At 44.8% G+C, this 43,909-nt stretch carries 39 protein-coding genes, 3 tRNA genes and 1 CRISPR repeat array; of the genes, 5 read left to right on the top strand and 37 right to left on the bottom strand.

Translation table 11 applies throughout. The features are described from left to right. Positions 1 to 201: 201 nt before the first annotated feature. The 6 genes from Q7Q81_RS08015 to Q7Q81_RS07990 all read right to left on the bottom strand — a co-directional run bounded on the left by Q7Q81_RS08015 (position 202) and on the right by Q7Q81_RS07990 (position 7,940). A complete protein-coding gene (locus Q7Q81_RS08015) occupies positions 202 to 1,470 on the bottom strand; it encodes an SLC13 family permease (RefSeq protein ID WP_021719428.1) in 1,269 nt (422 codons plus the stop codon). Between the two features lie 321 nt (positions 1,471 to 1,791). Further along, entirely contained in the window at positions 1,792 to 2,475 is a 684-nt protein-coding gene (locus Q7Q81_RS08010) for a Crp/Fnr family transcriptional regulator (RefSeq protein WP_293821652.1), read from the bottom strand. 513 nt (positions 2,476 to 2,988) lie between these two features. After that, on the bottom strand, positions 2,989 to 4,356 hold the full coding sequence (gene radA / locus Q7Q81_RS08005) for a DNA repair protein RadA (protein WP_304275153.1): 1,368 nt from the start codon (positions 4,354 to 4,356) through the stop codon (positions 2,989 to 2,991). After that, the gene (locus Q7Q81_RS08000) at positions 4,343 to 7,063 is read right to left on the bottom strand and encodes an ATP-dependent Clp protease ATP-binding subunit (RefSeq protein ID WP_304275150.1); all 2,721 of its coding nucleotides are present in this window, start codon (positions 7,061 to 7,063) and stop codon (positions 4,343 to 4,345) included. Before Q7Q81_RS08000 ends, radA begins: the two co-directional genes overlap by 14 nt. 4 nt (positions 7,064 to 7,067) lie before the next feature. Continuing rightward, on the bottom strand, positions 7,068 to 7,481 hold the full coding sequence (locus Q7Q81_RS07995; protein ID WP_009145544.1) for a CtsR family transcriptional regulator: 414 nt from the start codon (positions 7,479 to 7,481) through the stop codon (positions 7,068 to 7,070). Positions 7,482 to 7,625: 144 nt separating this feature from the next. Further along, positions 7,626 to 7,940: a helix-turn-helix domain-containing protein gene (locus Q7Q81_RS07990; protein WP_009145545.1), complete on the bottom strand. Its 315-nt coding sequence runs from the start codon at positions 7,938 to 7,940 to the stop codon at positions 7,626 to 7,628. Positions 7,941 to 8,460: 520 nt separating this feature from the next. On the opposite strand from Q7Q81_RS07990, the gene Q7Q81_RS07985 reads away from it, so the two are divergent. Together Q7Q81_RS07985 and Q7Q81_RS07980 are read left to right on the top strand one after the other, a co-directional pair. After that, positions 8,461 to 9,015 (top strand): LemA family protein, encoded by a 555-nt coding sequence (locus Q7Q81_RS07985; protein WP_303711979.1) that lies wholly within the window; start codon positions 8,461 to 8,463, stop codon positions 9,013 to 9,015. Between the two features lie 44 nt (positions 9,016 to 9,059). Then, a complete protein-coding gene (locus tag Q7Q81_RS07980) occupies positions 9,060 to 9,815 on the top strand; it encodes a TPM domain-containing protein (RefSeq protein WP_304275148.1) in 756 nt (251 codons plus the stop codon). Positions 9,816 to 9,981: 166 nt separating this feature from the next. Here the strand turns inward: Q7Q81_RS07980 and Q7Q81_RS07975 are convergent, their stop codons facing one another. The 12 genes from Q7Q81_RS07975 to Q7Q81_RS11085 all read right to left on the bottom strand — a co-directional run bounded on the left by Q7Q81_RS07975 (position 9,982) and on the right by Q7Q81_RS11085 (position 19,320). Further along, positions 9,982 to 11,217 (bottom strand): Glu/Leu/Phe/Val family dehydrogenase, encoded by a 1,236-nt coding sequence (locus Q7Q81_RS07975; protein ID WP_304275145.1) that lies wholly within the window; start codon positions 11,215 to 11,217, stop codon positions 9,982 to 9,984. A gap of 179 nt (positions 11,218 to 11,396) precedes the next feature. Further along, positions 11,397 to 12,596, bottom strand: a complete 1,200-nt coding sequence (locus tag Q7Q81_RS07970) for an HD domain-containing protein (RefSeq protein ID WP_293810988.1) — start codon at positions 12,594 to 12,596, stop codon at positions 11,397 to 11,399. 150 nt (positions 12,597 to 12,746) lie between these two features. Beyond that, on the bottom strand, positions 12,747 to 13,178 hold the full coding sequence (sufU, locus tag Q7Q81_RS07965) for a Fe-S cluster assembly sulfur transfer protein SufU (protein ID WP_293391910.1): 432 nt from the start codon (positions 13,176 to 13,178) through the stop codon (positions 12,747 to 12,749). Then, positions 13,168 to 14,403: an aminotransferase class V-fold PLP-dependent enzyme gene (locus Q7Q81_RS07960; protein ID WP_304275143.1), complete on the bottom strand. Its 1,236-nt coding sequence runs from the start codon at positions 14,401 to 14,403 to the stop codon at positions 13,168 to 13,170. Before Q7Q81_RS07960 ends, sufU begins: the two co-directional genes overlap by 11 nt. Continuing rightward, positions 14,393 to 15,496, bottom strand: coding sequence for a SufB/SufD family protein (locus Q7Q81_RS07955; protein WP_304275140.1), 1,104 nt, complete (start codon positions 15,494 to 15,496; stop codon positions 14,393 to 14,395). Before Q7Q81_RS07955 ends, Q7Q81_RS07960 begins: the two co-directional genes overlap by 11 nt. 11 nt (positions 15,497 to 15,507) lie before the next feature. Continuing rightward, complete coding sequence (gene sufB, locus Q7Q81_RS07950) at positions 15,508 to 16,914, bottom strand: Fe-S cluster assembly protein SufB (protein WP_304275138.1); 1,407 nt, start codon at positions 16,912 to 16,914, stop codon at positions 15,508 to 15,510. Between the two features lie 14 nt (positions 16,915 to 16,928). Further along, complete coding sequence (sufC, locus tag Q7Q81_RS07945; RefSeq protein ID WP_299822421.1) at positions 16,929 to 17,681, bottom strand: Fe-S cluster assembly ATPase SufC; 753 nt, start codon at positions 17,679 to 17,681, stop codon at positions 16,929 to 16,931. A gap of 534 nt (positions 17,682 to 18,215) precedes the next feature. After that, a tRNA-Val gene (locus Q7Q81_RS07940) sits at positions 18,216 to 18,291 on the bottom strand. A gap of 6 nt (positions 18,292 to 18,297) precedes the next feature. Further along, a tRNA-Glu gene (locus Q7Q81_RS07935) sits at positions 18,298 to 18,372 on the bottom strand. Positions 18,373 to 18,375: 3 nt separating this feature from the next. Beyond that, positions 18,376 to 18,451: transfer RNA gene (locus tag Q7Q81_RS07930), tRNA-Asn, on the bottom strand. A 169-nt stretch (positions 18,452 to 18,620) separates the two neighbouring features. After that, entirely contained in the window at positions 18,621 to 19,085 is a 465-nt protein-coding gene (locus tag Q7Q81_RS07925) for a YhcH/YjgK/YiaL family protein (protein ID WP_293850126.1), read from the bottom strand. A gap of 157 nt (positions 19,086 to 19,242) precedes the next feature. Beyond that, positions 19,243 to 19,320 (bottom strand): putative holin-like toxin, encoded by a 78-nt coding sequence (locus Q7Q81_RS11085; protein ID WP_368502120.1) that lies wholly within the window; start codon positions 19,318 to 19,320, stop codon positions 19,243 to 19,245. An 84-nt stretch (positions 19,321 to 19,404) separates the two neighbouring features. On the opposite strand from Q7Q81_RS11085, the gene Q7Q81_RS07920 reads away from it, so the two are divergent. Further along, positions 19,405 to 20,961, top strand: coding sequence for an ABC-F family ATP-binding cassette domain-containing protein (locus Q7Q81_RS07920; protein ID WP_304275135.1), 1,557 nt, complete (start codon positions 19,405 to 19,407; stop codon positions 20,959 to 20,961). A gap of 74 nt (positions 20,962 to 21,035) precedes the next feature. Here the strand turns inward: Q7Q81_RS07920 and Q7Q81_RS07915 are convergent, their stop codons facing one another. The 13 genes from Q7Q81_RS07915 to cas10 all read right to left on the bottom strand — a co-directional run bounded on the left by Q7Q81_RS07915 (position 21,036) and on the right by cas10 (position 36,484). Next, positions 21,036 to 21,674, bottom strand: a complete 639-nt coding sequence (locus Q7Q81_RS07915) for a uracil-DNA glycosylase (protein WP_303707110.1) — start codon at positions 21,672 to 21,674, stop codon at positions 21,036 to 21,038. Between the two features lie 27 nt (positions 21,675 to 21,701). Then, positions 21,702 to 23,081, bottom strand: coding sequence for a lipase family protein (locus tag Q7Q81_RS07910; RefSeq protein ID WP_304275133.1), 1,380 nt, complete (start codon positions 23,079 to 23,081; stop codon positions 21,702 to 21,704). 103 nt (positions 23,082 to 23,184) lie between these two features. Then, the gene (locus tag Q7Q81_RS07905; RefSeq protein WP_304275132.1) at positions 23,185 to 23,799 is read right to left on the bottom strand and encodes a hypothetical protein; all 615 of its coding nucleotides are present in this window, start codon (positions 23,797 to 23,799) and stop codon (positions 23,185 to 23,187) included. Positions 23,800 to 24,323: 524 nt separating this feature from the next. Continuing rightward, positions 24,324 to 25,637, bottom strand: coding sequence for a type III-A CRISPR-associated CARF protein Csm6 (gene csm6, locus Q7Q81_RS07900; RefSeq protein WP_304275130.1), 1,314 nt, complete (start codon positions 25,635 to 25,637; stop codon positions 24,324 to 24,326). A gap of 15 nt (positions 25,638 to 25,652) precedes the next feature. After that, positions 25,653 to 25,931, bottom strand: coding sequence for a CRISPR-associated endonuclease Cas2 (gene cas2, locus Q7Q81_RS07895; RefSeq protein WP_021719279.1), 279 nt, complete (start codon positions 25,929 to 25,931; stop codon positions 25,653 to 25,655). Beyond that, a complete protein-coding gene (gene cas1 / locus Q7Q81_RS07890; protein ID WP_304275126.1) occupies positions 25,931 to 26,923 on the bottom strand; it encodes a CRISPR-associated endonuclease Cas1 in 993 nt (330 codons plus the stop codon). The genes cas2 and cas1 overlap by 1 nt, the downstream gene beginning before the upstream one ends. A 358-nt stretch (positions 26,924 to 27,281) precedes the next feature. Then, positions 27,282 to 27,644 (bottom strand): endonuclease domain-containing protein, encoded by a 363-nt coding sequence (locus Q7Q81_RS07885; protein WP_304275124.1) that lies wholly within the window; start codon positions 27,642 to 27,644, stop codon positions 27,282 to 27,284. Between the two features lie 138 nt (positions 27,645 to 27,782). Continuing rightward, a CRISPR array of direct repeats spans positions 27,783 to 29,656; the repeat unit is 35 nt; unit sequence GTTTCCGTCCCCTAATTTGGGGTTATCTCTGAAAT. A gap of 140 nt (positions 29,657 to 29,796) precedes the next feature. Beyond that, entirely contained in the window at positions 29,797 to 30,558 is a 762-nt protein-coding gene (gene cas6 / locus Q7Q81_RS07880; RefSeq protein WP_277248384.1) for a CRISPR system precrRNA processing endoribonuclease RAMP protein Cas6, read from the bottom strand. Further along, positions 30,555 to 31,799, bottom strand: coding sequence for a type III-A CRISPR-associated RAMP protein Csm5 (gene csm5, locus Q7Q81_RS07875; RefSeq protein WP_304275119.1), 1,245 nt, complete (start codon positions 31,797 to 31,799; stop codon positions 30,555 to 30,557). Before csm5 ends, cas6 begins: the two co-directional genes overlap by 4 nt. Continuing rightward, on the bottom strand, positions 31,792 to 32,805 hold the full coding sequence (gene csm4, locus Q7Q81_RS07870; RefSeq protein ID WP_304275117.1) for a type III-A CRISPR-associated RAMP protein Csm4: 1,014 nt from the start codon (positions 32,803 to 32,805) through the stop codon (positions 31,792 to 31,794). Before csm4 ends, csm5 begins: the two co-directional genes overlap by 8 nt. A gap of 3 nt (positions 32,806 to 32,808) precedes the next feature. Continuing rightward, positions 32,809 to 33,504 (bottom strand): type III-A CRISPR-associated RAMP protein Csm3, encoded by a 696-nt coding sequence (gene csm3, locus Q7Q81_RS07865; RefSeq protein ID WP_304275115.1) that lies wholly within the window; start codon positions 33,502 to 33,504, stop codon positions 32,809 to 32,811. Continuing rightward, positions 33,504 to 33,992: a type III-A CRISPR-associated protein Csm2 gene (gene csm2, locus Q7Q81_RS07860; protein ID WP_304275113.1), complete on the bottom strand. Its 489-nt coding sequence runs from the start codon at positions 33,990 to 33,992 to the stop codon at positions 33,504 to 33,506. Before csm2 ends, csm3 begins: the two co-directional genes overlap by 1 nt. Continuing rightward, a complete protein-coding gene (gene cas10, locus Q7Q81_RS07855) occupies positions 33,989 to 36,484 on the bottom strand; it encodes a type III-A CRISPR-associated protein Cas10/Csm1 (protein ID WP_304275110.1) in 2,496 nt (831 codons plus the stop codon). The genes csm2 and cas10 overlap by 4 nt, the downstream gene beginning before the upstream one ends. A 390-nt stretch (positions 36,485 to 36,874) precedes the next feature. Here cas10 and Q7Q81_RS07850 point away from each other — a divergent pair, with 390 nt between their 5' ends. After that, positions 36,875 to 38,752, top strand: coding sequence for a glycine betaine ABC transporter substrate-binding protein (locus Q7Q81_RS07850; RefSeq protein ID WP_304275107.1), 1,878 nt, complete (start codon positions 36,875 to 36,877; stop codon positions 38,750 to 38,752). After that, complete coding sequence (locus Q7Q81_RS07845; RefSeq protein ID WP_304275104.1) at positions 38,753 to 39,952, top strand: quaternary amine ABC transporter ATP-binding protein; 1,200 nt, start codon at positions 38,753 to 38,755, stop codon at positions 39,950 to 39,952. Positions 39,953 to 40,033: 81 nt separating this feature from the next. Here the strand turns inward: Q7Q81_RS07845 and Q7Q81_RS07840 are convergent, their stop codons facing one another. From Q7Q81_RS07840 to Q7Q81_RS07815, 6 genes are all read right to left on the bottom strand, one after another. Beyond that, on the bottom strand, positions 40,034 to 40,234 hold the full coding sequence (locus tag Q7Q81_RS07840) for a cold shock domain-containing protein (protein ID WP_009145305.1): 201 nt from the start codon (positions 40,232 to 40,234) through the stop codon (positions 40,034 to 40,036). A 102-nt stretch (positions 40,235 to 40,336) separates the two neighbouring features. Next, complete coding sequence (locus Q7Q81_RS07835; protein WP_009145306.1) at positions 40,337 to 40,600, bottom strand: GIY-YIG nuclease family protein; 264 nt, start codon at positions 40,598 to 40,600, stop codon at positions 40,337 to 40,339. Continuing rightward, positions 40,601 to 41,071 carry a peptidylprolyl isomerase gene (locus tag Q7Q81_RS07830; protein WP_304275101.1) on the bottom strand — a complete coding sequence of 157 codons (471 nt, stop codon included), beginning with the start codon at positions 41,069 to 41,071 and terminating at the stop codon, positions 40,601 to 40,603. Between the two features lie 23 nt (positions 41,072 to 41,094). After that, complete coding sequence (locus tag Q7Q81_RS07825; protein WP_298883129.1) at positions 41,095 to 41,976, bottom strand: hypothetical protein; 882 nt, start codon at positions 41,974 to 41,976, stop codon at positions 41,095 to 41,097. Between the two features lie 172 nt (positions 41,977 to 42,148). Then, complete coding sequence (locus tag Q7Q81_RS07820) at positions 42,149 to 43,375, bottom strand: M20/M25/M40 family metallo-hydrolase (RefSeq protein ID WP_293391438.1); 1,227 nt, start codon at positions 43,373 to 43,375, stop codon at positions 42,149 to 42,151. Positions 43,376 to 43,521: 146 nt separating this feature from the next. Beyond that, positions 43,522 to 43,909 (bottom strand): CGGC domain-containing protein (locus Q7Q81_RS07815; protein WP_304275099.1); only part of this gene is annotated, 388 nt, incomplete at its 5' end.

Here is a 43,909-nt window from a genome sequence, read left to right as displayed (position 1 = left end):
TTTTTTAAAGTTATTTTTAGTACCTATAACATCGATATCATCCACCCAGGTACTAAAAAATATAACATATTATAGGCTGTCAACACTTTCATTCTTATCATATTTCCCCGCCTGCATAACAGCAGAAGGCCGCTGCGCTTTTACAGCAACAGCGACCTTTCTGCCAGTGTTTGATTCAGGGTGTCGTCTAATATGGGAGCATTAAGGGAAGAACGGCCATACCATCGGAATAACAATCAAGCTTACAACAAAGCATACCAGCACCAAACCGGTTCCGCATTTCACATAGTCCATAAATTTGTAGCCGCCGGGACCGAGCACCAGAGTACAGGGCGGAGTGCCAACGGGAGTTGCGAATGCGCAGGATGCAGCAACAGCAATCGCCATTACCACAGCCTTGGGATCTGCATTCAGCTGTTTAGCAATTGCTATACCAATCGGGCACAGCAACGCAGCAGAAGCGGTGTTGGACATGAACTGTGTCAGGAAGCAGGAGATGGAAAACAGTACTATCGTTACAATAAGCGGTGTAGGTTCACCGCCCATCAGTCCCACTGCCCAGTTAGCAATCAGCTTGCCTGCGCCGGTTTTATCCATTGCAGTGGACACAGGCATCATACCCGCAAACAGGAAGATGGTTACCCAGTCGATGGAGGAATAAGCCTGTTTTTCAGTCAGGCAACCGGTAAGTACGCATACAAGAGCACCAATAATAGCAGTCATTTCCAAGCTGATAAACTTAAAATCCAAGGCCATTACGATTACGCAGACCAACAGAATCATACCGGAAATCATTTGCTTTTTCTTATCATGGGTAGTAGCTTCAATTTCTTGTTCGATTTCCTGATCCGCATCAAGCTCTGCCTTCGGCAGCAGATACTTGCCAATCAGCAACATATAGAGAATACCTGCTACAGATAGAGGAATACCAATCCAGGCAAATTCAAAGAAGCTGAACCCCGGCAAACCGGCAGCTGTCAGAGCGCCACTGCCGATAATATTAGGCGGTGTACCTACCAGAGTAATAATGCCGCCCCAACCGCAAGCATATGCCATCGGCAACAGCTGGCGGGACGCAGGGTTTTTGGAAGCAGCACAGATACCAAGTGCTACCGGCATCAGACAAGCGCAGGTACCGGTGTTGGAGAGAACAGAAGAAAGAGCAGTTCCGACAAGCATTAAGCCAAGCATCAGGCTGTTTTCACCGGTTCCGAAAATATGCACTACCTTTTCACCGATAGCCTGAGCTAAACCGGTGTAGAACATTGCCGCGCCAACCACGAACATGCCGGCAAACAGTACTACAGTAGAATTAGAGAGACCGCTGAAAACCTGCTTGGCCGGAATCAGACCCAACAAGCCGCAGGCAACAGCGCCGCCGATTGCAGTAATTGCCAAGGGTATAATTTCAGTTACAAAGAACAAAGCAATTACCGCTAACAGAATTAAACATTTGATTGCGGGGGACATAAGCAATACCTCCTTTTAATCTTTTTCCGAAAGTCATACAGCAATGAAATCTTATATGCTCTTCCGTTGATTTTATGATAGCATTTTCTCCCATCTTTCCGCTGTAGCCTAGGCAACGAATTTATTATATTTTACATAATCTTTTTCATATTTTAGTTTCTAAATTCTATAATTTCTATTGTATTTTTGTTTATAAACTTACGTATCTTATTTTAATTACTTAAGCGCTGTTTTTCAGCTGTTCAGGTACTAATTTCAGCAACTGTTCATGACAGTAAAAAAGACACCTTCACGGTGCCTTTCTTAATAAAAATATAATTATTATTCCGTATGAGAATGCTCCAGAATCTCAAATGTATTCTTCTCAAAGCTGATAAGTCCGTCAGCACGCATGCGCGCCAGCTCCCTGGTCAAAGCACTGCGGTCGGCATCTAGATAATTAGCCAAATCGGTACGGTTAAAAGGAATAGTAAATTTATCACTGCCATTATACCTTGCTTCCTGCTCAAGATAAGCCATAATCTTACCGCGCAAGGTCTTTTTGCAAAGAATTTCCGTTTTCTCAATCAGGCGTGTATTATTGTCTGCCAGAATCGAAACGATATTGCACATCAGACGTCTGTTGGTTTCATTGTGATTGCTGCCGTCAAACAGCATTCTTCCCAAAGGAAGCATCAGAATCTCGCTGTCGCTTGCCGCAAAATAGCTTACCACACTGCGGTCACTCAGCTTGCCCAGGTAGTTTTCCGCAAAAACATCGCCTGCGCTCAAATTGGCAATAATGGATTTTTCACCCCAGATATCCTCTTTGATCATCTGAACAGTGCCTTCCATGACAACGCATAAATTTTCGATGCAGTCACCTGCCAGATAAATATAGTCGGATTTAGGAAAATGCTTAATCAGTCCATGAAACTTATGCAGAACCTCGTTAATCTCGTCTCTGCCTAAGCCTTTAAACAACGGTATATCATGATAATTCGGTGCAAACATTTTTACTGCCATATTATCACCAGCCTTCTATTTCATATTAGTTATTCCACATCCTTATTATCCCAAATTAAAATACATATGTAAATATTATGTAACTAAAGTAAACGTTTAGTAATTTTGTTGCTCATGCAACATTTTTTGCGAATTTCAAAATTGCGAAAAAGCCCCTAAAACTGCGCTTTTATGCGATATCCGGTTTCACTTACAAAACTTACAAAATTATTCTTTTCTGAGATGTTTTGTAAATAAAGAAAGCGCTTGCAAACTGTTAAAACGTTGCTATGGCAACGCCCACAAATTGTCGCACAATTTATAATATAACCATAATAACCTTAAGACATTTGCTGGGACGTTGTTCCTTATACCAATTGCTTTACCGGTACATTTTGAGGGAAGTGTACCGGGATTTTTTTGCATTATAAGCATCAGCCGGTATATGAGGATTGCCCACTGTATAGACAAGAAAGCGCAGACTGTTCACCAGCCTGCGCTTTTTTATATCTGACTAATCTATAAATGTTGTCTTTAACCGAACATAGCCGCAATCGCCTGCTCCAATGTTTTGACACGCACAATCTGTGCCTTGACAGAAGGCAGCTGCAGCTTGCTGTCAGGTACAATGAATTTGCTGAAGCCCAGATTAATGCCATCCATAATCCTGCGCTCGGGCGCGCTGACGCGGCGCACCTCGCCTGTAAGACCAACTTCGCCAAAAACGAGGATGCCCTTAGGCAGAGGCCTGTTCCGATAGCTGGAAACAAGCGCTGCCGCTACCGCCAAATCTGCCGCCGGCTCATTAACCTTCATGCCACCTACTACGTTAACATAAGCATCGTAAATGCCAAAGTCTAAGCCAAAACGTTTTTCCAGAATCGCCAGCAGCATATTCACTCTGTTATAGTCAAAGCCTACTGCCGTACGTCTTGGCATGCCGTAGGGAGTTTTAGCTACCAGCGCCTGAAATTCTGCCATAATCGGCCTATTGCCTTCCATGCAGGCACCGATAACACTGCCTGACGCTTCACCGTCTCTGTCCTCCAAAAACAGTCCGGCAGGATTTGCTACCTCCTGCAGACCTCCGGCTTCCATAGAGAAAATGCCGCTTTCGCTCGTACTGCCGAAGCGGTTTTTTAATGCGCGCAGAACGCGGAAGGAATAGGAACGGTCACCCTCAAACTGCAGCACTACGTCCACCATATGCTCCAAAAGGCGCGGTCCGGCGATAGTGCCGTCCTTAGTAACGTGACCGATGAGCAGCACCGCAATGCCCGTACTTTTAGCGAACTGCAGCAGTTTAGCCGTACACTCGCGCACCTGACCTACACTGCCGGCAGCAGTCTGCAGCTCCGGGTTATACATCGTCTGAATACTGTCAATAATTAAAAGCTGCGGCTTCAAGGCATTCGCCTGCGCCAAAATAGCGTCTAAATCCGTTGCCGTAAGAATCAGCAGGTTATCATTGGCCTGCGCACCGCCTAAGCGGACAGCACGCATGGCAGTCTGCTCCTCCGATTCCTCGCCGCTGACATACAGTACCTTGATACCCTGCTGCCCGAAGCGCAGGCCTGCATCAAGTAAAATAGTAGATTTGCCAATGCCCGGAGTGCCTCCCAGCAGCACAAGGCTGCCGGGTACGACACCGCCGCCCAACACCCGGTCAAATTCACGAATACCAGTTGCCAGGCGTTCTACCTTGGTTTGGGCAACACTGGCAATAGTACGCGGCCGCAGCTTTTCGTTATTTGCAGGCAAATAGCTTTTACCGGTCTTGGCAGTTACCTCCGCCTCCTCTGCCAGCGTATTCCAACCGCCGCATTCCGGGCAGCGTCCCAGCCACGAGGAAGCAACATAACCGCATTCCTGACAGACAAATCTGCTCTTAGTTCTGGCCATGCTGCGGCTCCTTTCCGCTGCTTACAGAAGCAGCTTGTTCATCTGTCACCGGCAGCTCCAACAAAAACTGTGCTCCCTCAATCGCCGTATGGAAGTCCATTTTTTTATCTGCAGCCTCGGCAATAATCTTGTCGCCGCTATGGAATTTTCCGGCAAGGAACAAATCGCTCAGCGGATCCTCCACCAGCTTACGCAAAGCTCGGCGCAGTGGACGCGCTCCGTACTTGCTGTCACTGCCTTCCTGCAGCAGCAGCTCGCGTGCCGGAGCGGTAAGCTCGATGCTGAGGCCGTTGCCTGCCAGACGCTGGTTCAGCTCACGCAGCATATTGTCGGCAATCAGCTCCAGCTCCTGTCTGCCCAAGAAATTAAAGACAAGGATTTCGTCCACACGGTTCAAAAATTCCGGACGGAACACATTCTTGATTTCAGCAAGCACCTGCTCCTTGCGGTTCTTGCGCTCGCCTGCCTCGTTGCCGGCAAAGCCCAGCGGTCTGGTGTTGGCCAGCTGCTGTGCGCCGGCGTTGCTTGTCATAATCAGCACGGCATTGCGAAAATCTACCGTGCGTCCCTGACCGTCGGTCAGACGGCCATCCTCCATAATCTGCAGCAGCAGATTAAACACATCCGGATGTGCCTTTTCGATTTCATCCAAAAGCACTACACAGTAAGGCTTACGGCGTACCGCATCCGTCAGCTGTCCGCCCTCGTCATAGCCTACATAGCCCGGAGGTGCGCCAATCAGGCGTGCTGTGGTGTGCTTTTCCATGTATTCCGACATATCAAAGCGCAACATAGCACGTTCATCGCCAAACAGCTCCTGTGCCAATGCCTTCGCCAGCTCAGTTTTGCCTACACCGGTAGGACCGAGGAACAGGAAGGAACCGACAGGTCTGTTTTTGTCCTTAAAGCCTGCGCGGGCACGGCGAACAGCTCTGCTTACCGCGCTCACAGCCTCATCCTGACCGATAACACGCTTGTGCAGACGCTGTTCCAGCTGCAACAGACGGTTGCTTTCGGTTTCGGTCAAGCGTGTCAGCGGAATACCGGTCCAGGAAGCAACAACCTCAGCCACATCCTCCGCAGTTACCGGCTGTTTCATGGCCACCTCGGCCAAGGCTGCCGCCAGCTGTGTCTGCAGCTCGGCCTCCTTGTCACGCAGCTCCGCTGCCTTTTCGTAATCCTGCTGCTCTACAGCCTCTTCCTTTTCCATCTGCAGATATTCCAGCTGCTCCTGCAGCTCTCTTGCGGGCGCAGATTTTTTATACAGTTTGATACGCAAACGGGCACAGGCCTCATCCATCAGGTCAATAGCCTTATCAGGCAGATTTCTGTCCGTAATATAGCGGTCACTCAGCTCCACCGCAGCCTTGACAGCCTCCGGCTGAATCTTCAGCTTGTGGAATTCCTCATAACGTTTGCGCAGTCCCAACAGCATCTCTTCGCTGATTTCCGCACTCGGTACATCAACAAGCACAGGCTGGAAGCGTCTTTCCAGCGCCGCATCCTTTTCGATATGCTTGCGGTATTCATCAACAGTTGTTGCGCCGATAACCTGCAGCTCTCCACGCGCCAGCGCCGGTTTGATAATATTGGCAGCATCTATACTGCCCTCGGCACTGCCTGCACCGATAATGGTATGCAGCTCGTCGATAAAGAGAATAATCCGCTTATCGTCACGCACCAGCTTTAAAATTTCCTTCATGCGGTCTTCAAATTCACCGCGATATTTTGCACCTGCCACCAGCATTCCCAGCTCCAGCGAAAAAATAATTTTCCGCTGCAGAAACTCAGGTATGTCACCCTTGATAATCTTTTGCGCCAGGCCTTCGGCAATAGCGGTTTTACCCACACCGGCCTCGCCGATAATTACCGGGTTATTTTTTGTTCTGCGGCATAAAATCTGGATAAGGCGTTCAACCTCCTTATCACGGCCGATAACAGGATCAATTTTACCACGGCTGGCCTCCAGGTTCAGATTACGTCCGTAGCCTGAAAGAACCTCCAGAACATCAGCCTGTTTTTCTTCTGCCTGACGACGCTGCTGATTTCTGCCCGGCACAGCCTTGCGCTGATCATCCAATGCCTGCACCAGCTCCTTGACAGCGGCCAGCGTAATCTTAAACTTCTGCAGTACCTGATAGGCAATGCCATCGCCAGCTGCCAGCAAGCCTACAAGCAGCTGCTCGCTGCCTACGTATTCCTGCTCCAGCTCCTGCGCGTTCTCTGCCGCACGCTCCATTACACGCTGCGCGCGTTGGCTGTACTGCGGCAGCTTGGACTGCTTGCTGCCCTTGTCCAGCCAGCTCTCCAGCTCTGTCTTCATCTCATCGAGATTATTATATAATTTATGCAGCAGCTTTTTGCCGGTACAATCCTGTATCGTCAAAAGGCCCCACAAAATATGCTCCGTACCTATATGCTCGCTGCCGCAGTCCAAAGCCTTGGTGGTAGCCAGTTCCAGCACCTTGGCCGCAGCCTCGCTGAAGCCCTCGCGGGTAACCTTTTTCTTGGGCTTACGTCCTGCGCCCTTCAGCATTTCATCCAAAAAGCGTTTGGCTCCCTCCGGTGTCAGCGGCATATCGCCCATACCCATAGGAAGATAATCCTTAGCGCAGTCACCGCAAAGCCACTTATCAATCTGCTTATCACCTACCAGGCATACCATGTGCATGATAGCCTGTTTTTTATGACAATTTTCACAAAGCATTTCTTCACCTCCGTCCGGTGCTGTGCAGCAAGCCTACAGCCTGCTGCAATATTTCCTTCTTCTTATCCTCATCGGCGTCGATAATCTGCAGCATATACTGCAGTAAAGCGCCTTCCCTTGCTGTAATCATCTTCTGCTGCAGCAAATGCTGCACCAGCTGCAATGCTGTAGGCGGCTTGGGTGTTTCTGCCGCAGGCTGCATACGTACAATGCGTACAAAACCGCCGCTGCCGCGCCTTGACTCCACCATAAAGCCACGCTCCGGCGTAAAACGCGTACTGAGCACATAGCTTATCTGCGAAGGAGCGCAGGACAAGCGCTCAGCCAGCTCATTGCGCTGCACAAGCACAGTATCCTCATGCTCACGCAGCAATTCACCTATAATAAAGCTTTCAATTGCATCCGCTAAATTTTTCATAGTTACTCACCTTGATTATATATTTGAATATATTATATTTGACTTTTCGACTTTAGGCAAGTGAAAAATCTATGGCAGAAAAAAGCATAAAAAAAAGACTACCGCAACCATACTCAGTCACGGCAATCTTTACCATTAAATTGATTAACCCTTAATAGTCTTCAGCATCTGCAAAGCCTGCACGATATCCTGCATAGTGAAATTCTCCAGAGAGGTTGTCTGGGTTTCTTTCTTGGCTTTTTCTTCACCGAATACTATATCATCAATACCACAATTAAAAATATTCGTCATCTTAACCAGATTTTCCAAAGTCAGGCCTGCACGTCCGCTTTCGATATTACTCATATGGGTTTGCGATACACCTATATTTTTAGCCAGCTCAGTCTGATAAATATTATTTTTCAAACGCAATGTTTTGATACGTAGACCCACAGCCTTATAATCCACTTGCTTTGCCATATTAGCTCATCCCCTAACTATTTGCTGATATAGTGATGCCAGCTACATCCTACTGCTTGTGAAATGACCTTCTACATAACCGCACCCTATATAATATAACACAGCATTCTTTCAGAACCATTTCCTGAAAAGCTACCCCCTCTCCCGGAACCGGCGCTCTATTCGCACTTTAATTGTCCTTTTAACGAATGCTTAAACCTGCTTACCTAATTATATAATACACCTCTTTAAGGCATTATGCAATAATAATAATTAATATTTTAAGGCAATTAAGTTGCATCCAAACTTTTCTCCTTCTTATTCTCATTGTTTGAAAACAAAAAGCATCTCTGTTTTATAAATAATTTTCTATGATTCTTTAATTGCTGAAAAAAAGCGGCATATTTCACAATAGTTTCGCAAATTCTTTGCCTTTTTGACTTTTTGTAAATTGACAGTATGAAAGCTTTCTTCTACAATTAAATCAAGCAGACCTTGCAAGTCTGTCTGATATCCGTTAAATACGAAAGGAGCTATAAAAATGGGAAAAGGTCTTTTAGGCGTTATCGCCGCTATTGTCATTGCGGCAGCTATGTTCTTCAGCAGCTATAACGGTCTTGTAAGTATGAATGAAAATGTTACCGGCAAATGGTCGCAGGTGGAAAACCAGCTGCAGCGCCGTAACGATTTAATCCCTAATCTGGTAAATACCGTCAAAGGCTATGCAGCGCACGAAACGGAGGTTTTCAAGGCTGTGTCCGATGCCCGCGCTAAGCTGGGCGGTGCCAAAACCGTAGCAGAAACAACTGCAGCCAACAATGAAATGAACAGTGCTCTGAGCCGTCTGCTGGTTGTTGCCGAAAATTACCCGGATTTGAAGGCCAACACCAACTTCCAGCAGCTGCAGGATGAGCTGGCAGGTACCGAAAACCGTATCGCCGTAGCACGCAAGGATTACAACGATGCCGTACAAGTCTACAACGCAAAAATAAAATCTCTGCCTACCTCTTTATACGCAGGTGCCTGCGGCTTTACTGCCAAGGATTACTTCAAGGCAGATGCAGCTGCCCAAAAGGTACCGCAGGTTAAATTTTAAGCAGATAATCCCGCTAGCTGCAAGCTGCTGACGGAGGGATAATAATGAAACGTTTTATAATCTGCCTGCTGCTTATCCTGCAGACTTTCTTTGCCGCTTACGCCGGCGCCGCGCCTGCCATTCCGCCGCGACCGGCGGCCGGCAGCGGCATTTATGTACAGGACAACGCCGGTGTCATATCTGAAGATGATAAACAGCAAATGCTCAGCTTGGGCGCTGAGCTTGACAACAAAACAACAGCACAGCTGGCAGTACTGACAATCAACACTCTTGACGGCGAGCCTATTGAGGATTACGCTCTGGAGGTTCTGCGCCAATGGGGCATTGGCAGCAAGGAGCAGAATAACGGTGCGCTCATTGTAGTCGCTGTCAAAGACAGACGCTCGCGCATTGAAGTTGGCTATGGTCTGGAAGGCTCGTTGCCTGACGGTCTTACCGGACGCATCCAGGACCAGTATATGATTCCTTACTTCAAGGACGGTAATTACAGCAAGGGTATTTTGCAGGGCTATAAGGCTGCCGCAGCCAAAATTGCCCAAGGCTATAATACGGAGCTGAGCGGGGTGAAATATCAGGCTCCCGCTTCCCAACCGCAAAAAAATACAGGCTCCGGCCTGGATGATTTGCTGTTTGCTTTGGGAGTAATCGGTTTTCTTATTGTTGATAATCTTTTACTTGGCGGCTTTTTTACGCGCATCCTGCTGCTGCTGATTTTCCGCGGCGGTGGACGTGGTGGCGGAGGTGGACGAGGCTTCGGCGGCGGCAGCGGCGGTGGCGGCGGTTCGTCCCGCAGCTGGTAAAAGCAATATAAAACCAAATCAACTGCATCACTTTTCGGTGGTGCAGTTTTTTTATGCTAACTTTACAGTTAGCCGACAATACAGCTACAATGCTAAAACTCCTGCCAAGGCACAATGCCCGGGCAGGAGTTCATATCATTTTATATTATTAAACGAAATTCGGCAGTTATACCATGCCTCTGATTTTCATTGCTTCTTCCAGGCTGCCCAAAGCAACCATGTAAGCAGCAACACGCAGCGTTACATTATACTGCTTAGCTTTTTCATAAACCGCCTTAAAGGCCTTGCGCATCAATGCGTTCTGCTTTTCAATAACCTCTTCCTCCGGCCAGAAGTAACGGTACAGATTCTGTACCCATTCAAAATAGCTTACGGTTACACCGCCGCCATTGGCCAAAATATCAGGAATAACCATAACACCTTTGGCCTCCAGAATATCGTCAGCCTCCGGCGTAGTCGGTCCGTTTGCACCCTCGCAGATAATGCTTGCCTGTACAGCCGCCGCATTCTCCATAGTCAGCTGCAGTTCAATAGCGCAGGGTGCCAGCACGGTAACCTCCATTGCCAGCAGCTCGGCATTGCTAATTGCTTTACTTCCGGGATACCCCATTACACTGCCGGTTTTCTTGACATATGCATCTACATCATAGCAATCAAAGCCATCCGCTTTGAAGATAGCGCCGTACACATCACTCAAGGCAATAACCTTAACGCCTGCATCACAGAACAGCTTGGCAGTCCAGCTGCCTACATTGCCGAAGCCCTGCACAGCAGCAGTTGCCTCATGCGGCTGAATTCCTTTCAGCTTCAGTGCTTCCAGTGCCGCAACAACAACGCCGCGTCCGGTAGCAGCAGTACGTCCCAAGGAGCCGCCTACGCTGATTGCCTTGCCTGTAATAAAGCCAGGCTCATATTGACCGTTCAGCTTGCTGTATTCATCCATCATCCATCCCATAATCTGAGCATTAGTATTCATATCAGGTGCCGGGATATCACGTTTTTCACCGATAATCGGTGCAATTTTATCTATATAACCGCGTGTCAGACGCTCAAGCTCAGCTTTTGAAAGCTTTGCCGGATCTACGATAATACCGCCCTTGCCGCCACCATAGGGCAAACCGGCTACGGCACATTTACAGGTCATCCAAAAGGCAAGCGTCTTTACCTCATCCATGCTTACATTCTGATGATAGCGTACACCGCCTTTTGCGGGGCCAAGGATTGTGCTGTGCTGGCTGCGATAGCCGGTAAATACTTTTGTAGTACCGTCATCCATTTTTACAGGAATAGAAACTTCCAAAGTACGTTCGGGAACCGCAATAATAGCTGCTGCGCCTGCATCAAGCTCCATTGTCTCAATCGCTTTATTCAGTGGAATTTGGGCCATTTCAAAAATATTCATAATCAAGCCTCCTTGCTTTCCAAAAGGATATAACCCCATATCCGTACTCTTATTATATCGTGTACACTATTCACTGTCTACTGAAATTTATGTAATTTTTTTAATGTTTTAAAGCTTTTTTACTTACAAAACTGCTTTGTTTACAACAAAAACGCCAGCGAAGCCGCCGGCGTTTTACTTTAGTCTATTATAGGGAACTCGTCATATACTCTGCCAAAATCAATTCCACCAATAATTTTATTCTTGTACTGCTCGCGAATAGCCCGCTCGCCCTCCTCCATATGCTTGGAGGTTATGCCATAGCGACGCGACAGCCACACCTCTACAAAGGCCGAAAGATTATCGCAACCTTTGAGCACACTGCCGTCAATTGCATGGAAGCCAGGCTTGTTGTACTTGCTGCTAATCTCTTCAATACTCGTATGTACTACCTTGCCGTCAATTCTGACACGATTGGAAAATTCATCCTGCGTATAATACAGAATATCCTCATGCCAGGTATAAGGCAAGAGCGGCAGGATCTTTTCAGCTACCATACGCTCTTCCATACGCTTAATCAGCTCATCAAGGCCCGGTACACTGCGTTTGACCGGTGAAATAATATCGCGTGTCAGCACCTCCGGCAAATCGTGGAAAAGACCGCAGAGGAAATCGCCCACGATACGCTCATCACAGGCTCCCAGCTTAACTGCGCAAAAATAACCCATAATCGCTACCAACAGTACATGCCCCATAACAGAGGTTTCAGGAACACGCGGCGACTGCGCCCAACGCTTTTGGAAGCGAAGTTGGCCGACAAGATCGATAAACTTGCTGCTCTTACCCTTCAGCGCCAGCTTCTTTACTGCCGCCAAGTCGTAATGATCCTCCAGCTCGTTTTCTATAACAGCCTTGGTATCCTCACTGCCGTAAATACCCTCATTAAAGTGATATATCAGCTCAAATTCCCATTTTGTTGCCAGATAATGTGCAGCGCGTAAAATCTTTTTTTCCATAGCGCAGTATTGCGGGTCCTCAAAATAGAGCTGCATTTTTTCCATAAAATCTTCCTGAATATCAGGAATCCGCCGCCGCAGCTCCTGATAAACCCAGGCATTAAGCTCCTTGCCATAAACACGCATCATTTCATGGAAAATCTGCGGCTTGATATCAGTCAGCACATTACGCTGCAAAAACTCAAAAATGCCGCCTTCTATCAGCAGACGCCAGTTGAGCTGCGCACCATGGTCATCCTCCTCATGGCGGGCCAGCACATACATAATCATCATCTTATGAGCCTGCTTATCAAGCTCTGTAAAGCCGCTGGGGCGGATATGCTCATTCCAGCGCTGGATATGCGCTGCATCATATAAAAATTCAATAAAGCTTTTTGTCAGCATTGCTTCATCTCCCTCATAAACACGTCTACTCTTATTTAACAGCAAAAGCTTGCTTTTGGCAAGGACATAAGTAATTTTATTTTATATCCGCATATATTAAAAGGCAGCCTCCGCCTGCGCAGAAGCTACCCTTCAAATAACAATTTACAACTATGCTTTTTTATCCAGCATCTGCTCCAGTGTATGCCAGCCAAGCACGGCGCATTTAACACGCGCCGGCATGTGGGATACGTCTTGCAGCACGCCTGCTTCCTCCAGCTCGTCAATTTCTTCCTCACTGGCGGTCCCTTTAATCATGCGCAGGAAAATATCAGCAAGGCGCAAAGCCTCTTTTTCACTCTTGCCGATAACAAGATCCAGCATCATGTCAGCACTTGCCTGGCTGATTGCACAGCCGCTGCCCTGAAAGGCACCGTCAACAACCACGCCGTCGGCAAGTTTCAGCTTCATGGTGATATCATCACCGCAGCTGGGATTGTAGCCGCGCATCTCTACGTCTGCATCAGGCAAATCATGCTTATGACCGGGATGCATATTGTGGTCGATTAAAATTTCGTTATAAAAGGCTCTATTATCTGCCATAGCCCATTCTCTCCCTTATTGTAGATAAGCTGTTGATGAAGCGCTCTACATCTGCTGCCGAATTGTAGAAGGCCAGACTTGCACGAGCAGTTGCACCTGTGCAAAGGTGGTCCAGCAGCGGTTGAGCGCAATGATTGCCGGCACGTACATTTACGCCGTCAGCATCAAGGATTGCAGCAATATCATGCGGATGCACGCCTTCTACCGTAAAGGTAAGAATACCCTTGTGCTCCTCTGCAGTTTTACCGCCGATAATATGCACACCGGGAATCTTCTGCATGGCATCAAAAGCTAATTTCGTCAGCGCTGCTTCGCGCGCTTCGATTACCTCAAAGCCGATGCTGTTGATATATTCGATAGCAGCATGCAGTCCGGCAGCACCGGCAGCATTTACCGTACCTGCTTCAAACTTGTGCGGCAGCGGTGCATATTCCTGGCCGTCACGGCTTACAAAGCTGATCATCTCACCACCGCTCAGGAACGGAGGCATAGCCTCCAGCAATTCCTTCTTACCGTACAGCACACCGATGCCCATAGGTCCGAGCATCTTGTGACCGCTGAAGGCAAGAAAATCAGCATCCATTTTCTGCACATCAATCGCCATATGCGGTGCGCTCTGCGCTGCGTCAATCACAGCAACAGCGCCAACCTTATGCGCAGCGGCAATAGCCTTAGCAATCGGGTTCAAGCGTCCCAAAACGTTGGAAACCTCTGCCATTGCTACGATTTTAGTTTTTTCGGTTATAGCTGCATCGATAGCCTCATCGCTGATGCTGCCGTCAACAGCACATTCAATGTACTTTACTACAGCACCGGTCTGCTGCGCAACCATGCGCCAGGGCAGCATGTTGCTGTGATGCTCCATAATCGTGGTAACGATTTCATCGCCGGGCTTAAGGTTAGCCAGGCCATAGCTGTATGCCACCAGATTCAGGCTTTCCGTAGTATTGCGAGTGAAAATAATTTCCTGCTCGCTTTTGGCATTGATGAACTTCTGCACAGCAACGCGCGCATCTTCATAAATGTCGGTTGCCTGCATTGCCAGGTCATACAAGCCACGCAATGGATTAGCATTGTGTTTGAGATAAAAATCACGCTCTGCCTCAATAACGCAGGCAGGCTTTTGTGTGGTAGCAGAGTTGTCCAAATAAGCAACATCGTTAGCTGCCAGCAAAGGGAAATCCTTTTTATAATCAAAGGACAGTAAATCCTTATCATTCACCATCTGCCATCACTCCTTCCAGATAACGCTGTACCAATTGTACAGTATCCTCGTCATCAATCTTGCGGCACAGGGCATCAATCTTCGCCTTGGCCATCATATCAACAGCCTCCTGCTCACTGAAGCCGCGGCTGCACAGATAAAAGAGCAGCTCGTCATCAAGCTTGCCGATGCTGGCACCATGGTTGCCCTGTACGTCCTCCTCGCTGCACAGAATCAGCGGAATCGTCTGGTTGACCACGTCGTCGCTCAGCAGCAACACTGTCTCTTTTTCGTCACCAACAGCGCCAGCGCTGCCGTTTTTGAAATCAATCGTGCCACGGTAAATCTTCTTGGCCCCACCCTGCAGCACACCGTCTGCAGTCATTTCGCAGGTAGTCTTTTTGCCGTAATGGTTGGCAATAAAGTTCATGTCCACAGTCTGACCATGGCGGCCGTAGTAGCCAATCGCAGCCTTGAAATCACTGCTTTCACCAAGAAGCTCCGTGCGTGCGCCGTTGTAGATTTTATCTGCACCCAACTGGATTTGCAGAAGCTCAAAGGCAGCATTGTCGCCAAGCTCACTGCCAACGTCGTTGATATGCAGGAAGTCTCTGCCTAAAAGCTGCACCTGCACCAGCTTAACCTTAGCGCCGGCAGCTACATCTATCTTAGTCTGAATGCTTGCCTGTCCTTTAGCCTGCGCTGTAGAAATATAGGTCATCAGCACAGTAACCTCACTGCCCGGCTTAGCTTCAATTTCAATCTGATTATAGCAGCTTGTATTATCGGCATAACGCAGAGTAACAGCAGCTACACTCTTGCCTGCGTCAGCAACAAGACGCAGCTTTTTGCCTTCGCCCAGACTACTAATTGCTTCACCGACGCCGCCTGCTATTTTGGCAAAATCAGTGCCATGTACTGCGCACTGTGCCTTTTCGCTGCAGCCGCAGCAATTGCTGCCCTTGCTTTTATTCAGGCAAACGCTGCCTTCCAAGGCTACACGCGGTTCACAGCTATCCTGCGGCAGCTCCAAGCCGGCCAGCTTTGTTTCATTCATTTTTAACCTGTTCCAGGTCGGAGCAGGCAACTGATTAATCACTAATTCTTCTATCATGCTGCTCCTCCTTAACCTATACTGCCCTGCATTTCCAGGCGGATAAGGTTGTTCATCTCAACAGCGTACTCCAGCGGCAATTCTTTGGAAACATTATCCGCAAAGCCGCTGACAATCATCGCTCTTGCTTCTTCCTCGCTGATACCGCGGCTCATCAGGTAGAATACCGCATCGTCACTGATACGGCCGATTTTTGCCTCATGTCCGATATCCGCATCGGCAGTACGCACATCAATAGCAGGAATGGTATCAGAACGGGAAATATTATCCAGCATCAGGCTTTGACAGGAAACAGAAGATTTGGCCTGCTTAGCCTTATTGGTAACAACTACACTGCTGCGGAAGGTGCTGATACCGCCGCTCTTGGAAATAGAGCGCGTGTTGACAATGCTGGTAGTTTTCGGTGCATTGTGCACAACCTTGCAGCCTGTATCCAGATTCTGGCTGTGACCGGCAAAGGTTACGCCGGTAAATTCACTGTGCGCACCGGTGCCGTTCAAAATACTCATTGGATAAAGATAGGAAACATGTGAGCCGAAGGAGCCGGAAACCCATTCAATAGTACCGCCCTCTTCAACCAAGGCACGCTTGGTATTAAGGTTGTACATATTCTTCGACCAGTTTTCAATCGTAGAATAACGCAGCTTAGCATTTTTGCCGATAAACAGCTCAACACAGCCTGCATGCAGGTTAGCAACATTATATTTCGGTGCGCTGCAGCCTTCGATAAAGTGCAGGTCTGCGCCCTCATCAACAATAATCAGCGTATGCTCAAACTGGCCTGCGCCCTTCGCATTCAAGCGGAAGTAGGATTGCAACGGAATAGCCACGCTGACTCCCTTCGGTACATAAACAAAGGAGCCACCGGACCACACTGCGCCATGCAGTGCAGCAAATTTATGGTCAGTAGGCGGCACCAGCTTCATAAAATGCTCATGCACCATCTCCGCATAAGGTCCGTTCAAGGCGCTTTCCATATCAGTATAAATAACGCCCTGCTCTTCTACCTCTTTACGCACATTATGATAGACAACCTCGGAATCATATTGTGCGCCTACACCGGCCAGACTGCTCTGTTCTGCCTGGGGAATACCCAGACGATCAAAGGTATCCTTAATATCTTCGGGAACATCCTCCCATTTACCCTGCATGTTCGTATTCGGACGTACATAGGTAACGATGTTATCCATATTCAGACCATCAATCGAAGGTCCCCAGTTCGGCACCTGCAGCTTATTATAAATATCCAGGGATTTCAGACGGAATTCCAGCATCCAATCCGGATCGTGCTTTTCACTGGAAATTTTTTCAACAATCTCGCGTGTCAGGCCTTCCTGAATGCGGTAAGCGTCCTTATCCTCGTTACGAAAGTCGTAAAGACTTCTGTCTATATCATCAACATAGGTTTTTTCTTCCATATTTTTACCACCAGTTATTCCTTATTCTGCAAAAACTTTTCAAAGCCGTTTTTGCTGACTTCGTCCACCAGCTCCGGACCGGCATTTTTGATAATCTTTCCCTGTGCCAGAATATGAGTGTGGTCAACATGCAGTGCATCCAGGATTTTAGTATTATGAGTGATTATCAGCAATGCTCCCTGACGATGCTCCTGGAAGGTTTTAATGCCCTGAGAAACAATCTTTACTGCATCAACGTCCAGACCGCTGTCCGTTTCGTCAAGAATTGCCAGCTTAGGATTCAGCATCAAAAGCTGCAGAATTTCTGCCTTCTTCTTTTCGCCGCCACTGAAGCCGGTGTTAAGATCACGCTCGGCATATTTGCTGTCCATCTGCAGCAAAGCCATAGCCTGACGCAGCTCCTTACGGAAATCCCAGGCCTTGATGCGTACACCGCGCTGCTGCTCCAAAGCAGTTTTCAAAAAGCTGCTCAGGCTGATGCCGGGAACCTCCAACGGGTTCTGGAAGGAAAGAAACAGACCTGCCTTAGCACGTTTGTCTACGGCAAGTTTGGTAATGTCTTCGCCAGCAAAATTAATACTGCCGCCCTTTACGGTATATTTGGGATTACCCATCAGCGCATAACCCAAGGTGGATTTGCCTGCACCGTTAGGTCCCATAAGCACATGAGTTTCACCCGGCTTAATATCAAGATTAATATTGTGCAGAATCTCTTTGTCCTCTACATTGACTACGAGATTCCTTACCTCTAATAAATTCTCTGCCATATTTATCCTCCAATCGAAGCAATCCGGAAGAACTGCTTCTCAAAATCTTAATTCCCACATTTCTAGTATGAATTCCATACCCTATTATAAAATTATTTTTCGCACTATGCAAGCGCTTAACGCAAATATACACCTACAATTTGCAAATATTTTGCAATACAGCGCGACAAAAATGCCTTTTAACAGCATTCTTCTTATTATATAATATTTTCAGGAAAATTTATAGTGAGGCGGGAAAATTTATGGTCAAAACAGCAAAATTCACTGTCTAGGAAAAATTTTCCCGGAAACGGCACCGCAAAAACGAAAACTTGAAGCGCACTGCTTTGGTTTTTTCAATCAATTACCGCATTTAATCTCTTCACAATCTCTATAAATCCTACAAAGAAAAATGGGATGTGCAAGCATATGCATCAGCTTGTACATCCCGCTATTGATTATCAAAAAACGTAATCAGCACTTATTAATTTTCGGACAGAAAGTTAGCCATATAACGAAAAAAGCACTTCATTTACATGAAGTGCTGAATTTACGTGGTGGGCGCTAACGGGATCGAACCGCTGACATTCTGCTTGTAAGGCAGACGCTCTCCCAGCTGAGCTAAGCGCCCGTAATTTGGTGACCGGTGGGGGAATCGAACCCCCGATACCGCCGTGAAAGGGCGGTGTCTTAACCGCTTGACCAACCGGCCAGGTGGCTCCCCGAGTAGGACTCGAACCTACGACGCCCTGATTAACAGTCAGGTGTTCTACCGGCTGAACTATCGGGGAATATTTTGTGATGTTTTGTGTTGCTCAACATCACGAGTGTTATTATACTAAGTCCACACGCATTTGTCAACACTTTTTTTGAACTTTTTTATGATTTTTTCAGAAAAAGTTTTTCAAAGTTGCCAAGTTGCTTTGCTTAAGCAGCAAAAATCGCTCAACCATGCGTATTTCAGGCTTTTACCTTAACTACGATTTTTTGTACGTTGCTGGCGATTTTTTCTACAGAACAATTAGGTCTGTGTAATTCCCACGGGAAAAAAATTGCAAAATCACCGGAATTTAATACTGCGCAATTCTTCTCCTGCGGGTCAGCGTAAAAAATTACGTCCTCTTTTTCTGCTTTATTTTCTGTTTCTACACAATCAGCTGTCAGCGGTGTATACCAAATTGCTTCCTCACCGCGAGCAACAAACTGTACATCAATATAATCGTTATGCTTTTCCGGACGGCGTTCAGCCTTAGGCTCGGTATCATATGTATTGACGCGGGCGAAAACATTACGTCCGTCAATTTCATATTCACCGTTTTCTACCTTGCTGAAATCAGTCGCAGCAACGTAAGCCAGTGCTTTTTGCAAACGCTCACTTACATACGGCAGCAGTTTTTCAATATCTTTTTTATTTCCTTGCAGCATAATTATTTTCCTCCTCTATCGTTGACGAAAGCATTGTTGATTGTTATAATATATGTAGGTTGGTCTGACGAGTGGTTCCGTCAGCTCTTCCCATAAAAATTGTTTTATTGAAGAAAAGGCTGGCTGTCATATGTCGGTCTTTTTCTTTTCTGTAATGTTACTTACAAGCCAAGATAATGGTCGCAACAAGAATGTCGAAAGCAATCATAAGACTTAAGGCTTCGTACACCCGCATAGCTCCCACCTCCCTTGAGGGGCAGCCAACGTTCGTCAGACCATTATCATTATACCAAAACTAAACTAATAAAGCGAGGTTTTTATGAGCTACTTAAATGTCACCAATGTTTCCCACTCCTTTGGCGGCCGCCAAATTTTAGAAAACGTTTCCTTTAAGCTCCTGCGCGGTGAACACGTAGGTCTTGTTGGCGCTAACGGCGAAGGCAAATCCACCTTTTTGAATATCGTAACCGGTCATGTACTGCCTGACGAAGGCAAGGTTGAATGGCCCGGCAAGGTTACCGTCGGTTATCTGGACCAGCAAAGCACCCTGGAAAAGGGCATGACTATCCGCGAGGTTCTGCGCACTGCCTTCGACGGCATGTATGCTATGGAGCAGCAGATGCTGGAGCTGTACGATAAAATGGGCGATGCTTCTCCCGAAGAGCTTGATAAAATGATGAATACCGTCGGTGAAATCCAATCCGAGCTGGAGCACAGCGGTTTCTATTCCCTGGACAGCAAAATCGAAGAATTTGCCAATGGCCTCGGTCTTGGCAGCATCGGTCTTGATAAAGACGTAAGCGAGCTTTCCGGCGGTCAGCGCAGCAAGGTTCTGCTTACTAAGCTGCTGCTGCAGAACTCCCAAATTCTACTGCTGGATGAGCCTACCAACTATCTGGACGTTGAACATATCGAATGGCTTACCAAGTTCCTGCAGAACTATGAGCATGCCTTTATTCTGATTTCCCATGATATTCCCTTCCTCAACAAGGTTGTCAATGTTATCTATCATCTGGAAAACTGCGAGCTTACCCGTTACAGCGGTGACTACGATAAATTCCAGGAAATGTACGCCATCTATCAATCCCAGAAGGCAGCAGCCTACGAACGCCAGCAGCAGGAGGTTGCTAAGCTGGAGGACTTCATCGCCCGCAACAAGGCGCGCGTTGCTACCACCAATATGGCAAAAAGCCGCCAACGCAAGCTGGATAAGATGGAAATGATTGAAAAGCCGCGTGAAAAGCTGAAGCCGACCTTCAAATTCACCGAAGCACGTACTCCCAGCCGCTTCATCGTAGAAGCAAAGGATTTGGTGCTTGGCTATGACAGCCCGCTCACCCATCCTGTTACCTTTAATCTTGAGCGCGGTCAGAAAATCGCTATCCGCGGTGTCAACGGCTTAGGTAAAACCACCCTGCTGAAAACCATTTTAGGTATCATTCCGCCTGTCAGCGGCAAGGTTGAGCTGGGTGAATTCCTGGAGCCCGGCTATTTTGAGCAGGAGGAACGCGAAAAGAACGAGAATACTGCTCTCGATGATGTTTGGAACGAATATCCCGGCCTGACCAACTACGAGGTGCGTGCTGCACTTGCAGGCTGCGGTCTGACTAATGAGCACATCACCAGTAAGGTTTTCGTACTCAGCGGCGGTGAGGCTGCCAAGGTGCGCCTGTGCAAACTAATGCTGAAGGACGTCAACTGGCTGGTACTGGACGAACCTACCAACCATCTTGATGTTGACGCAAAAGACGAACTGAAGCGTGCACTGAAGGAATTCAAGGGCAGCGTTCTGCTGGTTTCCCACGAACCGGAATTCTACGAGGACTGGGTAGATAAAGTTTGGAACATCGAGGACTGGACCACTAAGATTATTTAATATTGTAAGCATAAGATACAAAAGCGTTCTGCCGTAATTTTGCGGCAGAACGCTTTTTACTTGCAGCAGCTTTTTCAGCGTACACGCTTCTTAAAAATCTTAAATAAATCCGGCTTTTCCTCCGACATAAATTCGTACCCCGGCGCCAAAAGTGCAGCACGCTCGCGTGCTGCCTCCAGATCATGGAATACATCCCATTTGGAAGCCACCAGCTGCTTGCCGTACTGACGCAGCAAATACGCCGGATGATATGTAGCAATGCAGTCAAAGCCCTGCTCCGTGCGGAACCACATACCGCGGTCGCGCGTAATGCGCATATCGGGACGGCCCAGACAATGCAGCGCCACGCTGCCCAAGGCCACGATTACCTTCGGCTGAATAATCTCCAGCTCACGCTGCAGCCACTGCTTAGCGCAAAAATCTGCTTCGGCAATATCCGGTGTACGGTTATTCTTCGGTCTGCATTTGATCACGTTCGTGGTCAATACTCTGTCACGCGTCATCTTGGCTGCCCACAGAGCCTTGTCCAGTAATTGTCCGGACGGCCCGATTAAAGGACAGCCGTAATCATCCTCGACCTGGCCTGGTCCCTCCCCTACAAAAACAATCGGGCTTTCGGGATTACCATACCAGCCTACAGGCGCAATAGCATCCTGACGTAATGGGCAAGCTTGACAGTTTGCCAGCTCCCCTTCTAATTCACTTAAATCCATATCCTTATCCTCCACAATTTTTCTATGCTAATATCCCAAGTTAGCTTCATGCTGCGTTACAATAAACGGCAAATGCTCGCACAGGGCTTCGCGTGCCTGCCATAGGTTCTCACCCGCAGCCTGGATATTGCCGACAGCCGGCGATACCTTGCGGCCGAACCCGCCAAGCGTCAGCATGCGCCCATGTTTATCAACCAAAACCTGCTCCAGCGTCAGATACCAATAGCCATCCTTAGGTGCCTGACTGCCTTCTATTCCGCAGACGAGCATATATTCCGCACCGGCATCCCTGCTGAGCTTCAGCAAATCCTGCGTTGTGTAGGCATCCTTTGGCAGATTGCGTTCCATAATAATATAGCTTGGCAGCATTTTGCGATATTCGTCAAGCACAAAACGCTTGATATCCGTTACATAGGCCAGCTTTTTCAGACTGTCGGAAGTGTTTACCCAAACAGCTACCACCGGCTGCTGCGTAATTTTTCTATCCGTAACAGGCTCCAATCTTCCCATGCTTATCTGTCTGTCACGCTCTTTATAGTATTCGCTGATGCTGTAATCAAAATACATAGCCATAGCATGCTGCAGATTGCTGATTTTATTGGAAAGGCTGTACTTCACAGGCTCGCCGAACTGCTTATAGCCGCCGAAAAACGTCTGCAGACTTCCCGGCACAGGATCCGCTGTGTTACTGATACGCACAAGCTTAATCTTATTACCGTACTGCTCTGCAAATACGCTGTTGCCAACTGCCGGAGCGCCAAAGGTGATAACAACGAACTTTTCCTTAGGCATTCCCAGACTCACCAAACGCTCGCCCAACAGCGTCGCTGTCGCTCCGCCAAGACTGTGACCTGTAAGTACAAGATAAGCATCAGGATCCTCGCTTACACGCTTGAAAAGCCCTCTAAGCTTGCTGTTTTCGTCAACTACGCCACTGCGCAGCACCGCATCCACATACCTGTTAAAGCCTGCATGCACCGCCGCGCCATCCTTAGGCACAGGCTGCGCCGCCAGCTCGTGCATCTCCGCTAAGGTAGAACCGCCGTAATTAACCTTCTTGGTTGCAAGATTTATCTTCCAGTCACTCTTGCTGGCACTGCCGCGGAAGGTTACCAGGTATATTTGCTTATTAATTTGCGGAAAATAATTTTTGGCTACAGCATAATTCAGCTCTACCTTGCCGTCATTTCCCTGCTGGCTTTCAATCTGCCAGCCATAGCTGCGCAGATAATCAAATTCCTGGGAAGTATGCGGCAGATAAACACCCAGACAGGATGCTGCTGCGATTGTTGTAAAATAACTCTGCACGTAGGCAGAGCTTACCGGGTTAGGTGACGCCGCATACGTCATCGTACCCAAGCCGAAAAACAGACATATAATTGTAAGTAAACGCATAAGCTTAAGCATACTGCACCTCCTTGTAAGATACCATTGCTATTATTATAACACAAAAGTCCGAACCTCTTGAAGAGATTCGGACCTTTCTATATTTTAGACAAACTCAGACGTTTTATTGAATTTTTTCAAACTCGCCGTTGTAACGGGCATTTTCCTTATCATAGGCTGCAGGATCCGCATAGCGGTTAACCTTGCTGTTCAAAGTACAAGCCTCTTTGATGCAGTCATTAACAGCATTTTTGGTATTAATGCGCGGATCATCCTCGCTGGCAATAACATAACCTGCTACACGCAGCATGCTGCTGTCATATTCTTTGATACCATAATCATAGCTGAAAAGCTTACCGTCTACAACAGTGCTTTCCTTCAACGCAACCTTAACAGTGCTGTATTTGCCAACCAGCTTGTCACCGCTGCCAACACCGGCCAGGTCAAGCTTCACAACAATCGGCACCCAGTTGGGACGAGTAACCAATGATACATCGGCAGCAGTCAGTTCCTTATCCGGAGCAACCTGCTTAATCATCTGTACAGGGAAACGCTTGCCGTAATTTGCCATGAGGAAGGCTTCAAATTCCGTCTTACCTTTCTCAACATCATTTTCAAGATTCTGCGCTTCCAGAACAACCTCCGGAACCTGATACCACAGCACTACCTTTTTCGCCGGGGCAGCAGCGCAAACGGAACACATCAGCAGACAAAGAATACAAAGAAACAGTTTTTTCATAGAACTTTCCTCCTCGCTATATTCATTAACTATATTGTAGCAAGAAAACACCCCGCTGAAAAGAGTATTTGCTAATACATTTCCGACAAAAATGAAAAGAGAGCAAGGCTTTCCCTGCTCTCTCTGCAAATGACAAATTTTCTTCCAATGCTTACAGCATCAGCAAATCTACAGCCATCCAACCGGCAAATAAAAGCAAAACCGGGTATAAATCCTGCATAACGCTTACCTCCTACGCATATCACAGACTTCATTCATCTTCGTTATACATAGTATACCCGTTGAATATTAAATACAGATTAACCTTAAGGTAAAATGCAGGTAAAAAAGATTTGCGGTTCGACAGTTTATTTTTAACGTATATATTTTCTTTTCTCTGTACTTAAAAAACCGAAGTATTATTTCAGGATATAGTCTATACTTTTACGACTGCCAGTCGAATTTTAATTTTTCTACGCACTAAAAAACGCTGTTTATGCATAAACAGCGTTTTTGACAGCATATATTGTCATAAAAGTTATATTCTATTTATTAAATTCATTTAAGCTGTCAACTATTCTCCTGTTTAAATCATCATATACATTACGTTTGCAGATGTATTCTCCTTCCATAATCAACAAAAACGCCTTACGCAGATGCTGAATAATTTGGTAGGAAGTCAGCTTAGGCTCTATAGCCTGCAAATTTTCTTCCGTAACATCAGTTAAAATAGTATGTGCTATTTTATTCCGCTGATTTTTCTCTACCTCTCGAAGAATCTGTAGTTCTCCCATAAGTTCTGTTTTTACAGATTTTAAAGCCTCCAAAATAAGCAGCATGTTCGAAAAGGAAAGCTCCGTATCCCTAAAGCCTTGTCGAAAATAATAATTCAGATAAGAAAATACATCCGGCGCTTCTTTTCTCAGCTTCTCCACACTTATTTTCAAACTGCTATTATTATTTCGTTTGTTGTAACAAAAGCTTTCAGGTTTAAGCGCAACATGATTTTCGAAATAATAAAGCAGTAATTCATACAAAAACGGTGTCAGTTTAGGGATGAATTCTGCCAATTCACCCTTTCTCTGGTGTAATTCCATAACCATCAAAAATTCATTCAATTTTTTTACGGAATTATTTTTATAAATATTTTCCTTACCCATTCCATTAAATGCTTCATTTATCAGCAACTTGGAACGTAAATCCGCATGCTTCAGCAATTTACCGGTTTCTTCAACAAACATTGCTTTATTTTTGTTATACATGGCCAAAGCTGCTCTATATTCATAATTGTTAATCAAACTAATCAACTGATGCCGTATACTATAACGCCGCAAAAGTGAAAGAGGTGCTTCATGGCAACGGCACGTATAATCAGAAACATTATCAAAATTATTTTCTATTACAACATTAATATCTTCGTTATCCTGCGTCGCATGCGCTGTTCTATTAGATGCCCTTTGCGGTGAATCTACCTGAATAGCACGAACGTTTTCAAAATCTGTGGCTAAAAAGCTCATCACCGTTTTCATTTGCGGTGTACCTGAGCTTAAATTCAGCAAAATCTCTTCTTCTGGAAACTTCTTGCGCAATTCAAGAAAGCCTTCTGCCAAAGGCACCAGTTCTTCCATAAGCTGTACATTCACTATATCAGTATAAATAAAATCAAATTTGCACTCAGGCACATTATACTCAATCGCTTTAGAGTATATGTGCCTGTTTTTTTCTTTTGCAGACATTTCCGCGCTTAAGAATATCAGCACGTATTTAGGCCTATATGTTCTGATTATGTGCAGCATAGCACCATCATAGCAATCTCTGATAGGATCCGTATCACCGGCAGGTGTATATAAAATGCTCATTCGCTCATCTCCCATTTACAAAATAACGCAGTCGGTTTCCTTACGCTCGCCAATTCCCCAAGTATATACATCTATAATATCATCCAATACATATACCCGCAAGGAATCGACTGCTTCATCAATCAAAATACTGCTTTCTCGTAGCATTTTTTCATATTGCCGACGATTAAGTAATGCTTCAAAAGCAGATTTTTGTACACGGACACCATAAGCCTCTAGACATTTTACCATCTTATTACGGCGTTTGTTATCGACAATATCATAAATCATTAAAACTATAAATTTTCGCTCCATTATCTCAACTCCAAAGGTTCATAAAGAGTGATATCGCTATGCATGATTACACTAGCATATTTACGACATTGTTGCCTAATACTTTCACGATAAGTATATTTATCTTCAAAATATTGGTTGTCTGAACGCAACTTTTTATTATATGTCTGCAAATATATTTTACGAGCTTCGGGGTTAAAAAAACAGCCCGTTTCATTTGTTTCAAACATATCTTTCGTCAACATATTTCTCTTTACCATTGCTAAAACCATAGAATCAATCAATGGCGCACGCCATTCTTCAATTAAATCCGAAACTAACGCAGGATGTCCTTTAGCAATTCTGTGCATAAAACCAACGTAAGGATGCAACCCCAAAGCCAACACATTGCTCATAATCTCATTGAACAACATACTGTAACCTAAACTCAACATAGAATTAAATGGATCTCGTGGTGGCATTTTAGTACGTTTTTCAAATTTAAATTCATCTGGGACTATAGCGCCTAAGGCACAAAAATAAATACGACTTATAATTCCTTCAAAGCCCATTAAAGAATGTAAATCATCTGCCTGACAAATATTTTTTCTTATTGCTAAAATATTGCGAATGCTTGTGTCTACATTATCAAGTTTTAAATTGCGATTATATCGACGTAAAATTGTCAGCTGATTATGTACCTTAGCATAAATAATCTTTTTGGCAAGCTCAAAATATAACTTTTCTTCCTGCAAAAGCTCAAATTGTTTTTGATGCTTAATTATATCAATAGAACCATTGCTTAAAAGCGAGCCAAAAAAACGACCTCTTCCAGAAAGCCATGATAGAGGTATATTTCTCTCTAAAAACTCTGTAATTAATCCTGAAGAGATTTGTACACTATCTACCAAGGTAACATCTTCTATTCTTTCCAATGGCACCTCTAAAAGAATCTCATTGTTACGCCCGACTAAAACATGGCCGCCGCGTTTTCGTAAATACGCTCCGCTTTCCGTAATATACAAAGAAGTCATTTTTTATCCCTCCTAGAAAATATTTTCTTATTTCAAAATTCCGTCCCCTAATTTGGGGTTATCTCTAAAATTTTGAACGTGGTTATCTGGGATGAAAAATATACCAAATAGTTTCCGTCCCCTAAATTGGGGTTATCTCTAAAATACTGTACAAGATTTAGGTATTTCTGTTCCCTAGGTTGAATTTCCGTCCCCTAATTTGGGGTTATCTCTAAAAATTTTTTGCGTGTGGTGAATATGGTGATAATACTTGTTTTACGTCCCCTAAGTTAGGGCTATTTATGAAACTACAGCTCATTATTATTGAGGCTCCCCTTGTAGGGGAGCTGGCGCCTTTGGCGCCTGAGGGGTTTGCACCTTACTGCATATTTTCCATACGAAGCTCTAAATACTGACACACTCCTAAAAAATTCCTGTCAACTTCATTATTTGCTATTCTTATTACCTCTATCCCATTGTTATTTAACATTTTTGTTCTTTCTTCGTCATACGCTTTCTGCCTTTCTTCATAATGCTGTCCGCCATCTATCTCTATCACTAAATGAAGTTTATCACAATAAAAGTCAACTATATAATTCCCTATTCTTCTTTGTCTATACCACTTATATTTATGGTTTCTAAGAAAATCATACCATATTTTTCGTTCTTGTCTGGTCATATTTTTTCGTAAGTATCTAGCATTTTCTTTATTTTGACCATTATATAAAATTTTAGTGCTCATATTGCTCCTTTTGCAAAGTTAATTTTTCCAACATATCATCACTAAACATCTTGATGATGCCTAAATGTTCTTCTTCCTTTACGTCTTACAGAACCCCTCCGTCTGCTTTCGCAGACACCTCCCCTGGAAGGGGAGGCTTGTTACGACCCCTTATTTGGGGTTATTTCTGAAATCTAAAGTGGCAAAAGAAATGGGCGTAGAGTATGAGTTTCCGTCCCCTAAATTGGGGTTATCTCTGAAAAATGAGCGGTAAGTGGGAGAAACAATGCGAGCAGATTAGCATTTCCGTCCCCTAATTTGGGGTTATCTCTGAAATTATCCAATTCAGAAAAATGATGCACAAGGTTTTGGGTTTCCGTCCCCTAATTCGGGGTTATTTCAAAAGTTATGCAGAACATGTATATCGTTTACGGTAATCCATTTCCGTCCCCTAAATTGGGGTTATCTCTAAAATCGCGTGCGTAAGAGTACCAGAACGCCAGCTTAAGTTTCCGTCCCCTAATTTGGGGTTATCTCTGAAATTCTACGCAATATCCCGAAGATGAACCTATGGAAGAGTTTCCGTCCCCTAATTTGGGGTTATCTCTGAAATGTAAATACGTTATTGTAACGTTCGAAGATCCTATATTTCCGTCCCCTAATTTGGGGTTATCTCTGAAATTATTACAGAAGGGAAGTGAAAGCATGAAGTATTTTTATAATTTCCGTCCCCTAATTTGGGGTTATCTCTGAAATCTCTCTTAGTGTTGAAGTAATGGAGCAAATTCTGCTTAATTTCCGTCCCCTAATTTGGGGTTATCTCTGAAATTTGAACGTCATTGCATATTAGACGGAAGTCTGAACATTTCCGTCCCCTAATTTGGGGTTATCTCTGAAATCATCTAAGCCGCTTTTCTGTATTGATGAGTTTGAAAATTTCCGTCCCCTAATTTGGGGTTATCTCTGAAATTATTAGCTACTGCGAAGGCAAGGCATGGGAATTAAATTTCCGTCCCCTAATTTGGGGTTATCTCTGAAATGTTTATAGTTTACTTGAATAATAACACTACATTGTTTCCGTCCCCTAATTTGGGGTTATCTCTGAAATTATGCAAGATAATTGCACAAAAGCAGAAGCAGAACGTCAGTTTCCGTCCCCTAATTTGGGGTTATCTCTGAAATTGTAATTGGAATTATGATTGCAGTTGCGAGGATTAGTTTCCGTCCCCTAATTTGGGGTTATCTCTGAAATTTAAATTTGAAATGGAGGTTTATAATCATGAATAAAAAGTTTCCGTCCCCTAATTTGGGGTTATCTCTGAAATATAGCGAGTATTTCAAGTAATACAGTGTTTAAGTATAAGTTTCCGTCCCCTAATTTGTGGTTATCTCTGAAATTTTCGACTATGAAGCATTTGCGGATTCATTAGAGGGTTTCCGTCCCCTAATTTGGGGTTATCTCTGAAATGGGCGGTGTCCTCTACGTCTACTAACACCTAGCTGGGGGTTTCCGTCCCCTAATTTGGGGTTATCTCTGAAATAGACCTTCAATTTTTTCAATGGTTTTTGTAATGTTTACGTTTCCGTCCCCTAATTTGGGGTTATCTCTGAAATTTAATTAAGGAATATAATTGTTGAGTAGTCGTTACGTTTCCGTCCCCTAATTTGGGGTTATCTCTGAAATAGAGAATTTGAGAGTGAAAAACAGTTCATCTACGTTTCCGTCCCCTAATTTGGGGTTATCTCTGAAATGCCTAGGCATCCGCCGTATGCCCTTAGTAGCTTGAACGTTTCCGTCCCCTAATTTGGGGTTATCTCTGAAATTACAACAAAGGGAGGTAATGAAAATGAAAACTTGTTTCCGTCCCCTAATTTGGGGTTATCTCTGAAATACATACATTTTAGTTACCTCCTTTGTTTGTAGCTCGTTTCCGTCCCCTAATTTGGGGTTATCTCTGAAATGCTGAAGCTGACTATAATCCCTTTAAAGATGTAGGCGTTTCCGTCCCCTAATTTGGGGTTATCTCTGAAATCCTGTCCCTGCAAGTCCGTCTGTCATAAGGTCTGCGCCCGCCATTTGCGGCGCAGGCCTTACCAACAGACCACTTGCCCTAAAAACAACCTGCCTCGCACCCTCCAAATCCACTCTGCAAGCGGTGCGGCGCAGTTTCACTCAAAATCTTTCATTCAATGATGTTTTAACTGCTCCCATTCCCAAGGCAGTCTTAATTCCAATACCGCTATAATTAGCATATTCACCCAACATAGCGATAATCCTGTTGCACATCACATTATTTTTCATACCTAACACATATAAGCCTCTAAATGCTGGTATGCGTGCGCCATCCACACTAAAGGAGCGTAAGCTAAGTTTATAATCAGCAACGTATGTTTCCTGCGCCAAGTCTTGTGCTAATCCAAGCGCATCCAGTCTTTCCTTATCAGCAAAGCTGTTCCAACGCTTTATAAGACTGCCAAGCAGAAATTGCGGTTGAGGGAAAATTACATATTGCCCTTCGCTCTTAAAACTGCAGGATGTCAAAAAGCTGCAGCTTAAATATTTTCCTGCTAACGGCTGTGCAAAGCATTTTTCTGCAATTTCAGCATAGCTGGTTTCCTTCAGATATTCCTTGCTCACAAGCTGTACTTCCAACTGTTTTTTCTTCAGATAAACAGTTGTCGGCAACGAAAATGCTGCTCCCAATAACTCATCATCTGCTTGCTTATTCAGCGCCGTCAAGCGCCAGTAAACACCGGCACGTTCCTTATCAAAATAAAGATACTGGCTATACGGGCGCAAGCTCTGTTGATGCAAAAGCTCTGCATATGTGCTGTCAATATGCTCCATCAGCACGCCGTGCAGCAATGAGCAGGCAGACTGCGTAAGCTTTGCGCCTGTCGGAACAGCTATCCTTATTTCCAATGAACGAATCATACTTTGCGCACCTCCGCAACTCCCATCAGCATCAGCTTACCGTTATAATTTGTACATTTAAGAGTACGTGGTGCAATAACTTTATCGCGCAGTAAATGCTTGTGATTTTTAAAGCTTTTGTCCAGTAATACCTTGATAGTATTTTTAGCAGTATCTTTATCCGGAGCCAACATAGCTAAAAGAGTTTTACTCAAAAAGCCTGTATTACCGCCAAGGAACATATTGCCGGCTGCTACACCTTGAAATGCTTCCTGATACTCTTTTTCAAACGCCTGTTGCAGCAAATCTGTCACCGCCGCAAAAAAGCTGTGCGTTGCCTTCAACAAATCGTCAACGGTGTTAATGCCAATGGTACTCATAACAGCCTTTTCAATCTTTACATCAAAGAACAGCTCTGCTTTTGGAAGCATGCATTCTCTGAAAATCGGAAGTTTTTTGGGAGAAGCCTTGCCGAACTTGTCAAATCCGCCATCAACTTTTTGCAAAATAGCTGTCTGCATATTCCGGCTTGCATAAGTATCACTAACCTGTAAACCACGCATTGCACTGCAAACCGCATTCTTGTTACTAATATTGCGCTCCTTATCATCTTTCAGGCGTAGTGTATGTAGCAGTTCACTTTCTAAACTTGCAGTTAGCTTGTCAATTTCTTTAGCAGCCTGATCTTTCTTCTTTTTTATTACCGAATAAGGCATTATTTGTAATTCTCGAGGCTTTCTTTCCTCTTCCAGCAGCGTTTTAATTATATCCACTTGCTGTTTAATATAACACCAATATTTGCTCTTGATATCCTGTCTTTTCTGCAAAAGACTATACAAAATCGCTGTTCTGAACACGCCTTTTATGCTGCTTCCCGGAACATATAGACTTCCATCAGGCTGCTGAATATGTCTGTTAATATCATTGAGTGTTTTCTTTTTTTCGTTATCCATCAGATTAACTGTTGCCTGTGCTTCTGAAGTTATAACAGTACGTACATCATCTATATCATATCCCTGCATCCGAAGCCATTCCAACAAGCTCTGTTTATCCCTAAAATTTGCAAGATAGCTTTCATATTTTTCCAACAGCATATGCTTATAAATAAACATATGCCATTGATGCAGATTCAAAAAATATACCTTCTGCCTACTGCTATCATACAAATAATCCTTAGCTCCCAACACTATACCGTCAGCAATATTTATAGGTGTAACTACCTTCAGGCACATTTTTGCTGTTTCAAATTGTTTGCTATTCATTTTTTAACCCCACAAACATTCCTATTCCATCACGGTAAACATCATGTGCTAAACCGTCCACAGTCTGCTGCAGCATTTGTCCGCGTAATCTTTCAGGAAAGCATGAGCCTTCCTGCAGCATGTAAATACTATTACGCTTAATATTATCTTTTGCCGCAGATGAGGCAATAAAACCACCACGCTTAATCAGCTTATAGCTTCCCTGCTTAACCACTGCCAATTCATCAGCCTTGGGACAAACAGGAGCAAGACACATTTGGTACTTACTTTTTTCGTTATACAGCATCAGTGCGATGGCAGTATCATCGTCATAGACACCACCATCATCAAACAGCTCCAATTCATCATCAGCCAGTTCGAATTTACCACAGCCACTGCTACGCTTGCCACCTATGCCACTATAGCCAAGACTAAGCAACAACTCCTTGATCAAAGTAAACTCTTCTTCATGTTCAACACCCAGTATGAAATACAAGCCGGAGTGCTCACTGAATACGTAACTGCCCACATAATATGGAAGCGGTTTTTCCTCACGCAACGCAACTCTTCCGGCAACAAGCGGCGCTGCAAACTCAGGCACAGCAAATTGTCTATCATTGCTACCGGACTCCAGCAAACTATTAATCTGCGAAGCACGTATATATGTTGATTTTTTCTGCTTTTTTAGCTTAGTAGCTAATTGTTTGATTTCCTCAAAGCTTTTTGCGGACTGTTGCTCGTCTTGCTCTAGCTTCAGCAACGGTTTGGGTAAGTAAAAATATAAATCATCATCAACAGTACGCCAATAGGGAAATAAGCTGGAAAAAACTATTTTCCCTTCTGCTGTTTTTTTCACCAACGTTTCTACTGCATCACTCCCTTTATTTACAGCTTCATTACACAAGGCTGCAAATAATGTATCCGCACTGCATTGAAGCGAAAACTTATCCAAACTGCCGCCATTGGCAGTGTCACCAAAATGTACCGGTGTCAAAAATTTTAAGGTAAAAATATAATACATCATCATGCATCAATCCTTAAACAAATCCTCATAGGCTGCTAAATCTATATCCAGCTTACCAATAGCCCGCAGCTTAATATCATGTAATCTTACCCTGCCATATCCGCGAGAACCATGTCCGCCAAGATAATCGTTAGCCAACAGTTCAAAACCTTCAGCCAAGGTTTCTAAATCTTCTTGTACATCCTGCAGATTTTCAACATTATAAACCAGCTTAAAGTCAAACTCCGCTCCTGCCGGTACACGTTCAATCTGACGTGGATTAGCTACACCACTGGCTCTGTTAATAGTATTTTCGAATTTAATCTCACCAATGTAAGTGTCTGTTTCTATCGCATTGAAATTGTTTTTAGTATCCTCCGTTACAAACAAGTCAAAAAACTGCAGACGAGCCGGCATAGCATAATTTTTGCCACTGGCACCAAACAAGCGTGCTACAATTTCATTATCATCAGCAACCTTATTTAAAACATAACCATCACAATTTATCTTTGCCAGCAAAGTTCTAATCTTGCCTTTTAAAGAGCTGCCAGGAATAATTGGCGCATGACTAAACGGATCACGGATAAAGGGGCTGTCTACTGCACCAATCGGAGCAAAGTCACTGCTTCCGCCAATATGCATACCTGTCAGTACCTGTAAAATACCTGACAGAACTATTTTTCCCTGCAATGGCTGTTGTTGTCTTTTCTGTTCTTCCATCATTAATCCCTGCCTCCTAAAAACTTATGATATGCAACGAGTGCTTCTACATATTTAGTGAATTTCACAAATCTAGCTAAGCTGTCGCCAATACTATCTATAATAACATCCAGCTTTGAAATTGTCATAAATTGTTTTACAGCAGCTGTTCTTCCGGCCTGATATAGCAAATTAACCTTTAAAAATTTAATTTCAGCAGTCAATTCTTTAGATAAAGATTCAGCACCTTTGTTTTTTTCCTTATAAAGGTCAACTTTATTGCGCACAACATTTACTGCTGTCAGAAACTTTCTGATTTGCGAGGTGGTAACATCAATTCTATCTCTGTTATTTTTATCTTTATATTTCAGCCCTTCAATAGCTTTTTCTGCCTCAGTTACAACATCAAAACTTTCAAAATCAAATTGTTGTCCTTTTTTCTGCATATTAGGTCTGCTATTCTGCGCATACCCGGCCCTGATAAGTTGTTCCCGCATATTATTAACCATCATGCATCCTCCTTCGTATCACGAATATAATAAATAATTAAGTCAAGAGCTGTACGTAACTGTTTTCTGGCATCAGCATCTTTAAACCATTTATACATCTGCTGACTGAATTCATTGTAGCACTGCTGTAACTGTACCGAGGCTTTTTCCGGTTGCATACGTCCAAGCGTATAGGCAAATCTTGCCAGATTCATGTTGTCATCCTTTTCTTCCAGTAAATTCAGCAGTCTATAAAGCATAGCTTTGCCAGCCTTCAATTTATTATTGTCAACAGTATCTATATTCAGGTGTTGTAAAAGAAATTGCAGCTTTTCCTTACAAACCTTATCGGTAAACGTTGTCCAGTCATAGATATGTTCACAGCATAAACCGCTTTCCGCATTTTTCTGTTCCGTTTCAAAGCCAAATAAAGCAATGCTGTTTTTCATTTTGTTGCTGCTCTTAGCTGCACTCTCCAACATACCGGTAATTTCAGCCATCTTGCTTATCGGATATCCATGACTGAACATTGCCAATCCTGCTGAAAAACTCAATTTGCCATTAGTAAACCTTGTAAAAGCTCGTCTGATATCTACAGCAAGCTCTATAAGCTCATCCCAGGCTCCCACAATGAACATATCATCACCGCCGGAATATACAACATGAACTTTTCTCTGCACCGGCTTTTGTAAGCCATATAAGCTGAATTGCTGCTGATTAATGTTGTCAAAGCCATTCAGCTCACCTCTGCAAAGCTTACCTACTGCCAATTTAAAGAACATACCTAAATCTCTGGATAAATCAGCATATCTTGACAATGTAGCATATTTTTCCGGTTCTTCTTTACCATAACGGATAAAGCCACCGATAAAAGCGGCACCTAAATTATCTACATCCGCACGTAAAACGCCTAAACGCTTAATACCATGCCCACCATCGCAACATTGTTCAGCTAAATCTTCAAACTCCATAACAGCACCTTTATCATTAGTACTGTAATAATCAGCTAACCATAAGCGAGTTCCGATATTTCTACCTGTCAAAGCTTTATTTTTACTGTAAATACGTACCAGGCTACTGCTGTTTTCTTCCAGCTCCTTTTCATCCATGACAGCTAAAAACAGCGGTTTATTGTAACCAAATAAATCCAGTTCTTCACCACCAGCTTTGCTTAAAACAGCAAAATGTCTATTAGATTTAAAAAGCTTTTCTCCCAACTGAAATAGCCCTTTGCAAGTCGGACAAATATCACCTGCATCACCATTCGCAATTAATTTTTTACTGGACATATGGCAAACAGCGCATTCTCTGCTGCCATCAAGATTTTTATTATAACTGCTATCACTATCAAAGAGCTTTGCCAAATTTTGAATATCATAGCGACATAGCTTATCTTGATTTAATTTTTTACTTACAGCAGCAAATACATTACGTTGCATGCCTGAATTCTGCAAGTCAGAAGCACTGCAGGGAGCAAATCCCATAGCCATATACAGCTTTGTACAAAATTTTTCCAATAACCATTCATTGCAGGCATTCTGTATTTTCTTCAAATTGTCTTTTGTAGCACTGGTATTAGCAGCTAAAAGATAGAAATGCCCACCGCCTGTATATAACAGATTAGCTCTGCTCAAGCCAAGCTGCTGTAAAATCTCATCAATATAATTCTCCATAAAAATTTCTAAATAGAAAGAGCGACCTCTTAGAGATTTTAAAGCACCCTTACTTGGTACGGTATAAATAAAATCTTGTATTCCAGAAAAATCTCCTGATACAAGTAAAAACGCATCCTGTTTTCTAAATTCACTATTACCGGATTGGTCATAGCAGTATTTTTTATAATCTTTAATCTTATTTGCTGAAAAATATTCATACATACAAGAGGCAAGCGCTGCTGTTACCTTAGAATGAATATATAGCGAAATATCACAAACTTCATTTTTATTCGTACTGGATGGTATGTAACTCATAACATCCTCCAAAATGCGCAAAAGTTCGCCATTACTCATATCAAGTACACCGGCACGTTGAAAATTACTTTCCAATACATTTACAAGCTCTTCATACTTGTCATCTGAAGCATAGCACATTTCCGTTGTCGGATAATTAAATTTATCCGAAGGATTCAGCCCACGTAAATAATATTTGCTAACCGGATTACTGGTTTGTTCTCCAAAAATATTAAACACACTTTGCAAGCAAGACTGTGCATCAAAGCCACGGTCAACACCCTCATCTTCACGCTCGCGTCTGTCGGCTGCAGCAGCAATATTATCAGCCTCATATACAATATAGCTAAAATCATCAGCTAAAGGTTTTGCCGTTTTCAAAGCTTTTGCATGGTGTAAACGCAAACAACGTAAAACCTGCTCTGCTTCCGGAGAATTATCCATATACTTTTTTAAAAAATTTGCTCCGGCATTAGAGTGATTCCCCAAACTATGGTCAGCACGCAAACACATCTTGCCTATGTCATGCAACAAGGCAGCCTTAATTAATACATCTATTTCCGCCACTCAAAATCCCCCTTTCGGAAAATCGACTTTATATAACAAACGTAAGAAAAAGCTATTTATATAATTCTACAATATTTTTTAAAATCCTTTTAGGAAATTTTGGTGCGCATTCTCTTCATAACGAAAATTTAATACTTTCAGGTGTTTCTTCTATATCTATTAATCTTAGCTCCGACATTTCTCAATCACTCTTCTAATTGGTTTTATCATCCTCACCAATATCTGCATACACTTCTCTTTATACAAAGTTCTGCATTTACAATAACTTTAGTTTTTAAAGTTATTCTTTTATACATTGTTGCATTTGCAGTTGACAAGAAGAATTTTCGCTTTGTAAAATAAATTTAAGAGGAGTATTTTTCTTTTTATTGCTTTGACGGAGGTGAAGCCATGTTACGAAAATTATCAGCCGTTTTTTTACTCATACTGATCTCACTTGGATTTATAGCAGGCAATGTCAACGCCGCTAATGCGCAAGCAAAGCAAGAGGTTGTTTTTGCCGACGCCGGCTGGGACAGTGTCAAATTCCACAATGCCGTTGCCGGTTTCATCGGCACTCACGCCTATAACATCACGCCTAAGATTATCAGTGGCTCTACTCCCATCATCCAGACGGCGCTGCTCCGCGGCGACGTAGATGTGCATATGGAGCTGTGGACCGATAACGTGCCTACCTTTGAAGCTGACATGAAAACCGGCAAACTGCTCAACCTGGGCATCAACTTTGATGATGATAAGCAGGGCCTTTATGTTCCCCGCTATCTTATTGAGGGTGACGCCAGCCGTGGCATTAAGGCACTCGCGCCGGATTTGAAAACCGTCAAAGACCTGGCACGCTACGCGCATCTTTTTAAGGATCCCGAGGATCCCTCAAAGGGACGTCTTTACGGCGCTATTCCAGGCTGGAGCATTGATAAGATACTGTATTTAAAATATGAAGCCTACGGCTTAAACCAAAATTACGTCTACTTCCGTTCCGGCAGCGAGCCGGCGCTGAACAGCGCCTTCCTCGCCGCCTACACTAAGGGCGAACCGATTGTAGGCTACAACTACGAGCCGACCTGGCTCACCGGCAAGCTGGACCTCGTTCTGCTGCAGGACGAGCCCTACAATGAAGTCGGCTTTCAGCGCGGCCTGACGGAAGCACGCTCCGTGCCCGTCTGCATCGTTGCCAACAAACAGCTGCAAAGCAAAGCACCGGAGTTTGTTGCCTTTCTGCAAAAGTATCACACCACCAGCGCACTTACCGCAGAAGCGTTAGCGCACATTGCAGATACCAAATGCACCTATTACGAGGCTGCCATCTGGTTCATGCAGCGCCACCCCGAGCTGCTCGCACAGTGGCTGCCTGAGGATAAGCTGCAAAGCATCAGCAAAGCACTCAAAGGCGATAATGCTGCTGCAGCCAACTGGCTTCTTAGCTTTCCTGAAGAAGTTCAGGTAGACTGGACTAAGCCCATCGACAATTTCGTCAACTACATCAACACCACCTATGCCAGCTTCTTCAATAAGGTGAAGGATATTCTTACCTGGTGTATTCTTTCTATCGAACGATTGCTGAACTTTATTCCCTGGTGGCTGACTATCATCGCTATTGCTGCCTTGGGCAAAGTGCTCACAGGCAAGCTGTCGCGCGGTATTATCTACGGGATAGGACTGTTCGCCATCGGTGCCTTCGGCTACTGGAGCATGATGAACGAAACACTGGCAGTAGTTATTTCCTCGGTTATCATCTCGCTGCTTTTAGGACTGCCCATCGGCATTCTTGTGTCCACCAGCAGGCTGGCAAACCGCCTGCTGCGTCCTTTGCTTGACGCAATGCAGACCATGCCGACCTTTGTTTATATGATTCCCGCAGTTATGCTGCTCGGTCCCGGTAAGGTGCCTGCAGTTCTTGCTACGGTAGTTTATGCCGTTGTGCCCGTCATCCGCTTAACCAGCCACGGTATTCAGCAGGTTGACCCCAACGTTGTCGAAGCCTCCGCTGCCTTCGGCGCTTCGCGTTGGCAAACACTGTTCAAGGTGCAGATTCCGCAGGCCATGCCCACGATTATGACAGGCATCAACCAAACTATGATGATGGCTGTAGCAATGGTTGTTACCTGTGCGATGATCGGTGCCAACGGCCTAGGCATGGAGGTGCTGATTGCCATTAACCGTACAGAATCCGGTCGCGGACTTATCGCCGGTATTTCTATCGTTATTATTGCAATTATCATCGACCGCCTGACGCAAAGCCTGGCAGATAAGAAAAAGGAGGGAAAATAAATGACTGTACCTGTATTGCAGGTAAAAAACCTGTACAAGCTGTTTATTCCTCTGGAGCATTCGCAAAACGAAAAAAAGGCTATGGCCATGCTGGAGCAAGGTGCTTCCCGCACCGAGGTGCAGGAAGCTACCGGTATTACCGCAGGTCTTATTGATATAAACTTTACAGTCAACAAGGGCGAGGTATTTGTCCTCATCGGTCTATCCGGCAGCGGTAAATCCACGCTTATCCGTTGCCTGAATATGTTAAATCAGCCAACCTCAGGCACAGTTTACCTTGAAGGTGATAATATTACCAACTTCAGCAATAAGCAGCTGCAAGAGCTGCGCCGCACTAAGGTAGCTATGGTTTTTCAGAATTTCGGGCTTATCAGCAACCGTAATGTTTTGGAGAATGCCTATTATGGTTTGGAAATACGCGGCGTACCACTGAAGGAACGTACCGAAAAGGCTATGCAGATGTTGGAAATGGTTGGCCTGCAGGGCTGGGAAAAAACGCGCATCAGTGCGCTTTCCGGCGGTATGAAGCAACGCGTAGGCATTGCCCGCGCACTTGCCAACGATCCCGATATCCTGCTGATGGACGAAGCCTTTTCCGCCCTCGACCCCTTGGTACGCAACGATTTACAGTTTGAGCTGCTGCGTATTCAGGAAAAGACCGGCAAAACCATTGTTTTTATCACCCACGATATCAACGAAGCCTTCCGTCTGGGAACACACGTCGGCATTTTGCGCGACGGACGCATGGTACAAATCGGTACGCCGGAGGAAATGATTACCAATCCCGCAGATGACTATGTGCGCAGCTTTATCAACAATTCCGATTCAAGTAAAATTTTTACTGTGCGCAACGTTATGAGCACTCAGACATGTATAGTGCGCAATATCGACGGTGCTGCCGTTGCTCTGCGCAATATGAAAAACAGCGGCGTGTCCAGTGCCTACGTAGTTGATGAGCATCTGCGTTTTATCGGTATTATTACATTGGATAGCGCTATGCAGGTGCTTTCCGGCTATACAACCTTTGAGAAAAGTATTCTGCGCAATGTGCCTGTGATAGATAATCTTGATACACCCGTAGCAGATATTATGCCGCTTTCGGCAAGCACACCCTTTCCTCTGCCCGTAATTGACGAGAACAAACTGTTTTGCGGTATTGTCACCAAAGCTTCCGTTATATCCTCCTTTGTCACCAACTGAACTCTCATCCTCCCGCAAACAGCAAAAAAGCTGATGCTCCGGCAGTTACCTGCCTTAGCATCAGCTTTTTACTTGCATTTATTATTCAACATGCACAACGTTAGTTGCCTGTTCGCCACGGTCACCCTGGATAACGTCAAATTCTACATTCCAGCCTTCTTCTAAGGTTTTAAAGCCTTCGCTTTTAATACCAGAGAAGTGAACGAACAAATCCTTGCCGCCTTCTCTTTGGATAAAACCATAGCCCTTTTCTGCATTAAACCATTTAACTTTGCCTGTCATCTGTAGGCCTCCCTAATTACTATTTGAGCCTCTAAAACTCACTTAGCTTATTATAGCCTATATGTACAGGAAAAGCAAATATTTGTCTGAATCTTTATAATTTTATTCTGCAATGCGAGCTTGCCATGTCTGCAGCAAAGCGAGCTTCTGCTCCCGGCGCAGCTTTTTTATGGCACATTCGCGCCGTAAAGCCGCTTCCTTATCCGGCAGCTCTTCGCTGTAGACCAGCTCCAAAGGACCGCGTCCACGCGTATATTTGGCGCCGCGTCCGCTGTTATGCATTGCCAGACGGTGCTCCAGATCATTGGTCCAGCCTGTATATAAGCTGCCGTCCTTGCAGCGCAGCATATATACAAACGCCGCCATTTATTTTACAACCTCTACCTTTTCCATGGTCACAGCTTCACGCGGACGGTCACGGAAATCAGTCGGTACTACGCCGATAAGACGTACAACATCCATGCCTTCAACAACTTTGCCGAAAATTGCATGGTGGCCGTTCAGCCAGGGAGTCGGTGCCAAAGTGATGAAGAATTGGCTGCCACCGGTGTTCGGGCCTGCATTAGCCATGGACAGAATGCCCTCGTCATCATGCTTCAGGCCTTCACCGAACTCGTCTTTAATCTTGTAGCCGGGGCCGCCCATACCGGTACCGGTCGGGTCGCCGCCCTGAATCATAAAGCCGTCGATTACACGGTGAAAAATAATACCGTCGTAAAAGCCTTTTTCTACCAGCTCGATAAAGTTTTTGGTAGTCAGCGGAGCTTTGTCCTCAAACATTTCGGCAACAAAAATACCTTTATTAGTCGTAAATTTAATTTTTCTGTTTTCACTCATTGATATTTACCTCCAGAATAGCTTTAAAATACTTCATGCTTCAGCAGCGCAACAAACAGATAGATACCGCAGCCTGCCGCAGCACCTACAGCCGGCATCAAAGACGGTACGATAGCGTTGCCATGCAAAAAGGTCAGACTGAACAGCATCATGCAGAAATAACCCTGCATGGTCTGCAGACGCTTCGGCAGCAGACGCTTACCGTTTTTATCACCCTTAGACTTCACGTAATCTGCCACACGGATTTCCGGCAGGAAAAGGATGAAGGCCAGTGCCATAATAATAATATTGCTCATGGACAGCTCATTGGCAACAGTATCATACTTTGCAAAAATCAGGCAAGCAAGAGAAATACCTGCCAGATACAAACTGCGGAAATAACCTGCCTGAATTTGGCTTTCCAAAATATAGGCAGCACCGGTCAGTAGCGGAAATACCCACAAGCCCTGCAGTCCGAGCCAGGCAGCACTGCCAATCATAATAACGTTATCAATCAGACGATGTCTGTCACCGGAGCTGCGGTTCAGCATACGCAGGATAAAGAGCAGCCACAGCATCACCAGGATATTGCCCTCGCCCATAAAATAAGTTGCTATCAGCGTCAGACCGCCGCCGATGAAACCGCCGAGCTGACGGTCAGGGTCAAGCTCCAAAGCCAGCATATAGCTGAAGAGGAAGGATAAAGCATAACCTAAAGCGCTTACAACAGCAGCGCCGGAATCCATACCGGTAGAGCATTTCCACAGCGTTACCACAACAGAAATAGCAACAGCACACATCATAGCAATACGCACCGGCTTTTTATCAAAGTCAATCGGGCGTCCCAGGCCAAGATACTCGCTTACACCTGTAGGATCGTAAGCGGCAGGCTGATCACCTGCATATTTATTACTTTTTTTCGACATATCATCACACCTTATCTGTAAGATTTTAACTATTTTATTATACCACAAGTGCAGTGTCTAGTCATTATGTAAAACATATAAAGGTTGGCAGAAAGTCAGAATATAGCAAAAAAGTTTCCCCGACGTAAATTAAATACGCGGGGAAAGCTTTCAACTCATTATGAAATTTTTATCAGAAGGTTTCTGCCAGCTCCGCCAGTGTCAAAGCAAAGGCTGTCGTTCTGGGAACTGCGGTGTTCAAATCTACAGATTCATGGTCGGTATGCTCATCATAGTTTTCTACGCCCAAAGCATCCAGTGTCGGTACGAACTTCGCTGTTCGGTTGCCGTCGGTGAGGCCGCCTGCTACCCATTCGTTCACCTCAGCGCCGTATTCCTCTTTGACGATGCGCTTATAAACATCAACCATCTTCTGTGCCTGCGCCGTTTTCTGCATCGGTCCGGTAACAATGCCGCCGGTAATCTTAATGCTGGTGCCGGGGATAACAACCTTATCTGCTAACGCCTTAACCTCAGCATCAATGCGCTGCTGTTCTTCAATCGTAAAGCAACGGATATTTACCTCGCAGAAGGCATCACCCGGAATAACGCTGATTTTGTCATTGGTAGAACCGATTACGCCGACATTGACGGTATTCTGCGGAATAAACTGACCTGCATCAACAATGCCGCGCGCCTTCAGCGCTGCTGCCGTATAATCCTCCGGATTCCCCGGCATGGGGCTGGCAAGCTTCTGCAGCTCGGTAATCGTGTATGCCAGCTGGTGAATAGCGTTGGCGCAGGATTGAGATGCGTTACCATGGTGTCCGCCCTTACCGGTAACCTCAACGCGATATTTGGCATTGCCCTTGCGCTGGGTAACAATGCCCCAGTTCGGACGGGCAACGTCCATAATAATCGCAAAGTCGGACTGCTGCGACAGCTCTGCCACAATATCCTCGGCAGTCTTGCTGCCACCTTCTTCTTCACCGTTGGTGTAATAAATAATTTCCTTGAAATTATCAAAGCCTGCAGCCTTCAAGGCTTCCAAGCCATAGATAACCTCTACTACGGTAGCCTTGTCATCGCCTACACCCGGTCCCCAGGCAAAATTATTCTCGTCAACACGGAACGGACGACGTGCAGCTTCACCTTTTTTAAATACTGTATCAACATGGGCAACAAGCAGAATCGTGTATTTGCCTGTTCCCTTTAAGCGGGAAATCAGGTGGCAGGCTCTGTCATTATATCTGAACTCCGTGGTAGCACCGATAGCTGTCATTTTTTCAGCGACAAACTTATTTGCTGCCTCTGTACCTTCTCTGTCACCATTACCGGAGTCAATATTCGTCAAGGCTTCCAAATCCTTCACATAGTCCTCATAATGCTCGGCAATATACTTTTTTACGGCTTCTCTCATTTTATTACCCCTTTCGTATTTGGAATCATATTTATATTTATTCGTTAGAGCGGGTAAAAAATCCTGCACAGGAGATTTTTTTAAGTTGATAAAGTGAAAAGCAACAGCCATTGCTGACTGCTGCTTTGCAAAGCTTTATATATTTTTTAGTGAGTGCCATCTACGATGGTAATGCCTGCTTCCTGCAGCTCATCGATAATCGCTTTAATCTTGGGGCAGAGATGCTTTTCACCGTTAGCATCCTTTTTGTGCGTGCAGTGGCTGATATGCAGCGCATCCAGCTCCAAAGCCTTCATACGCTCTATCTTCTTGCGGATACCTTCCTGGTTTTCCAGCATAGAATCGCCGCAGCCGTTACAGGTCCACATCGCCATCAGGCGCAGCTCTTCATCTCCATACTGGGCAAAGGCTTTATCCTTTTCATAAAAAGCACGCAGACAGCCTGCTCCCGCACAGGAAGCGGAGGTTTTCAGGCAGCGCAGAATTGCTATTTTCTTCATATTCCAGTTTCTCCCATCTGCTTCCCGTTTATGC

Origin of the sequence: Phascolarctobacterium succinatutens, assembly GCF_958453765.1 — a bacterium.
Classification (GTDB): Bacteria; Bacillota; Negativicutes; order Acidaminococcales; family Acidaminococcaceae; genus Phascolarctobacterium_A; species Phascolarctobacterium_A succinatutens_B.
This window is presented reverse-complemented; position numbering and strand designations above follow the sequence as displayed.

Bases quoted from the DNA above. Each gene is read 5' to 3' on its own strand.
- Q7Q81_RS08015 (WP_021719428.1), bottom strand. From the start codon at position 1,470: ATGTCCCCCGCAATCAAATGTTTAATTCTGTTAGCGGTAATTGCTTTG.
- Q7Q81_RS08010 (WP_293821652.1), bottom strand. From the start codon at position 2,475: ATGGCAGTAAAAATGTTTGCACCGAATTATCATGATATACCGTTGTTT.
- radA (WP_304275153.1), bottom strand. From the start codon at position 4,356: ATGGCCAGAACTAAGAGCAGATTTGTCTGTCAGGAATGCGGTTATGTT.
- Q7Q81_RS08000 (WP_304275150.1), bottom strand. From the start codon at position 7,063: ATGCTTTGTGAAAATTGTCATAAAAAACAGGCTATCATGCACATGGTA.
- Q7Q81_RS07995 (WP_009145544.1), bottom strand. From the start codon at position 7,481: ATGAAAAATTTAGCGGATGCAATTGAAAGCTTTATTATAGGTGAATTG.
- Q7Q81_RS07990 (WP_009145545.1), bottom strand. From the start codon at position 7,940: ATGGCAAAGCAAGTGGATTATAAGGCTGTGGGTCTACGTATCAAAACA.
- Q7Q81_RS07985 (WP_303711979.1), top strand. From the start codon at position 8,461: ATGGGAAAAGGTCTTTTAGGCGTTATCGCCGCTATTGTCATTGCGGCA.
- Q7Q81_RS07980 (WP_304275148.1), top strand. From the start codon at position 9,060: ATGAAACGTTTTATAATCTGCCTGCTGCTTATCCTGCAGACTTTCTTT.
- Q7Q81_RS07975 (WP_304275145.1), bottom strand. From the start codon at position 11,217: ATGAATATTTTTGAAATGGCCCAAATTCCACTGAATAAAGCGATTGAG.
- Q7Q81_RS07970 (WP_293810988.1), bottom strand. From the start codon at position 12,596: ATGCTGACAAAAAGCTTTATTGAATTTTTATATGATGCAGCGCATATC.
- sufU (WP_293391910.1), bottom strand. From the start codon at position 13,178: ATGGCAGATAATAGAGCCTTTTATAACGAAATTTTAATCGACCACAAT.
- Q7Q81_RS07960 (WP_304275143.1), bottom strand. From the start codon at position 14,403: ATGGTGAATGATAAGGATTTACTGTCCTTTGATTATAAAAAGGATTTC.
- Q7Q81_RS07955 (WP_304275140.1), bottom strand. From the start codon at position 15,496: ATGATAGAAGAATTAGTGATTAATCAGTTGCCTGCTCCGACCTGGAAC.
- sufB (WP_304275138.1), bottom strand. From the start codon at position 16,914: ATGGAAGAAAAAACCTATGTTGATGATATAGACAGAAGTCTTTACGAC.
- sufC (WP_299822421.1), bottom strand. From the start codon at position 17,681: ATGGCAGAGAATTTATTAGAGGTAAGGAATCTCGTAGTCAATGTAGAG.
- Q7Q81_RS07925 (WP_293850126.1), bottom strand. From the start codon at position 19,085: ATGCTGCAAGGAAATAAAAAAGATATTGAAAAACTGCTGCCGTATGTA.
- Q7Q81_RS11085 (WP_368502120.1), bottom strand. From the start codon at position 19,320: ATGCGGGTGTACGAAGCCTTAAGTCTTATGATTGCTTTCGACATTCTT.
- Q7Q81_RS07920 (WP_304275135.1), top strand. From the start codon at position 19,405: ATGAGCTACTTAAATGTCACCAATGTTTCCCACTCCTTTGGCGGCCGC.
- Q7Q81_RS07915 (WP_303707110.1), bottom strand. From the start codon at position 21,674: ATGGATTTAAGTGAATTAGAAGGGGAGCTGGCAAACTGTCAAGCTTGC.
- Q7Q81_RS07910 (WP_304275133.1), bottom strand. From the start codon at position 23,081: ATGCTTAAGCTTATGCGTTTACTTACAATTATATGTCTGTTTTTCGGC.
- Q7Q81_RS07905 (WP_304275132.1), bottom strand. From the start codon at position 23,799: ATGAAAAAACTGTTTCTTTGTATTCTTTGTCTGCTGATGTGTTCCGTT.
- csm6 (WP_304275130.1), bottom strand. From the start codon at position 25,637: ATGAGCATTTTATATACACCTGCCGGTGATACGGATCCTATCAGAGAT.
- cas2 (WP_021719279.1), bottom strand. From the start codon at position 25,931: ATGGAGCGAAAATTTATAGTTTTAATGATTTATGATATTGTCGATAAC.
- cas1 (WP_304275126.1), bottom strand. From the start codon at position 26,923: ATGACTTCTTTGTATATTACGGAAAGCGGAGCGTATTTACGAAAACGC.
- Q7Q81_RS07885 (WP_304275124.1), bottom strand. From the start codon at position 27,644: ATGAGCACTAAAATTTTATATAATGGTCAAAATAAAGAAAATGCTAGA.
- cas6 (WP_277248384.1), bottom strand. From the start codon at position 30,558: ATGATTCGTTCATTGGAAATAAGGATAGCTGTTCCGACAGGCGCAAAG.
- csm5 (WP_304275119.1), bottom strand. From the start codon at position 31,799: ATGAATAGCAAACAATTTGAAACAGCAAAAATGTGCCTGAAGGTAGTT.
- csm4 (WP_304275117.1), bottom strand. From the start codon at position 32,805: ATGATGATGTATTATATTTTTACCTTAAAATTTTTGACACCGGTACAT.
- csm3 (WP_304275115.1), bottom strand. From the start codon at position 33,504: ATGATGGAAGAACAGAAAAGACAACAACAGCCATTGCAGGGAAAAATA.
- csm2 (WP_304275113.1), bottom strand. From the start codon at position 33,992: ATGATGGTTAATAATATGCGGGAACAACTTATCAGGGCCGGGTATGCG.
- Q7Q81_RS07850 (WP_304275107.1), top strand. From the start codon at position 36,875: ATGTTACGAAAATTATCAGCCGTTTTTTTACTCATACTGATCTCACTT.
- Q7Q81_RS07845 (WP_304275104.1), top strand. From the start codon at position 38,753: ATGACTGTACCTGTATTGCAGGTAAAAAACCTGTACAAGCTGTTTATT.
- Q7Q81_RS07840 (WP_009145305.1), bottom strand. From the start codon at position 40,234: ATGACAGGCAAAGTTAAATGGTTTAATGCAGAAAAGGGCTATGGTTTT.
- Q7Q81_RS07835 (WP_009145306.1), bottom strand. From the start codon at position 40,600: ATGGCGGCGTTTGTATATATGCTGCGCTGCAAGGACGGCAGCTTATAT.
- Q7Q81_RS07830 (WP_304275101.1), bottom strand. From the start codon at position 41,071: ATGAGTGAAAACAGAAAAATTAAATTTACGACTAATAAAGGTATTTTT.
- Q7Q81_RS07825 (WP_298883129.1), bottom strand. From the start codon at position 41,976: ATGTCGAAAAAAAGTAATAAATATGCAGGTGATCAGCCTGCCGCTTAC.
- Q7Q81_RS07820 (WP_293391438.1), bottom strand. From the start codon at position 43,375: ATGAGAGAAGCCGTAAAAAAGTATATTGCCGAGCATTATGAGGACTAT.